Annotated in this window: 50 protein-coding genes and 1 riboswitch (2 of these 51 only partly in view); of the genes, 19 read left to right on the forward strand and 31 right to left on the reverse strand. The window is 64.4% G+C overall.

What is annotated here, in order from left to right:
• The 3 genes from hldE to EJA05_RS25655 form a co-directional block, all read right to left on the reverse strand.
• A protein-coding gene (gene hldE / locus EJA05_RS25645; RefSeq protein ID WP_110995812.1) for a bifunctional D-glycero-beta-D-manno-heptose-7-phosphate kinase/D-glycero-beta-D-manno-heptose 1-phosphate adenylyltransferase HldE crosses the window boundary here: on the reverse strand, window positions 1–457 show its 5' end (the start). It extends 965 nt beyond the left edge of the window; only the first 457 of its 1422 coding nucleotides appear in the window; it begins with the start codon at window positions 455–457; its stop codon lies off the left edge, out of view.
• Between the two features lie 129 nt (window positions 458–586).
• Complete coding sequence (gene msbA, locus EJA05_RS25650; protein ID WP_125861433.1) at window positions 587–2395, reverse strand: lipid A export permease/ATP-binding protein MsbA; 1809 nt, start codon at window positions 2393–2395, stop codon at window positions 587–589.
• A 15-nt stretch (window positions 2396–2410) separates the two neighbouring features.
• Window positions 2411–3586: an O-antigen ligase family protein gene (locus EJA05_RS25655; protein ID WP_125860696.1), complete on the reverse strand. Its 1176-nt coding sequence runs from the start codon at window positions 3584–3586 to the stop codon at window positions 2411–2413.
• A 105-nt stretch (window positions 3587–3691) separates the two neighbouring features.
• On the opposite strand from EJA05_RS25655, the gene EJA05_RS25660 reads away from it, so the two are divergent.
• A complete protein-coding gene (locus tag EJA05_RS25660) occupies window positions 3692–4297 on the forward strand; it encodes a BUD32 family EKC/KEOPS complex subunit (protein ID WP_110995810.1) in 606 nt (201 codons plus the stop codon).
• Window positions 4298–4300: 3 nt separating this feature from the next.
• On the opposite strand, the gene EJA05_RS25665 is transcribed toward EJA05_RS25660, so the two are convergent.
• From EJA05_RS25665 to putP, 8 genes are all read right to left on the reverse strand, one after another.
• Window positions 4301–5389 carry a glycosyltransferase gene (locus EJA05_RS25665; protein ID WP_125860698.1) on the reverse strand — a complete coding sequence of 363 codons (1089 nt, stop codon included), beginning with the start codon at window positions 5387–5389 and terminating at the stop codon, window positions 4301–4303.
• A 48-nt stretch (window positions 5390–5437) separates the two neighbouring features.
• On the reverse strand, window positions 5438–6391 hold the full coding sequence (locus tag EJA05_RS25670; protein ID WP_125860700.1) for a glycosyltransferase family protein: 954 nt from the start codon (window positions 6389–6391) through the stop codon (window positions 5438–5440).
• A gap of 47 nt (window positions 6392–6438) precedes the next feature.
• On the reverse strand, window positions 6439–7842 hold the full coding sequence (locus tag EJA05_RS25675) for a PIG-L deacetylase family protein (protein ID WP_125860702.1): 1404 nt from the start codon (window positions 7840–7842) through the stop codon (window positions 6439–6441).
• Window positions 7839–8735, reverse strand: a complete 897-nt coding sequence (locus EJA05_RS25680; RefSeq protein WP_125860704.1) for an antimicrobial resistance protein Mig-14 — start codon at window positions 8733–8735, stop codon at window positions 7839–7841. Before EJA05_RS25680 ends, EJA05_RS25675 begins: the two co-directional genes overlap by 4 nt.
• On the reverse strand, window positions 8735–9865 hold the full coding sequence (locus EJA05_RS25685; protein ID WP_125860706.1) for a glycosyltransferase: 1131 nt from the start codon (window positions 9863–9865) through the stop codon (window positions 8735–8737). Before EJA05_RS25685 ends, EJA05_RS25680 begins: the two co-directional genes overlap by 1 nt.
• Window positions 9849–11606 (reverse strand): carbamoyltransferase family protein, encoded by a 1758-nt coding sequence (locus tag EJA05_RS25690; RefSeq protein ID WP_110995804.1) that lies wholly within the window; start codon window positions 11604–11606, stop codon window positions 9849–9851. The genes EJA05_RS25685 and EJA05_RS25690 overlap by 17 nt, the downstream gene beginning before the upstream one ends.
• A 262-nt stretch (window positions 11607–11868) precedes the next feature.
• On the reverse strand, window positions 11869–12705 hold the full coding sequence (locus EJA05_RS25695) for a 23S rRNA (adenine(2030)-N(6))-methyltransferase RlmJ (protein ID WP_125465792.1): 837 nt from the start codon (window positions 12703–12705) through the stop codon (window positions 11869–11871).
• A gap of 144 nt (window positions 12706–12849) precedes the next feature.
• Window positions 12850–14325, reverse strand: coding sequence for a sodium/proline symporter PutP (gene putP, locus EJA05_RS25700; protein WP_125860708.1), 1476 nt, complete (start codon window positions 14323–14325; stop codon window positions 12850–12852).
• A 361-nt stretch (window positions 14326–14686) separates the two neighbouring features.
• Between putP and putA the strand changes: the two genes are divergently transcribed.
• Window positions 14687–18640 carry a trifunctional transcriptional regulator/proline dehydrogenase/L-glutamate gamma-semialdehyde dehydrogenase gene (gene putA / locus EJA05_RS25705; protein WP_125860710.1) on the forward strand — a complete coding sequence of 1318 codons (3954 nt, stop codon included), beginning with the start codon at window positions 14687–14689 and terminating at the stop codon, window positions 18638–18640.
• Window positions 18641–18732: 92 nt separating this feature from the next.
• Here putA and EJA05_RS25710 read toward each other — a convergent pair whose 3' ends face one another.
• From EJA05_RS25710 to EJA05_RS25730, 5 genes are all read right to left on the reverse strand, one after another.
• Window positions 18733–19317, reverse strand: a complete 585-nt coding sequence (locus tag EJA05_RS25710; protein WP_125860712.1) for a hypothetical protein — start codon at window positions 19315–19317, stop codon at window positions 18733–18735.
• Between the two features lie 345 nt (window positions 19318–19662).
• Window positions 19663–19932 (reverse strand): DUF3077 domain-containing protein, encoded by a 270-nt coding sequence (locus EJA05_RS25715; protein ID WP_125860713.1) that lies wholly within the window; start codon window positions 19930–19932, stop codon window positions 19663–19665.
• 142 nt (window positions 19933–20074) lie between these two features.
• Window positions 20075–20317: a hypothetical protein gene (locus EJA05_RS25720; RefSeq protein ID WP_125465796.1), complete on the reverse strand. Its 243-nt coding sequence runs from the start codon at window positions 20315–20317 to the stop codon at window positions 20075–20077.
• A 749-nt stretch (window positions 20318–21066) separates the two neighbouring features.
• Window positions 21067–21351 (reverse strand): helix-turn-helix domain-containing protein, encoded by a 285-nt coding sequence (locus EJA05_RS25725; protein ID WP_125860715.1) that lies wholly within the window; start codon window positions 21349–21351, stop codon window positions 21067–21069.
• 41 nt (window positions 21352–21392) lie between these two features.
• Window positions 21393–21725, reverse strand: a complete 333-nt coding sequence (locus EJA05_RS25730) for a type II toxin-antitoxin system RelE/ParE family toxin (RefSeq protein ID WP_125860717.1) — start codon at window positions 21723–21725, stop codon at window positions 21393–21395.
• A 273-nt stretch (window positions 21726–21998) separates the two neighbouring features.
• Between EJA05_RS25730 and EJA05_RS25735 the strand changes: the two genes are divergently transcribed.
• The 7 genes from EJA05_RS25735 to yccS all read left to right on the forward strand — a co-directional run bounded on the left by EJA05_RS25735 (window position 21999) and on the right by yccS (window position 33291).
• Complete coding sequence (locus EJA05_RS25735) at window positions 21999–23795, forward strand: acyl-CoA dehydrogenase (RefSeq protein ID WP_125860719.1); 1797 nt, start codon at window positions 21999–22001, stop codon at window positions 23793–23795.
• Window positions 23796–23825: 30 nt separating this feature from the next.
• The gene (locus tag EJA05_RS25740) at window positions 23826–25268 is read left to right on the forward strand and encodes a TldD/PmbA family protein (RefSeq protein ID WP_125860721.1); all 1443 of its coding nucleotides are present in this window, start codon (window positions 23826–23828) and stop codon (window positions 25266–25268) included.
• On the forward strand, window positions 25268–26596 hold the full coding sequence (locus tag EJA05_RS25745; protein WP_125860723.1) for a TldD/PmbA family protein: 1329 nt from the start codon (window positions 25268–25270) through the stop codon (window positions 26594–26596). Before EJA05_RS25740 ends, EJA05_RS25745 begins: the two co-directional genes overlap by 1 nt.
• Before the next feature lie 143 nt (window positions 26597–26739).
• Window positions 26740–28167 (forward strand): multidrug transporter subunit MdtD, encoded by a 1428-nt coding sequence (gene mdtD, locus EJA05_RS25750; RefSeq protein WP_125860725.1) that lies wholly within the window; start codon window positions 26740–26742, stop codon window positions 28165–28167.
• A 110-nt stretch (window positions 28168–28277) separates the two neighbouring features.
• Window positions 28278–29615, forward strand: coding sequence for an ATP-dependent RNA helicase DbpA (gene dbpA / locus EJA05_RS25755; RefSeq protein WP_267285401.1), 1338 nt, complete (start codon window positions 28278–28280; stop codon window positions 29613–29615).
• 136 nt (window positions 29616–29751) lie between these two features.
• Window positions 29752–30933: a BaiN/RdsA family NAD(P)/FAD-dependent oxidoreductase gene (locus EJA05_RS25760; RefSeq protein ID WP_125860729.1), complete on the forward strand. Its 1182-nt coding sequence runs from the start codon at window positions 29752–29754 to the stop codon at window positions 30931–30933.
• Window positions 30934–31107: 174 nt separating this feature from the next.
• Complete coding sequence (gene yccS, locus EJA05_RS25765; RefSeq protein WP_125860731.1) at window positions 31108–33291, forward strand: YccS family putative transporter; 2184 nt, start codon at window positions 31108–31110, stop codon at window positions 33289–33291.
• Window positions 33292–33412: 121 nt separating this feature from the next.
• Here yccS and EJA05_RS25770 read toward each other — a convergent pair whose 3' ends face one another.
• Window positions 33413–34150 (reverse strand): substrate-binding periplasmic protein, encoded by a 738-nt coding sequence (locus tag EJA05_RS25770; protein WP_125860733.1) that lies wholly within the window; start codon window positions 34148–34150, stop codon window positions 33413–33415.
• 224 nt (window positions 34151–34374) lie between these two features.
• Between EJA05_RS25770 and EJA05_RS25775 the strand changes: the two genes are divergently transcribed.
• Complete coding sequence (locus tag EJA05_RS25775; RefSeq protein WP_125465805.1) at window positions 34375–34827, forward strand: GNAT family N-acetyltransferase; 453 nt, start codon at window positions 34375–34377, stop codon at window positions 34825–34827.
• 236 nt (window positions 34828–35063) lie between these two features.
• Here EJA05_RS25775 and EJA05_RS25785 read toward each other — a convergent pair whose 3' ends face one another.
• The 9 genes from EJA05_RS25785 to tkt all read right to left on the reverse strand — a co-directional run bounded on the left by EJA05_RS25785 (window position 35064) and on the right by tkt (window position 44543).
• Complete coding sequence (locus EJA05_RS25785) at window positions 35064–35366, reverse strand: winged helix-turn-helix domain-containing protein (RefSeq protein WP_125465806.1); 303 nt, start codon at window positions 35364–35366, stop codon at window positions 35064–35066.
• Window positions 35367–35380: 14 nt separating this feature from the next.
• Complete coding sequence (locus tag EJA05_RS25790; protein ID WP_125465807.1) at window positions 35381–35881, reverse strand: M48 metallopeptidase family protein; 501 nt, start codon at window positions 35879–35881, stop codon at window positions 35381–35383.
• A gap of 39 nt (window positions 35882–35920) precedes the next feature.
• Window positions 35921–38038 (reverse strand): putative bifunctional diguanylate cyclase/phosphodiesterase, encoded by a 2118-nt coding sequence (locus EJA05_RS25795; protein ID WP_125860735.1) that lies wholly within the window; start codon window positions 38036–38038, stop codon window positions 35921–35923.
• A gap of 233 nt (window positions 38039–38271) precedes the next feature.
• Window positions 38272–39336 carry a class II fructose-bisphosphate aldolase gene (gene fba / locus EJA05_RS25800; RefSeq protein WP_008093958.1) on the reverse strand — a complete coding sequence of 355 codons (1065 nt, stop codon included), beginning with the start codon at window positions 39334–39336 and terminating at the stop codon, window positions 38272–38274.
• Between the two features lie 100 nt (window positions 39337–39436).
• On the reverse strand, window positions 39437–39766 hold the full coding sequence (locus tag EJA05_RS25805; protein ID WP_110994178.1) for an MliC family protein: 330 nt from the start codon (window positions 39764–39766) through the stop codon (window positions 39437–39439).
• 160 nt (window positions 39767–39926) lie between these two features.
• Complete coding sequence (locus EJA05_RS25810) at window positions 39927–40145, reverse strand: hypothetical protein (protein ID WP_110994177.1); 219 nt, start codon at window positions 40143–40145, stop codon at window positions 39927–39929.
• Between the two features lie 32 nt (window positions 40146–40177).
• Window positions 40178–41341, reverse strand: a complete 1164-nt coding sequence (locus EJA05_RS25815) for a phosphoglycerate kinase (protein ID WP_125860737.1) — start codon at window positions 41339–41341, stop codon at window positions 40178–40180.
• A 12-nt stretch (window positions 41342–41353) separates the two neighbouring features.
• Window positions 41354–42415, reverse strand: coding sequence for an erythrose-4-phosphate dehydrogenase (gene epd / locus EJA05_RS25820; RefSeq protein ID WP_110994175.1), 1062 nt, complete (start codon window positions 42413–42415; stop codon window positions 41354–41356).
• A gap of 130 nt (window positions 42416–42545) precedes the next feature.
• A complete protein-coding gene (gene tkt, locus EJA05_RS25830) occupies window positions 42546–44543 on the reverse strand; it encodes a transketolase (protein ID WP_125860741.1) in 1998 nt (665 codons plus the stop codon).
• 316 nt (window positions 44544–44859) lie between these two features.
• On the opposite strand from tkt, the gene EJA05_RS25835 reads away from it, so the two are divergent.
• From EJA05_RS25835 to EJA05_RS25850, 4 genes are all read left to right on the forward strand, one after another.
• Window positions 44860–45843 (forward strand): ArsR/SmtB family transcription factor, encoded by a 984-nt coding sequence (locus EJA05_RS25835; RefSeq protein WP_125860743.1) that lies wholly within the window; start codon window positions 44860–44862, stop codon window positions 45841–45843.
• A 12-nt stretch (window positions 45844–45855) separates the two neighbouring features.
• A complete protein-coding gene (gene metK, locus EJA05_RS25840; protein ID WP_125860745.1) occupies window positions 45856–47046 on the forward strand; it encodes a methionine adenosyltransferase in 1191 nt (396 codons plus the stop codon).
• 145 nt (window positions 47047–47191) lie between these two features.
• A complete protein-coding gene (gene ligB / locus EJA05_RS25845) occupies window positions 47192–48862 on the forward strand; it encodes an NAD-dependent DNA ligase LigB (protein ID WP_125860747.1) in 1671 nt (556 codons plus the stop codon).
• Window positions 48863–48921: 59 nt separating this feature from the next.
• Window positions 48922–49317, forward strand: coding sequence for a DUF1090 domain-containing protein (locus EJA05_RS25850; protein WP_125465816.1), 396 nt, complete (start codon window positions 48922–48924; stop codon window positions 49315–49317).
• A gap of 101 nt (window positions 49318–49418) precedes the next feature.
• Here the strand turns inward: EJA05_RS25850 and EJA05_RS25855 are convergent, their stop codons facing one another.
• Complete coding sequence (locus tag EJA05_RS25855) at window positions 49419–49865, reverse strand: c-type cytochrome (RefSeq protein ID WP_125466261.1); 447 nt, start codon at window positions 49863–49865, stop codon at window positions 49419–49421.
• A 119-nt stretch (window positions 49866–49984) separates the two neighbouring features.
• Here EJA05_RS25855 and mltA point away from each other — a divergent pair, with 119 nt between their 5' ends.
• The gene (mltA, locus tag EJA05_RS25860; RefSeq protein WP_125860748.1) at window positions 49985–51136 is read left to right on the forward strand and encodes a murein transglycosylase A; all 1152 of its coding nucleotides are present in this window, start codon (window positions 49985–49987) and stop codon (window positions 51134–51136) included.
• An 87-nt stretch (window positions 51137–51223) separates the two neighbouring features.
• Here the strand turns inward: mltA and EJA05_RS25865 are convergent, their stop codons facing one another.
• Entirely contained in the window at window positions 51224–51610 is a 387-nt protein-coding gene (locus tag EJA05_RS25865) for an MAPEG family protein (protein ID WP_125860750.1), read from the reverse strand.
• Window positions 51611–51640: 30 nt separating this feature from the next.
• Window positions 51641–52474, reverse strand: a complete 834-nt coding sequence (locus EJA05_RS25870) for a DMT family transporter (RefSeq protein ID WP_125465819.1) — start codon at window positions 52472–52474, stop codon at window positions 51641–51643.
• Window positions 52475–52714: 240 nt separating this feature from the next.
• On the opposite strand from EJA05_RS25870, the gene EJA05_RS25875 reads away from it, so the two are divergent.
• Window positions 52715–53953, forward strand: a complete 1239-nt coding sequence (locus EJA05_RS25875) for a cation:proton antiporter (RefSeq protein ID WP_125860752.1) — start codon at window positions 52715–52717, stop codon at window positions 53951–53953.
• Between the two features lie 105 nt (window positions 53954–54058).
• On the opposite strand, the gene EJA05_RS25880 is transcribed toward EJA05_RS25875, so the two are convergent.
• Window positions 54059–54460: an acyl-CoA thioesterase gene (locus EJA05_RS25880; protein WP_110994163.1), complete on the reverse strand. Its 402-nt coding sequence runs from the start codon at window positions 54458–54460 to the stop codon at window positions 54059–54061.
• 179 nt (window positions 54461–54639) lie between these two features.
• Window positions 54640–54735: riboswitch (S-adenosyl-L-homocysteine riboswitch) on the forward strand.
• 21 nt (window positions 54736–54756) lie between these two features.
• Between EJA05_RS25880 and ahcY the strand changes: the two genes are divergently transcribed.
• Window positions 54757–56166, forward strand: a complete 1410-nt coding sequence (gene ahcY / locus EJA05_RS25885; protein ID WP_125860754.1) for an adenosylhomocysteinase — start codon at window positions 54757–54759, stop codon at window positions 56164–56166.
• Window positions 56167–56234: 68 nt separating this feature from the next.
• On the opposite strand, the gene EJA05_RS25890 is transcribed toward ahcY, so the two are convergent.
• Window positions 56235–56426, reverse strand: coding sequence for a hypothetical protein (locus EJA05_RS25890; protein ID WP_125860756.1), 192 nt, complete (start codon window positions 56424–56426; stop codon window positions 56235–56237).
• Window positions 56427–56486: 60 nt separating this feature from the next.
• Here EJA05_RS25890 and metF point away from each other — a divergent pair, with 60 nt between their 5' ends.
• Together metF and EJA05_RS25900 are read left to right on the forward strand one after the other, a co-directional pair.
• Window positions 56487–57332 (forward strand): methylenetetrahydrofolate reductase [NAD(P)H], encoded by an 846-nt coding sequence (metF, locus tag EJA05_RS25895; protein WP_125465823.1) that lies wholly within the window; start codon window positions 56487–56489, stop codon window positions 57330–57332.
• Window positions 57333–57410: 78 nt separating this feature from the next.
• Window positions 57411–57671: the start of a hypothetical protein gene (locus EJA05_RS25900; RefSeq protein ID WP_125860758.1), read on the forward strand. It continues 816 nt past the right edge of the window; the window shows 261 of its 1077 coding nt (coding positions 1–261); its start codon is at window positions 57411–57413; its stop codon lies beyond the right edge, outside the window.

Raw genomic sequence — 57671 nt, forward strand, 5'->3', positions numbered from 1 at the left:
TGCCGTAGTCGGAGAGCACCAGCACCTTGATGCCTTCGAGCAGGCCGTCGACCTCGGCGCCCAGCGACAGCGCGTCGGTGGCGAAGGGTTCTTCGAAGTCGATGCGCAGCAGTTGCTGGTGACGGCTCATGACCCGCAGCTTGACGATGGTCGGCTGGTGCGCGATGCGCTGGAAGATCGAGCGCACACCGGCGGCCTGCAGGCTGTTGGCGAGGCTGTCGGCAGCCTCGTCCTGGCCGGTGACGCCGACCAGCGCGGCTGGCGCGCCCAAGGCGGCGATGTTCAACGCGACGTTGGCCGCACCGCCGGGGCGATCTTCGATCTGATCGACCTTGACCACCGGCACCGGCGCTTCAGGCGAAATACGTGAAGTACCGCCATGCCAGTAGCGGTCGAGCATGACATCGCCGACCACCAGTACCGGGGCTTGATCGAAACGCGGCATGGACAACTTCATGGGCAACCCATATGAAAAAGTGAACAGGGGCAGGATATTAGCACAGGGTCGAGGATGGCTTTACGGCCAGCTTCACTGTGGACAACTGCAGTGACAATCGGGGCCATGCAGGCCCCGATCTTTGAGGTTTCAGGTGATATCGGCGTTTTCCGGCGCATCCAGGCCCATGGCATGCAGGCGGGCATAATAGCCATTGGCCGCCAGCAGCTCGGTGTGGGTACCACGCTCCACCAGCCGCCCCTGGTCCATCACCAGGATCATGTCGGCTTTCTCGATGGTCGACAGGCGGTGGGCGATCACCAGGGTGGTACGGCCTTGCATCACATGGTCCAGGGCTGCCTGGATATGCCGCTCGGACTCGGTGTCCAGGGCCGAGGTGGCCTCGTCGAGGATCAGCAGCGGTGCGTTTTTCAGCAGCGCCCGGGCAATCGCCAGGCGCTGGCGCTGGCCGCCGGAGAGCAGTACGCCGTTCTCGCCGACTTCGGTGTCGAAGCCCTTGGGCAACTGGTCGACGAACTCCTTGGCATAGGCATCGGCAGCCGCGGCTTCGATGTCTGCGCGCGGCGCGCCGGCCAGGTCGCCGTAGGCAATGTTGTTGGCCACGGTGTCGTTGAACAGGGTGACGTGCTGGGTCACCTGCGACACGTGCCGGCGCAGGTTGCGCAAGCGGTACTCCTCGATCTCCACGCCATCGAGCAGGATCTGCCCTTCGCTGTGGTGATAGAAGCGCGGGATCAGCGCCGCCAGCGTGGACTTGCCGCTGCCGGAGCGGCCGACCAGGGCAATCATCTGCCCAGGCTCGGCGGTAAAGCTGATATCGCTGAGCACCTGGCGCTCGGTGCCGGGGTAGGTGAAGCTGAGGTTGCGCACCTCCAGGCGGCCTTCGACCCGCTCCTTCTCGACGGTGCCGGTATCGACCTCAGGTTCTTCGTCGAGCTGCTCGAAGATGCTCTCGGCACCCGCAAGGCCCTTCTGGATGGTCGAGCTGACTTCGGAAAGCTGGCGGATCGGCTTGGGCAGCAGGCCAGCAGCAGTGATGTAGGCAACCATGTCACCGGCCGACGCATCGCCACGCAGGAACAGCACCAGGAACATCAGCGCAGCCATGGCGGTGTAGATCACCAACTGCAGCATCGGCGTGTACAGCGCGCCGGTCTTGGTCATGCGCAGTTGCTTGTCGGTGTTGCTCTGGCTGGCGTTGTCGAAACGCTGCTGCTCGTAGGCCTCGCCGCCGAAACTGCGCACCACGCGGTAGCCCTGGATGGTCTCGGACGCGACGTGGGTCACGTCACCCATGGCCACCTGGATCTTCTTGCTCTGCTTGCGGAATTTCTTGCTGGCGGTACTTACCATCACCGCGATCACCGGCAGGATGGCGAGCATGACCAAGGTCAGCATCCAGTTCATCCACAACAGGTAGACGAACAGGAAGACCACGGTCAGGCCTTCGCGGATCACCACCTTGATCGCATCGGTGGCGGCACCGGTGACCATGGTCACGTTGAAGGTGATGCGCGAGATCAGGTGCCCGGAGTTGTGGTTGTCGAAATAGCGGTTGGGCAGCACCAGCAACTTGTTGAACAACTCGACCCGCAGGTCGTGCACCAGGCACAACGAAACCTTGGCCAGGAAGTAGTTGCCCAGGAACGAACCCAGGCCCTGCCAGGCCGCGATCAGGATGATCAGCAGCGGCACAGCCTGCAGCAGTTGCAGGTCGCGCAGGTAGGGCACATTGGGGAACAGCACGGCCTCTGGGTTACTCAGGCCGTCGACGAAATACTTGAGAATGCCGGCCAGCATCGGCTGGGTAGAGGCGAAGATCACGAACCCGACGATGCTCAGCAGGAAAATGCCGACGTAGGGTTTCACGTAGCCCAGCAGCCTGAAGTAGATCTTCAGGCTGGAGGAGTTCTCCGCCGGGAGCGGTGTTTCGGCCATCATCGAGCTCGCTGTTCAGGTTGAACCGGCGATTTTACCACAGGGTTGTTGCCGTTCATGTGCCCAGGGCAACAACATCACCAGCGCCACCGGCAGCCAGCTGATGAACCATTCGGCGCGCGGGGTGCCAGTCAGGCTGGCGGCGTCGAACTGCATGGCCAGGGTGGAGAACACCCAGAAGCCGAACAGGACCTTGCCGAACAGCGTGGCGCGGGCCCGCACGATCTCGCCCAGGGCGAACAGCCAGACCGCCGTCCACAACAGCATGCCGGGCAGGCCCAGCTCCACGGCGACGTGGGTGAACATGTTGTGGGTGTGGTCGAACTCAAGGCCGGCTGCATGAACGCGATAGAAGGCGCCCAGGCCGAGGCCGGTCAGCGGGTGTTCGCTGATCATCTGCATGGCCGCCTGGAAGATCTCCGGCCGATACGATGAACCCCGCTGGGTGATCAAGCTGTACATCAGGTAGAACGCAACGGCGGTCGCCAGGGCCGCCAACAGTGCGAACAGGGCGCTGCTGCGAGTGCGATGCCAGAGCGGTGCCAGGAGCACCGTCGCTACCAGCGCCAGGGCCGCACCACGGCTCTGGCTGAACACCACGAAGGCGCCCAGGCAGGCCAGCGCCAGCGCCCAAGCCAGTTGCAGGCCGCGCTGGCGCGGGTTGCTGTACAACAGCCACAGCGCCGCCGCAGCGACCACATAGCCACCTAGGATCGGGTGGGAAATCTCGCCGATACCCTCGATGCGGGTCACCAGTGGCTGGCCCTGCAGGCCGTAGAAGCGCACCACCGAAATCAGCGCCGCCAGCGCCAGCAGCCCGCCGCCCAGCATCAGCAGACGCCAGATGCGTTCGATACCCGCCTGCGCCAACAGAGGGAATGCCATCAGGAACAGCAGGATGTACACCAGCCGCTTGCCTTCGCGCGAGACATCCTCGGCGGTGGACCAGGCCAGTGTCACGGCACTCCAGGCCAACAAGCCCAGCAGCGCGAGCCACAATGCCGGCTGGCGGCGCCAAGCCTCGATGAACACCTGCCGGGCCGACCAGGCCAGGCCCAGAGTGGGCAACCACAGAAACAGGACCAGGCCCTGTTGATAAACCTTATTGCTCGGCGCCAGTGCGATCGCCGCCAGGAACCAGACAAAACCCAGCCCCAGCCAGGCCTTGGCCCAGCGCTTTTCGTACAACATCCCGTTCCCTCGTTGAAACCCTGAAACACCAGCATGGTGCTAACAGATAATTTTCGGCATTATTGCCGGTCATTTTGCCTGCCCATGAAGACAAGGCCAGAACTCATGCAATGCTCCCGGCTCTCCCAGACCGACTTCGATCGGCTGATACTCGGCGCCAAGGTGCTAGAGGCAGATAGCCATGGTGCCAAAGTCTACCTGCTTGAAGATGGAAATATCCTCAAGGTTTTTCGTCGCAAGCGTCTGATTTCATCTGCGCTGCTGCGCCCGTACTCGCAGCGCTTCATCGACAACGCCCGGCACCTGGCGCAACTGGGCTTGCCCACCCTGGAAGTGATCAGCCATTACAAGCTGCCACTGCCTGGCCGCACCGCCGTGCTGTATCGCCCACTGCCGGGCGATACCCTGCTGGGTCTCTCCCGCCAACCCGGCTTCAGCTGGGACAACCTGCTACCGCAGTTGATCGAGCTGGTCCGGCGCCTGCATCGCTCGGGTATCTACTTCCGCTCGCTGCACCTGGGCAACGTGGTGCAGACCCCCGAAGGGCTGCTGGGGCTGATCGACGTGGCCGACATGCGCTTCCTGCGCGCGCCCTTGTCATCGCGGATGGTGCGACGCAACGTGCAGCACATGGCGCGGTACATCGAGCGCGAGCAACTGGACCAGCAGTTCCCGCTCGCACAGTTCCAGGCGGCCTTGATCGGCCAGTGATGCTCAGCCCCCAAGCAGGCTTGCCGAGCCGGCCTTGAAGGCCGCCCAGCCCTGCTCGGGTGCCAGCGCCTGCCATTGCTCCCGCGCCACTGCCGCGCCATCGCGCGTGACGCAGTTGGCGATGGCCTCGGCCCAGCAGTGCTGGTCGCCGACGGGCAGATAAAAGCCCGCTTCACCCAACTGCTCACGGAACACCGGTAGGTCGCTGCAGATCACCGGTACTGCGGACAGTACCGCCTCCTGCAGCACCAGCCCCAGACCTTCCGAGCGCGAGGGCACCAGCAACCAGTCGAACGCCGGATACAGCCGCGCCAGATCGTCACGATGGCCGCAGAAACGCACGCTGTCTGCCACCCCCAGCGCCTCGGCACGAGCCTGCAAGTGCGTACGCAGCTCGCCATCCCCCAGGATTGCCAACTGCGCGCCTGGCATACGCATGCGCGCCTCGGCGAAGGCTTCTATCAGCATCGCAAAGCCTTTGCTCTCCACCAGCCGCCCCACCGCGCCCAGCACCGGCCCTCCCTCCGCCAGCCCCAGCGCCTGGCGGGCTTGCTCACGCCCCAGCAACTGCTGGCAGAAGGCGTGCGGGTCAAGGGCGATGCGCACCGTTCGCACCGGCCGCCCAAGATCCTGCTCAAGCGTGCGCGCCAGCGTGGCCGACACCGCCGCGACCTGCAGGCGCTCGGCCGGGAACTGGCGGAACAGGCGCACATCCTCGGCATTCAAGCGGGTCATACCATGGAACAGCACCGCCACCTGCACGCCGGGCAGGCGGTGCAACAGCGGCAGCAGCAGACGGGCGACGCCGACGCCATCCAGCAGCAGCACATCGGCAGCCGCCTCACGCAGCGCGCGCAGCATGCGCCAGCGCACCCAGGACAACGCCAGGCGGTGGGGCATGCGCCCCTTGAGCACCCGCGACTGCAAATGCCAGTTACGGGTTTTGCCGATTCCACCGCTCAAGCCATCGCCAAGCAACAGCCAGTTGCAGACCTGCCCCCCCACCGGGGCATGCGCCAGCAGCTGGCGGTGGACAGTGTGTACGGACATGAACGGTGAGCCACCCGACCACATCACATTGACGATATTCAACGGTATCGCGCCCCTACGGTCATACGGATGGGCCAGCCAGCTCTTCGATCAGCCGATGCGCATCAGCAATCGCTGCCAGAAGGTCAGCGGCGGATGCGGCCGCAGAGGGGGCTCCATGTGTTCGACAATACTTCGGCCAACCTGGGCAAAGCTGAAGCGCGAGGTTGCCAGCTCGCGCCCGTTGTCGGCAATACGCGCCGCCAGCGCCGGGTCGTCGCGCAGTTGCCGCAACTTGGCCTGCAGCACCGGGATGCTGTCGTACAGCACCACGCTGTGCATGTCGACCAGGCCCAGAGCACGATTCTCCTCCTCGCCCTGGTCGTATGCCAGTAGCACGCACCCGCAGGCCATAGCCTCGAAGTTCTTGATCATGTATTCGCCCATGCCGACGTCGGCACTGACGAAAAAGCGGATGCGATTGAGGGTGTTGCAGTAGTCCTCACCGGACTTGGTGCGGGTCACCACCAGGTTTTCCACCTGCCCCAGCTCGTCCAGCAGCGCCTTGCGGCCGCTGTAGGCAACGCTGTTGGTACTGCCTACGAAAGCCAGTTCGATATCGCGCTCACGCCCCTGGTCGGTCAACAGCTGCTCGTCGTAGCCCTTGGGCACGAACACGGCGTCGAAGCCCTCCTGGCGCAGGCGCTCACTGACCATGTATCCGGAGCTGATCACCCGCGCCCACGGCAGCTGCCGGTAATGCGCGCTGAACTTGCCGGTGTACTTGCAGGGGATGTAGTTCTGGTAGGCGTCGTGCTCGAGGATCACCAGGTTGGGGATGCTGCGAATGAATGCGACCTGGCGGATCTCCTGCTTGAAGCGCAGGAAGAACACGATGCGGTCATAGCGCGTGACGTCGACTTCACGCTTGAAGTAGCGGCGCAGGTTGCGCTGGTCTTCGTCGCTCACCCAACGCAGGTCGCAGTCGCAGTGGGCCGCGACGCCGTCATACAGGCGGTCGAGAATCGCCCGTTGTTCCTTCTGCACCAGAAATAGGACTTTCATTGCGTTCCTCGGGCGCTCGGCGCTATCGCGGTCATCATGGGTCAGGCTCACAGGTCGCGGCGCCAGAACAGCTCGTGCCGGCGAACGGCCTTGCGGAAAAATTCGTTCTCGCCATAGGGCGAAGGCCGGCGCCCCACCAGCCAGCGTTGCAGCAGGCGGCGCAAACGGCGTTTGAAAGCGGCCGGGGGCTGCAGGTCGTGCATCATGCCCAGGGCCATGGCTTTGTCACGCTGGGTCGCGGTGTCCAGCACCAGGCTGCAGGGCGCCCAGGCTTCACTGCTCTCCATCTGCGGCGGCAAGGCCACGCCATCACCGCTGTCGCCCATCGGCCAGCGGTCGTTGTCGTGCAGGTGGTTGGCGTAGCACAGCAAGGTTTCCGGCTGCCAGGCCAGGCCTTGCAGCGCTTCGTGCACCGCGGCCTGGGCGCAGATATGGTCGGGGTGCGGGTCGAGGGTCGGGTGCGGCATCACCAGCACTTGCGGCCTGGCCAGCTCCAGCAGTGCGCGCAGGTCGGCCAGCAGGTTGTGCCAGGTAGGCGCGCCGTCGGCATCGGCGGGCAGCGGGAACGGGTTGAAGCAGCGGAACGGGCGGGTATCGGCCATGTCCGCTTCACGCGAACCCTGTGGCTGGTCCGGCGCCGCCTGCATGGCGGGCAATTGCAGGCAGAAATAGCCCAGCTGCACGCAACGCGCTTCCGGCACACCTGCCCAACGAGGCACGGCGATACTGTCCCAGGCCCGCAGCCGGCCCTTGAGCCGCGCCGCCTCGGCCTTTTGCATACCCATCTGCTGGTAATGCTCGGCTTCGATCTCGCCAGCAGTCAGGGTAACTACCCAGGTTTCCTCGGCCTGGCTGTACAAACCATAGGCAGCCAGCTCTGCGTCGTCGGCGTGGGGCGCGATCACCATCACCCGACGCTTGCGCAACTCGATGGCCGGGGTTATCCACAGGCGCGGCGTTCCCTGCAACCGGCAATGGCGCCCGCGCAGGCGCAAGGTGCCCGCCGCCAGCGACTCGGCCAGGCCGGTCAGGTTGAGATAACGCACACCGTTGGCGCCGCGTTCGAAGGTCTGCACATCCCGCCCCGTGCCGCCCAGCAACTCGACGCGCGGATCGAGGAAGCGCCCCAGCCAGCAGCTGCTGATGCCGACCTCAAGGATCAGCGTCTCATCGCCCTGCAAGGCAGCATCGGTGCGCAGCAGATCACCTTGCAGCGTCGCGCCGGCTTCTCGGGTCTGCTCACCGAAACGGTAGGCGTAGTCTTCACCGGGGGCATAGAACAGGTGGTCGGCGAACCACGCCTCATGCGCGGCCCATAGCAGCGGCAGCAGCAACAGCGGCAGCCACCACCAACTGAACAGCCCCAGCGCGACCAGCAGCACCAGCCCGGCCAGCAGCCCTAGGCGCTTGTTGCGCCGATGGCGCTTGAGCAGTTGCTGCTTGCGGCTCACGACTGGAACACCGGCACAGGGTTGCACCAACGGTCCTTGTACTCACGGTCGGCACGGCCAAAGGAGAACCGCAGCGCTTTGCCACGGCTGTTGGCATCCTCCCAGGCGGCCTGGGTGTTGAGGAAGCTCAGCACGCTGCCGGGGCTGAACGCCTTGGTCTCAGGGTCGACGCCACCATTGACGTACTCCACGCTGATCCACTGCGGCGCCTCGACGCGGTACACCAGTTGAATGGCGATGGGGGCGTCGTTGAGGAACAGCACCGAACCGACCAGCAGCTCGCGCAGGCGCTCGACCACCTCGGCCATGTGCGCCGCACCGGTGGCCGGGAAGCCCCAGCGGCGCTGGAACAGGTCGCAGTACATGGCGGCGATCTGCGCCGAGGTGAAGTCAGCGATCGGCCGCACTTGCCCACCCGCCTCTTCCAGCAGGCGCAGCTCGCGGCGCTGGTTGTAGCGGAACTTCTTCGACAGATCCTCATGCGCGCGGGCCATGGCCAACTGCTCGGGCTGCGCCTTCAGGCCGCTGAAGCGGCCCTGGTTGAGCTCCGACAGGTAGCGCCCGGCATGGCGCAGCGGCGCGGCCGCATCGGCGGCGGCCGGCAGGATGATCTCGGCATTGCCCAGGTCGAACAGGCCCTTCTTGCCATGGCGCTTGAGCACGTCCTTGGACAGCGCCAGGTGGCGCCCCCACACCGGCAAGGCGGCCTTGATCTCACCACCCTGTGGATAACCGAGGTAACGCACCGGGATCTGCGCCAAGTCGGCCAACTGCTCGATCACCCGCGGATGGGTGGCGACACTGCCACCGAAACGCTGCCAGGCCTCGTTGTAAGCAGCCGCATCGATGACCTGCCAGCCGCGCTCGCGCCAGCCCTGGATAAAGTTGAGCATCAGGCCTCCGCAACCAGTGCACGGACTTGCGGCAGTTGCCAGAAGGTTTCGCGTACCGCCCGATCACTGAACCGCTCACCCAGGCGCTGCAGCATGTGCTGCGCACAGGCAGCCTGCTGCTGCGGGTCCAGCCCGGCCAGGTGCTTCAGGCCCTGGGCCAGCTGCGCGGTATCACCCAGCGGGAACAACACGCCAACACCTTCGACCACTTCGCGCGCACCGCCGCAGGCCGTGGCCAGCAGCGGTACGCCGGCGACCATGGCTTCGAGCAGGACCATGCCGAACGGCTCATGGTCGGAACTCAACGCAAAGACATCGAACACCTTGAAATAACGACGGGCATCCGGCACCTGGCCGAGGAAGTCGACCTGCGCGGCAATCCCCAACTCGGCGGCCAGCGCCTTGAGGTTCGACTCCAGGCGGCCCTTGCCCAGGATCGCCAGGCGCGCTCCGGCCGGCAGCCCCGGCAGTGCCTCGGCAAAGCCGCGCAGCAGGGTGGCCTGGTCCTTGTCCGGGTGCAGGCGGCCGACATTGCCGACCACCCAGGCCTGCTCGTCGAGCCCCAGGGCCCGGCGCGCCTCGGTGCGTGGCACCAGGCTGGCCTGCAGCGCCTCGACATCGATGCGGTTGTAGAGGGTCTGGATACGCTCGGCGGGCCACTGCGCCAGGCAGCGGCGCATATCGTCACGCACGGCGTCCGATACCCCGAGCAGGCTCAGTCGCTGACGGAACAGGTTGGCGAACAACCGCCGGCCCTTGCGCTGGTAGTCGCCAAAGGCATGGTGCACACCGATCACCGGCAAACCGGTGCCCAGCAACGCCACGTAGATCGGCTTGAAGCGGTGGGCGATGCAGAAACTGAAATTGCGCTGCGCGGCGATCTTGCGCAGCGCAGCGATGGCGCCCAGCTTCAGGCCGCGCACGGCCTTGGAGCTGAACTCCAGGAACAGCACCTCGTCCGAGGCGCAGCCCGCCGCTACTTTCGCGTTGGCTGCCCCGGTGAGGAACACGGTGGTGACCTTGTAGCCGCTGCCCTGGAACAGGCTGGCGTATTGACGGGCACAGTCGAGGAACGGCCCGTCATAGCCATGGCAGAACTGCAGGATCCGCGGTTCAGAGCGGCTGGTCATAAGGCGCCGCGCCGTCCTTGACCACCAGGATGTCCTCCATGATCAGGTACTGCAGGTCCGAGCCGAAGAACATGTTCAGGGCATCGGTCGGCGAGCAGATCATCGGTTCGCCACGGCGGTTGAGCGAGGTGTTCAGCGACACGCCGTTGCCGGTGAGGTTTTCCAGCGCCTTCATCATGTCGTAGTAGCGCGGGTTGTACTCGCGCTTGAGCACCTGGGCACGGGAGGTACCGTCCTCGTGGACCACTTCCGGCACGCGGGTCTTCCACTCTTCAGCCACTTCGAAGGTGAAGGTCATGAACGGCGCAGGGTGGTCGATCTTGATCATCTGCGGCGCGACGGTGTCGAGCATCGACGGGCAGAAAGGCCTCCAGCGCTCGCGGAACTTGATCTGGTGGTTGATGCGGTCGGCCACGCCCGGCACGCTCGGGCAACCGATGATCGAACGACCACCCAGGGCACGCGGGCCGAACTCCATGCGGCCCTGGAACCAGGCCACCGGGTTGCCGTCGACCATGATCTTGGCGATCTGCTCGGGCATGTTCTCGAGCTTGCGCCAGACAGGCTTGCTCGGGTGACGGGCGCAGGCGGCGATCACGTCTTCATTGGAGTACGCAGGGCCGAGGTAGACGTGTTCCATCTTCTCGACCGGCACGCCACGGGCGTGGGACACATAGGCCGCCGCACCGACCGCGGTACCGGCGTCGCCGGACGCCGGCTGCACGAACAGCTCCTTGACGTCCGGGCGGGCGATGATTTTCTGGTTCAGCTTGACGTTCAGCGCGCAGCCGCCGGCGAAGGCCAGCTTGCCGGTTTCTTTCAGCGTGTCGCCCAGGTAGTGGTCGATCATCTGCAGGGCCAGCTTCTCGAACAGCGCCTGCATGCTCGCCGCGTAGTGGATGTACGGCTCGTCGGCGATGTCGCCTTCGCGTTTCGGGCCCAGCCACTCGATCAGCTTGGGCGAGAAGTAGAAGCCCTTGCCCTTCTCTTTATAGCGGCGCAGGCCGATGACGTTGGCGTACTCGGTGTTGATCACCAGTTCGCCGTTTTCAAAGCTGGCCAGGCGCGAGAAGTCGTATTTGCTGGCGTCGCCGTACGGCGCCATGCCCATGACCTTGAACTCGCCGTCGAGCATCTCGAAACCGAGGAACTCGGTGATCGCGCCATACAGGCCACCCAGCGAATCCGGGTCGAAGAACTCCTTGATCTTGTGGATCTTGCCGTTCTCGCCATAACCGAAGAAGGTGGTGGCGTACTCGCCCTTGCCGTCGATCCCGAGGATCGCGGTCTTCTCCTTGAAGCCCGAGCAGTGGTAGGCACTGGAAGCGTGGGCCAGGTGGTGCTCGACCGGCTCGATCTTGATCTTCTTCGGGTCGAAGCCCAGTTGCTCCAGGCACCAGACGATCTTCTTGCGGTAGCGCTTGTAGCGGCGATTGCCCATCAGCAGCGCGTCGAGGGCGCGGTCCGGGGCGTACCAGTAGCGCTTGGCGTAGTGCCAGCGGGCCTTGCCGAACAGGCTGATCGGGGCGAAGGGAATGGCCACCACATCAACGTCCGACGGCTTGATGCCGGCCTGCTCCAGGCAGAACTTCGCCGACTCGTAGGGCATGCGGTTCTTCGCATGCTTGTCACGCACGAAGCGCTCTTCTTCGGCGGCGGCAATCAGCTTGCCGTCGATGTACAGGGCCGCGGAAGGGTCATGGCTAAGGGCGCCGGACAGGCCAAGAATCGTCAGTGCCAAGGGGTTAGCCTCTCAAATCGGTAGAAGTGCGCCACCGGCCACGCAGGCGGGCGACGGCTAAAGGGGCGGGATTATAACGCAAAGATCAGGGACACACCGCCCCCTTGTAGGAGCGGGTTTACCCGCGAACACCGGCGCAGCCGGTGCCATGCACCGCGTTGCCTTCTTCGCGGGTAAACCCGCTCCCACAGGGCCTGCGGCGCGCCTGCAAGACAGCGCAGCCCTGAGGGCTGGGTGATCTCCTACAGGGTTCAGCGCCAGCTTATTCGGCGATCAACCAGTCCATGCGGTAGCTGCCAGCGGTCTGCGCCAGCTCTTTGGCCAGCCACGGCAACAGCTCCTTGAGCTCGTCCTCCAGCCCCCACGGCGGGTTGGCAATGGCCAGGCCCGAGCCGTTCAGGCCCTGCGGGCTGTCCTGGTGATGTACGTACAGCTCCACCCGCAGCAGCTTGGGCGCGCCGGTGCTGGTCAGGTCCTGGTAGAAGCGGGTCAGCGAGCGCTGGTCCTTGATCGGGTACCAGATCGCCGCGACGGTCTGGCGCATGCGGCCGATCGCCTCTTTCATCGCCACGGTGCAGCGCTTGAGCTCGTCGGCCTGCTCGAATGGCGGGTCGATCAGCATGATCGCGCGTTTTTCCTGCACCGGCAGCAGGGCCCGCGGGATGTGCCAGCCTTCGCCCAGGTGCACGGTGACGCGCGGGTCCTTCTTCATGTTCTCTTTGAGCAGCACGCCGTCTTCGGGGTGCTTTTCGTTGAGCTGTGCACGATCCTGCTCGCGCATCAGGCGACGGGCCAGCTCCGGCGAGCCTGGGTAGTAGCGCAGCTCGCCGTTCTTGTTCAGGCGCTTGATGACGCCCAGGTAGTCGGCGGTGACGGCCGGCAGGTCATCGCGATTCCACAAACGGGCGACGCCTTCGAGGTATTCACCGGTACGGCTCGCCTGATCGCCCTGCAGGTCGTACAGCCCCAGGCCTGCGTGGGTGTCGATATAGGCGAACGGCTGCTCCTTGCGCGACATCAGGGCGATGAGGCGGGTGAGCACGATGTGTTTGAGGACGTCGGCGTGGTTGCCGGCGTGGAAGGCGTGACGATAGTTCATGAGGACTCCTGCGGGGACGCCAAGTTTACCTTGCCTTGACGGCCGCAAAAAGCATCGCGGGGCAAGCCCGCTCCCACGCCACTTGTAGAGGCTGCGTGGGAGCGGGCTTGCCCCGCGATAGGGACAACGCCGATTCAGCAGGTATTACTTGTCGGCGTGATACTGCGCATCAGCGGTTTCAAAGCGCGAAACCATGCTGTTCGACGGGCTGCCCAGCTTGCTCACCAGGACGATGGCGATGGTGGCGAACAGGAAGCCGGGAATGATCTCGTACAGATCGGTACCCAGCTGCTTCCACAGGATCACGGTCAGCGCACCGACCACGATGCCCGCCAGCGCACCATTGCGGGTCATGCCTTTCCACAGTACCGACAGCAGCACCACCGGACCGAAGGCGGCACCGAAGCCAGCCCAGGCGTAGGCCACCAGGCCCAGCACACGGTTCTCAGGGTTGGCAGCCATGGCGATGGCGATCAGTGCAACGGCCAGCACCATCAGGCGGCCGACCCACACCAGTTCCTGCTGCGAAGCGTTCTTGCGCAGGAAGCTCTTGTAGAAGTCTTCGGTCAGGGCGCTGGAGCACACCAGCAGCTGGCAGCTCAGGGTGCTCATCACCGCCGCCAGGATGGCCGACAGCAGCACACCGGCGATCCATGGGTTGAACAGGATCTTGGCCAGTTCGATGAACACGCGCTCACGGTTCTCGGTGACCGGGCCGGCGAGGTCCGGGTGCGCCGAGAAGTAGGCGATGCCGAAGAAGCCCACGGCACAGGTGCCGGCCAGGCACAGGATCATCCAGGCCATGGAGATGCGGCGGGCATTGGCGATCGACTTCACCGAGTCGGCGGCCATGAAGCGCGCCAGGATGTGCGGCTGGCCGAAGTAGCCCAGGCCCCAGCCCATCAGCGAGATGATGCCAATGAAGGTAGCGCCCTTGAACATGTCGAAGTGCGCCGGGTCCACCGCCTCGATGGCGAGGAAGGTGGTGTCGAAGCCACCGGTGGAGATCAGCACGATGATCGGCGTGAGGATCAGCGCGAAGATCATCAGCGAGGCCTGCACGGTGTCGGTCCAGCTCACCGCCAGGAAGCCACCGACGAAGGTGTAGGCGATGGTGGCCGCGGCACCGGCCCACAGGGCGGTTTCGTAGGACATGCCGAAGGTGCTTTCGAACAGGCGGGCGCCGGCGACGATGCCCGAGGCGCAATAGATGGTGAAGAACACCAGGATCACGATGGCGGAGATGATCCGCAGCACGCCACTCTGGTCTTCGAAGCGGCTCGAGAAGTAGTCCGGCAGGGTCAGCGCATCACCGTTGTGCTCGGTCTGCACCCGCAGACGGCCGGCAACGAACAGCCAGTTGAGGTAGGCGCCGACGGTCAGGCCGATGGCGATCCAGGCTTCGGAGAGGCCGGCGAAGTAGATGGCGCCCGGCAGGCCCATCAGCAACCAGCCGCTCATGTCGGAAGCGCCGGCGGACAGCGCGGTTACCACGCTACCAAGGCTGCGGCCACCGAGGATGTAGTCGGAAAGGTTCTTGGTGGAGCGATAGGCGGCGAAGCCGATCAGCACCATTGCCGCGATGTACACCACGAAGGTGATGGTAAGAGGATTGCCCATGAGTTGTGCCCTGGCGTTGTTTTTATCTCCAGCGACCGCCGTGCATGACGACGGTTGCACCCAGGCGGCGCATCCTATGCAACAACATGAACGAGGTGCAACCACTTTTCATTTGCAAGTTGCACCCAATCCTGCATTTTCGGACAAAACCGTGTTTTTGCTCCATTTCGGAGCAAACACAACGTTTTCCATAACAAAAAACACCGAAAAAGACCTTTTCCGCTGTACGGAAACGTCCTTCAGACGAGTTGCACCTTTGCCCCGAAAATTTCGGGTTGCACCCGGTTGCACCCGAATTGTCCTACAGGCTAATCTTGCCTCCAGCTTAGGTCACACCCGTGGCCAATAACGAGGATAAGAAATGGCGACGACCACCCTTGGGGTCAAACTTGACGACCCGACCCGTGAGCGACTCAAGGCAGCTGCGCAGTCCATCGACCGCACGCCGCACTGGTTGATCAAGCAAGCGATCTTCAACTATCTCGAGAAGCTCGAGGGTGGCGCCACCCTGAACGACCTCAACGGCCACGCCGTCAACCTTGGCGACGAGGCCGGCGAAGCGCCGACCGACCACGCCCACCAGTGCTTCCTGGAGTTCGCCGAAAGCATCCTGCCGCAATCGGTGCTGCGCTCGGCGATCACCGCCGCCTACCGCCGCCCTGAGCCGGAAGTAGTGCCGATGCTGCTGGAGCAGGCGCGCCTGCCGGCCGCCCAGGCCGAAGCCACCAACAAGCTGGCCGCCAGCCTGGCCGACAAGCTACGCAACCAGAAGAGCGCTGGCGGGCGTGCCGGCATCGTCCAGGGCCTGCTGCAGGAGTTCTCACTGTCCTCGCAGGAAGGCGTGGCACTGATGTGCCTGGCCGAAGCCCTGCTGCGCATCCCCGACAAAGGCACCCGCGACGCGCTAATCCGCGACAAGATCAGCACCGGCAACTGGCAACCGCACCTGGGCAACAGCCCGTCGCTGTTCGTCAACGCCGCCACCTGGGGCCTGCTGTTGACCGGCAAGCTGGTCAGCACCCACAACGAATCCGGCCTGACCTCCTCGCTCACCCGCATCATCGGCAAGAGCGGCGAGCCGATGATCCGCAAGGGCGTCGACATGGCCATGCGCCTGATGGGCGAGCAGTTCGTCACCGGCGAAACCATCGCCGAGGCACTGGCCAACGCCAGCAAGTTCGAAGCCAAGGGCTTCCGCTACAGCTATGACATGCTCGGCGAAGCCGCGCTGACCGAGCACGACGCACAGAAATACCTGGCCTCCTACGAGCAGGCGATCCATTCGATCGGCAAAGCGTCCCATGGCCGTGGCATCTATGAAGGCCCGGGCATCTCGATCAAGCTGTCGGCCCTGCACCCGCGCTACAGCCGCGCCCAGTACGAGCGCGTGATGAACGAGCTGTACCCGCGCCTGCTGTCGCTGACCCTGCTGGCCAAGCAGTACGACATCGGCCTGAACATCGACGCCGAAGAGGCCGACCGCCTGGAGCTGTCGCTGGACCTGCTCGAGCGCCTGTGCTTCGAGCCGTCGCTGGCCGGCTGGAACGGCATCGGCTTCGTTATCCAGGCCTACCAGAAGCGCTGCCCGTATGTGATCGACTACGTCATCGACCTGGCCAAGCGCAGCCGCCACCGCCTGATGATCCGCCTGGTAAAAGGCGCGTACTGGGACAGCGAGATCAAGCGCGCCCAGGTCGAAGGCCTGGAAGGCTACCCGGTCTACACCCGCAAGGTGTACACCGACGTTTCCTACGTCGCCTGCGCCCGCAAGCTGCTGGCCGTGCCGGAAGCCATCTACCCGCAGTTCGCCACCCACAACGCCCACACCCTGTCGGCCATCTACACCATCGCCGGGCAGAACTACTACCCGGGCCAGTACGAGTTCCAGTGCCTGCACGGCATGGGCGAGCCACTGTACGAGCAGGTTGTAGGCAAGGTCTCCGAAGGCAAGCTGAACCGTCCGTGCCGCGTGTATGCACCGGTCGGCACCCACGAAACCCTGCTGGCCTACCTGGTACGCCGCCTGCTGGAAAACGGCGCCAACACCTCGTTCGTCAACCGCATCGCCGACCACTCGATCTCGATCCAGGAACTGGTCGCCGACCCGGTCGCCAGCATCGAGCGCATGGGCACCCAGGAAGGCAGCATCGGCCTGCCGCACCCGCGCATCCCGATGCCGCGTGCGCTCTATGGCAGCGAGCGGGCCAACTCGGCCGGTATCGACATGGCCAACGAACACCGCCTGGCGTCGCTGTCCTGCGCCCTGCTGGCCACCGCCCACAACGACTGGAAAGCCGCCCCGCTGCTGGCCTGCGCCGCCAGCGAGCAAGCCGCCGTGGCGGTGCTCAACCCAGCGGATCACCGCGATGTGGTCGGCCACGTGCAGGAAGCCACCGTTGCCGACGTCGACAACGCCATCCAGTGCGCGCTGAACGCCGCACCGATCTGGCAGGCCACCCCGCCAGCCGAGCGTGCCGCGATCCTGGAACGCGCCGCCGACCTGATGGAAGCCGACATCCAGCCGCTGATGGGCCTGCTGGTGCGCGAAGCTGGCAAGACCTTCGCCAACGCCATCGCCGAAGTGCGCGAAGCCGTGGACTTCCTGCGCTACTACGCGGTGCAGGCACGCAACGACTTGCGCAACGACAACTGCCGCCCGCTGGGCCCGGTGGTGTGCATCAGCCCGTGGAACTTCCCGCTGGCGATTTTCTCCGGCCAGGTGGCCGCAGCACTGGCCGCCGGCAACCCGGTACTGGCCAAGCCCGCCGAACAGACCCCGCTGGTCGCCGCCCAGGCCGTGCGCCTGCTGCTGGAAGCCGGCATCCCCGAAGGCGTGCTGCAACTGCTGCCAGGCCAGGGCGAAACCGTCGGTGCCGGCCTGGTCGGTGACGAACGCGTCAAAGGCGTGATGTTCACCGGTTCCACCGAAGTCGCCCGCCTGCTGCAACGCAACATCGCCGGCCGCCTGGACAACCAGGGCCGCCCGATCCCACTGATCGCCGAAACCGGCGGCCAGAACGCCATGATCGTCGACTCCTCGGCCCTCACCGAGCAGGTGGTGATCGATGTGGTGTCCTCGGCCTTCGACAGCGCCGGTCAGCGTTGCTCGGCCCTGCGCGTGCTGTGCCTGCAGGAAGACTCCGCCGACCGCGTGATCGAGATGCTCAAGGGCGCCATGGCCGAAAGCCGCCTGGGCAACCCCGAGCGCCTGTCCGTGGACATCGGCCCGGTGATCGACGCCGAAGCCAAGGCCGGTATCGAGAAGCACATCCAGGGCATGCGCGACAAAGGCCGCACCGTGTACCAGGTGGCCATCGCCGAAGGTGAAGAGGTCAAGCGCGGCACCTTCGTGATGCCGACCCTGATCGAGCTGGAAAGCTTCGACGAGCTGCAGCGCGAGATCTTCGGCCCGGTGCTGCACGTGGTGCGCTACAACCGCAAGGACCTGGACCAGCTGATCGAGCAGATCAACGCCTCCGGTTACGGCCTGACTCTGGGCGTGCACACCCGCATCGACGAGACCATCGCCAAGGTGGTGGGTAACGTCAATGCCGGCAACATGTACGTCAACCGCAACATCGTCGGTGCCGTGGTCGGCGTGCAGCCATTCGGCGGTGAAGGCCTGTCCGGCACCGGCCCGAAGGCCGGCGGCCCGCTGTACCTGTACCGCCTGCTGTCGACCCGCCCGGCCGACGCCATCGCCCGCCACTTCCAGGCCGACGATGCCCGCAGCCCGGCCGACACCACCCTGCGCGACCAGCAGATCAAGCCGCTGAACACGCTCAAGAGCTGGGCGGCCGGCAGCCAGCTGAGCGACCTGGCCGCGCTGTGCGAGCAGTTCGCCGGACAGTCGCAGAGCGGCATCACCCGCGTATTGCCCGGCCCGACCGGCGAGCGCAACAGCTACAGCGTGCTGCCCCGTGAGCACGTGCTGTGCCTGGCCGACAACGAAGCCGACCTGCTGGCGCAGTTCGCGGCGGTGCTGGCGGTGGGTAGCTCGGCGGTGTTCCAGGACGGCGAGCCGGCCAAGACCGTGCGCGGCCGTCTGCCGAAGGAGCTGCAAGCGAAGATCAAGCTGGTAGCCGACTGGAACAACGACGACGTGGCATTCGACGCGGTGATCCACCACGGCCACTCGGACCAGCTGCGCGGCATCTGCGAGCAGGTGGCCAAGCGTGCTGGTGCGATCGTTGGGGTGCATGGGCTGTCGAGCGGCGATCACCAGATTGCCCTGGAGCGCCTGGTGATCGAGCGGGCGGTGAGTGTGAACACCGCTGCGGCGGGGGGTAACGCCAGCCTGATGACCATCGGTTGATGCTGATGGGGTGAATGAAAAAGGAGAGCTTCGGCTCTCCTTTTTTATGGGCGCTGGACAGGCCTCTTGGCGGGCAACGTCAGCTCTCCCGATTACTGAAACCAGCTGATGACTGCCAGCAGCAAAGTCAGCGAGAGGGACACAGTAATGGACAGGACAACAACCCCCCATAGCAACAAGCCAGGCGTCATCCAGATCCAGTTTGCCCACGACATACGGGAGTTCTGAGCGCCCTGCGGGTCCCCCGCTAGCAGATTGGCAGCCTGCTGGAGCTTGACCTCTACCCATATCAACAGTGCATACGCCCCAATGGCGAACGGTAGAAACCAGAGTGGATCAATGGCATCAACCATTAGCCCTGAGCCGATCTGACATATCATCACGGCCAGATAGAGCAGGAACAATGCAGCAGGAGACCAACGCTGCCCCAGACCAGCGCGAACCAGATCTCGATCGAGCCGCCTGATCAATGGATAGAGATAAAAAATAAGGAAGAATGCCCTGGCCAACGGCCATATTCGATCGCCTGTTGCGCAACGCTGATGGACCCAGTGTCGATGGAAACAAAACCACCAATAAAGACCCAGGCTGAAGAAGCTCATCAAGGCCAGCTTTTTGGGAGAAACCACGAAATACCCAGCCGGGCGCATGTTATGGGCGAATTTTTCATCAGGCATTTGTCTTACTCAGCAAACATTTTCCAAACGCCATTCAATACGCTTCAACTAAAAAGTGCAGCGCGCCCAAGTCTGAGTAACTTGCCAGAGCGGTATTACAGCAAAGTAATAAATACATCCGATCAGCGTAGGAAAACTTCCTTATGCTTGGCTTCCATTGCTTTACTTGGATAAAAGATAAGGAGAGCTCAGGCTCTACTTTTTATTGCAATCTTACTGGCCTCTTCGCGGGTAAATCGCAGCGGCGAACCGCCGCTCCCACAGGCGCAACGCAGACCCTGAGGCAAAAGTGAAACTGTGGGAGCGGGTTTACCCGCGAAGAGGCCAGCACCGGCAACACAAACTTCAGTGCTTCATGCCGAGCTCGGCATCATCCATCAGTGCCTTGGCCAAGGCGCTCAGGTAATAAGACGCCCAGAGCAGCTGTGGCTTCTCTTCCATGATCCCGGTGATGGTCAGGTCGCGCACACAGCCCATCAGCTCCGACGCTTGATCGCGGGCGTGCTGGCAAGGGATGCCGGGTTCGATGCAGAACAGCGGTGCGGTCATGCCCTCGCCTTGGTAGAACTTGGTCTTGCCGACGGTGGTTTTGGGTGTGGTGTCGATTGTCGTCATTGTTTGATCCCCTGAAGTTTTCCGGTGCCTGTGCGGGCCTCATCGCTGGCAAGCCAGCTCCCACAAGGTGAGGCGTGCGTCATATCTGTGGGAGCCGGCTTGCCGGCGATGAGGCCCGCCTGAACAACACAGCGCTCACGGCCTAATGCATCGCCTGCTGCTGCGCCGGCATCTGCACCTGAATCAGTGCCGATTCGAGCAACACCCGCAGCGCTTCGGTCTCGTGCATCGCCGTCATCAACAAGACCGAAACGGGCGACTTGGGCTGCAGCAGCATCGCCTGATGGACCACGGTCACTGCGCACAGGGCGTACTCGGTGGCCTGGATCAGGGTGTCTTCAAGGGAGTGATGGTTGTGGGGTGGATCGGGGACGATCTTCAGCATGATGAATCCTCAATTTGAGATGGAACCATCACCATTCGCTGTCAAACAAAGGGTGGCAGCTGTACATGGGTTGACAGACCGGTCAAATAGAGGAAACCCGGCGCACCCGAAGATGCCCCACGCACAGCCGCCATAAGGGCATAGCCATACGGTCGTATTTGAGTCGGCCTGTCAAAGCCGGTCGCTGCATTCGCAACGACCGCCCGAGACTAGTGACCAACCCACAGCACCGCAATGGCTTGAAAGGGGGCAGAAGTATGTTTGGGAAATGGACTACAGGGAATAGGGGAAGTCTCGGGATTTGCGTAGGAAACGCGGCAGAGGTAACCCTTGGTTCCAGCGCTTCCAGGTCCATAGCTACGATCGCATGAGGGCGTCCAAGCGCTGGGCGAAAGCCTTGCAGCGCCTACAAGATCGAGCGCCGCCCGCGCGGCGCTTCGCGGGTAAACCCGCTCCCACAGTTTGTTTCGGGCCAGTCTTTCCTGTGCCATCACCTGGGTCGCCTTGTTGGTACGACGCGGTTTCAGTGTGGGCGTTGCCGCCGCTCCACATGACTCAAGGCATGCACCAAGGCAGGCGCCGATACTTTCACAGGAACAATTGGCCCGAAACAGATGTAGGAGCGGCCTTGTGCCGCGATGCGCCGCGCGGGCGGCGCTCGATCTCACAGGCGCTGAAGAGCTTTCGGCGAACACCTGGCAGCCCTGACCTAATCAGAAAAAATCCGCGCAACTACAGCGAAGCAAGCATCACGCAGATTTCTTTCTCACCGTGAAGTCAACTTCCAGATCAGCATTCGCCAGAATATTCACCAAAGCATCCAACGAGAACTTATCGATCTTGCCATTGAGCAGATCACTCAAGCGAGGCTGAGTGAGGTGCAGCCGCCGTGCTGCGTCTTTCTGCGGCAGATCCCAAGACTGGACAAGCTTGGTCAGCAGTCTCATCAGTTTCGCCCGAAGCCGCAGGTTTTCGGCCTCTTCGGGTGAGTCGAACAGCGCATCCCATACCGAAGTGGAGCGTTCGTTTGTCATCGCAAATCCCTCTGTGCATCCGTACTTCAAAACAATGCGCTTCAACAGGTACCTAACAACTTGTATCTCGCTTTCGCCAGGTCGATGTCGCGCTTCTCAGTCTTCTCGGTCTTCTTGCGAAACGCATGCAGGACATAGATCGCCTCTGGCCGATTCACCACGTAAAACACGCGAAACGCACCATCCCTACACTTGATTCGGATTTCCCGCGCCCCTGCACCCACGCTGTCCATCGGCTTCCAATCGGCGGGCTCTTCACCATCCTGGATCAGCGCCAACTGATACCCCGCCCGCTGCCTTGCCACTATTGGAAAATCCCGCAGGTCCTGCTTGCTGCTACCCAACCACTCGATTGGCTTCTGCTCATTCTGCATCCTGCACGCTCCTGCCAACGCTCACACCCGGCCCGATCAGCCAAAGGTGCAAGCTCTCCATGAGCGGCAAGGTTAAATCTATATCGGTATCGATATAAGCGCAATTCCATGACAAGGCTTTGCGACGGCTGACGCCCACCTGCATACCGCCGGGCGCACGACAGCGGTCAGGGCGATGGCGGCTTCTAAACCCATATCACCCAAACCAATTAACCTGTCCCCCGCCCCACCACCCCGCCTAGACTCGCCGCACCCCGACCCAGGAATGCCGCCATGTCCGAGCAACTCCTCAGCAGCCGCAACCTCGCCTTCGAACTCTACGAAGTACTCGACGCCGAGGCCCTGACCCAACGCCCGCGCTTCGCCGAGCACAGCCGCGAAACTTTCGACGCGGCGCTGACCACCGCCCGTACCATCGCCGAGAAGTACTTCGCCCCGCACAACCGCAAGGGCGACGAAAACGAGCCCCGCTACGTGGACGGCCGCGCCGAACTGATCCCGGAAGTGAAACCAGCAGTGGACGCCTTCCTCGAAGCCGGCTTCCTCAACGCCAACCGCGATTTCGAAGTGGGCGGCATGCAGCTGCCCAGCCTGGTATCGCAAGCCTGCTTCGCCCACTTCCAGGCTGCCAACGCCGGCACCACGGCCTACCCTTTCCTGACCATGGGCGCGGCCAACCTGATCGAGAGCTTCGGCAGCGAAGAACAGCGGCGCCTGTTCCTGCAACCGATGATCGAAGGCCGCTACTTCGGCACCATGGCCCTGACCGAGCCCCACGCCGGCTCCTCGCTGGCCGATATCCGCACCCGCGCCGAGCCTGCCGGCGATGGCAGCTACCGGCTCAAGGGCAACAAGATCTTCATCTCCGGCGGCGACCACGCGCTTTCGGAGAACATCGTGCACATGGTCCTGGCCAAACTGCCGGGCGCACCGGCTGGCGTGAAAGGCATCTCGCTGTTCATCGTGCCCAAGTACCTGGTCAACCCCGACGGCAGCCTGGGCCCGCGCAACGATGTGCTGCTGGCCGGGCTGTTCCACAAGATGGGCTGGCGCGGCACCACCTCCACCGCACTGAACTTCGGCGACAACGGCCAGTGCGTGGGCTACCTGGTCGGCCAGCCGCACCAGGGCCTGGCCTGCATGTTCCAGATGATGAACGAAGCTCGTATCGGCGTCGGCATGGGCGCGGTGATGCTCGGTTACGCCGGCTACCTCTACTCACTGGAGTACGCGCGCCAGCGCCCGCAAGGCCGCCTGCCGGACAACAAGGACCCACACAGCCCGGCCGTGCCGATCATCGAGCACAGCGACGTGAAGCGCATGCTGCTGGCCCAGAAGGCTTACGTGGAAGGCGCCTTCGACCTGGGCCTGTACGCCGCGCGGTTGTTCGACGACACCCACACCGCGCCCGAAGAACACGCCCGCCAGCAAGCCCAGCAACTGCTCGACCTGCTCACCCCGATCGTCAAATCCTGGCCCTCGACCTTCTGCCTCAAGGCCAACGAGCTGGCGATCCAGATCCTCGGCGGCCATGGCTACACCCGCGAATACCCGGTCGAGCAGTACTACCGCGACAACCGCCTGAACCCGATCCACGAAGGCACCGAGGGCATCCAGTCCCTCGACCTGCTGGGCCGCAAGCTGGCGCAGAACGGCGGCGCCGGGCTCAAGCAACTGATCCGCCTGATCGCCGGCACCTGCGAGCGCGCCAGCCATCAGCCGAACCTGGATAACCTGCGCCAGCCGCTGGAGCAGTTGGTCAATCGCCTGCAAGCGGTCACCCTGGCCCTGCTCGGCGACCTGGCCCAAGGCAAGGTTGCCGGGACCCTGGCCAACTCGGCGCTGTACCTGAAGGCCTTCGGTCACTGCGTGATCGGCTGGCGCTGGCTGGAGCAGGCCATCCATGCCGAACTCGGCCTGCTCAAGGGCCGCGACCGCGACTTCTACCAGGGCAAGCTGAAGGCCGCGCGTTATTTCCTCACCTGGGAAGTACCGGGCTGCCATAATGACCTCGCATTGCTCGAGGCCCGCGACGATACGTGCCTGGGCATGCAAGAGGGGTGGTTCTAGGGGGAGCCACCGCGCCAACGGAGGTTTCCCATGTTCGATTCCAGCGCCCTGCTGCGCCAGCGCTTCGCCGCGCTGCGCAGCACGGCCGAAGTGTTCTCGCTTCGCCACGTCAAGCAATCGCACCAGTCCCTTTCAGTACGCCGCAATGTCGCCGAGCCGCCGCACTTCAGCCAGGATGAAGGCGCCATGCTCACCGTGCGGGTCAACGGCGTCGAAGCCTACGCGGCCACCGCCGACCTGTCGCAAAGCGGCCTGCAGCGTGCCCTTGAACAGGCCGAAGCACTGGCCCGGCGCATCAAGGCCTATAGCCTGCTCGACCTCAGCGGCCAAGCCGCCCCGAGCGAGCGTCACGACCACGTTTCGCCCAACTTCGAGCAGCCCCTGCCCAACCTCGCTGACTGCCTGGAGCTGCTGGCCGCAGAATCCGCCAGCGTGCCCAAGGACAGCCGCCTGGTGGACTGGCAGGCCAGCCTGGGCATCAGCCTGGTCGAGCAGACCTACCTGAACTCCGCCGGCGCCGAGTTGCGCCATGCCCAGCGCTTCGTCTACCCAGGCCTGGGCGTCACCGCCAGCGACGGCCAGGACAGCCAGAGCCGCACCCTGGGCCGCGACAACTTCGGCCAGCAAGGCAGCGTCGAGGTGATCGAGCGCTGCGGCCTGGTCGGCGCGGCCCGCCGCGTGGCCGACGAAGCCTTGCAACTGCTGCTGGCGCCCAACACGCCGAGCGGCACCCGCGACCTGCTGCTGATGCCTGACCAGATGATGCTGCAGATCCACGAGTCCATCGGCCATCCGCTGGAGATGGACCGCATCCTCGGCGACGAGCGCAACTACGCCGGCACCAGCTTCGTCAAAGCCGCCGACTTCGGCCACCTGCAATACGGCTCCACGCTGCTCAACGTGACCTTCGACCCGACCATCGGCGAAGAGCTGGCCAGTTACAGCTTCGACGACGACGGCACCCCGGCCAGCAAGCAGTTCCTGATCCGCAACGGCTTGCTGGTGCGCCCGCTGGGCGGCGCGCTATCGCAACTGCGTTCGGGCCTGGACGGCGTGGCCAACAGCCGCGCCTGTGGCTGGAACCGCGCGCCGATCGACCGCATGGCCAACCTCAATATCGAGCCAGGCGACCAGCCGCTGGAGCAACTGATCGGCGCAATCGAAAACGGCATCCTGATGCGCACCAACCGCTCGTGGTCCATCGATGACGCCCGCAACAAGTTCCAGTTCGGCTGTGAATGGGGCCAGTTGATCGAGAACGGCGAGCTCAAGGGCGTGGTGAAAAACCCGAACTACAGAGGCATCTCCGCCGATTTCTGGCGCAACCTGTCGGCGGTGGGCGATCGCAGCACCTTCCAGGTACTGGGCACGCCCAACTGCGGCAAGGGTGAACCCAACCAGGTGGTGCGGGTCGGCCACGCTTCGCCGGCCTGCGTGTTCCGCCAGATCGACGTATTCGGAGGGGACGCCTGATGAGCACCTATCAACAACGTTTCGAAGACCTGCTCGGCGCCCTGCGCGATGCGCTGCAACCCGGCGAGCAGTTCACCCTGGGCTACAGCGCCGAACACTCGCAGTTCGTGCGCTTCAACCATGCCAAAGTGCGTCAGGCCGGGCTGGTCAGCCAGGCCAGCGTGCAGCTGCGGCTTATTCGCGATGGCCGCCAGGCGGAGCAGCAGATCACCCTGGGCGATGACGCCGAGCTGGATCGCCAGCGCCTGCATGACGGCCTCGGGCAACTGCGTCAGACCCTGCCGCTGCTGCCGGTCGATCCGTACCTGAGCCTCGACGAGAGTGCCTGGCACAGCCACAGCCTGCTGGAGCAGCCACTGCCCGAGCTGAATGAAGTGCTGGCCCTGGTCGAGCACGAGGCCAACGACCTGGACCTGGTCGGCATCTACGCCGCCGGCCCCATCTGCCGCGGCTTCGCCAGCTCGTTCGGCGCCTTCGGCTGGCACCAGGCCAATAGTTTCAACTTCGACTGGAGCCTGTTCCACGCCAACGGCCAGGCGGTCAAAGCCAACTATGCAGGCCAGGCCTGGAGCGGCGAGGCCTTTGCCGCGCGCCTGCGCCTGGCCCGCGAACAGCTGCAACACCTGGGCCGCCCGGCCATTACCCTCAAGCCCGGCAGCTACCGCGCCTACCTGGCGCCAGCGGCGATGGACGAAATCGCCGGGATGCTCTGCTGGGGTGGTTTCTCCGCCCAGGCACTGGCCACGGGGAACAGCTCGCTGCAACGCCTGTACAACGGCGATGCACGACTGAGCCCGCTGGTGAGTTTCAGCGAACAGGTCAGCGGCTCGTTGAGCCCGGCGTTCTCCGACGAGGGCTCGCCGCGTCGCGACCTGCTGCTGATCGGTGAAGGCCGGGCACTGGAACGGCTGGTGAGCGCCCGCAGCGCCGCCGAGTTCACACTTCAGGCCAATGGCGCCGACAGCTACGAATCGCCATGCGCACTGAGCCTGGCGCCGGGCAACCTGCCCAGCGCGCAGATCCTCGAACGCCTGGGCACCGGGCTGTACATCAGCAACCTGTGGTACCTGAACTACTCGGACCTGCCCGCCGCGCGGATGACCGGGCTGACCCGGTTCGCGACGTTCTGGGTGGAGAACGGGCAGATCCAGGGGCCGGTGAGCACCATGCGCTTCGATGACAGCCTTTACAGCCTGCTGGGCAGCCAGCTCGAAGACCTGACCCAGGAGCGCGAGATGATCCTGTCGACCAGCACTTATGGGCAGCGCAGTACCGGGTCGAGCCATCTGCCGGGGGCGTTGGTCAAAGGGCTCACCTTGACCTTGTAAAACTACAACGTGGGAGCGGGCTTGCCCCGCGATAGGGCCAGCCAAGGCAACATCAATGGCCGATCCGACGCCATCGCGGGGCAAGCCCGCTCCCACGCCCGTTCCCCTCCCACAATGGGCTCTACACTCGCCTGAGGTTTCCCATGCCCGAACGCGCACCGCTGGACCCCGTCACCGCCCGCTGGATCCCCTGGGTGGTGGCCATCGCTTTCTTCATGCAGTCGCTGGACGGCACCATCCTCAACACCGCGCTGCCGGCCATGGCCCGCTCGCTGGCCGAGGACCCCTTGCGCATGCAGGGCGTGATCATCGCCTACATGCTCACCGTGGCGCTGCTGATCCCGGCCTCGGGCTGGATCGCCGACCGCTTCGGCACCAAGCGCATCTTCTTCAGCGCGATCCTGCTGTTCAGCTTCGGCTCGCTGCTGTGCGCCATGGCCAACAGCCTGGGTTTCCTGATCTTCGCCCGGGTGGTGCAGGGCCTGGGCGGGGCGCTGATGCTGCCGGTAGGCCGGCTGGTGGTGCTGCGCGCCTACCCGCGCAGCGAGCTGGTGCGGATCATGAGCTTCATCACCATCCCCGGCCTGCTCGGCCCGCTGCTCGGCCCGACCCTCGGCGGCTGGCTGGTGGAGATCCTGACCTGGCACTGGATCTTCCTGCTCAACCTGCCGGTGGGCGCCCTCGGTTGCTATGCGGTGTGGAAGTTCATCCCCGACCTGCGCGGCGCCGAGCGCACCCGCTTCGACGCGCCGGGCTTCGTGCTGTTCGGTGCGGCGATGGTGCTGATCACCATCGCCATGGAAGGCCTGGGCGAGCTGCACCTGCCGCACCTGCGGGTGATGCTGTTGCTGTTCGCCGGCATGGCCTGCCTGGCCGCGTACTGGCTGCGTGCCGGGCGTGACCCGGAGCCCCTGTTCTCGCCGTCGCTGTTCCGCGTGCGCACCTTCGCCATCGGCATCCTCGGCAACCTGTTCGCCCGCCTGGGCAGCGGCGCCCTGCCCTTCCTGGTGCCGTTGCTGCTGCAGGTGGCGCTGGGTTACTCGCCGGCCCAGGCGGGCATGAGCATGATCCCGCTGGCTGCAGCAGCGATGCTGGCCAAGTCGGTGGCCCGGCCGCTGATCGAACGCCTGGGCTATCGCATCGTGCTCACCGGCAATACCTTGCTGCTGGGCCTGCTGCTGGCCAGCCTGGGACTGGTCGATGAACAGACGCCCTATGCCCTGCTGCTGGTGCAACTGGCGTTGCTGGGGGCGGTGAACTCGATGCAGTTCACGGCGATGAACACCGTGACCCTGATCGACCTCGACGACGCCAGCGCCAGCAGCGGCAACAGCCTGCTGTCGGTGGTCGCGCAACTGTCGCTGAGCCTGGGCGTGGCCTGCGCCGGTGCGCTGCTCGGCGGTTTCACCGCTGCCGGCAGCGCCGAAGGCGTGCAAAGCACCCTGGGGGCGTTCCAGCTGACCTTCGTCACCATCGGCGTGATGGCCATGCTGGCGGCGGCGATCTTCCTGCAACTGGCGCCGACAGACGGAAGGCGCGCTCGTCGTCCGGAAGAGCACGTCGAGTCGTAGGGCGAATGGCCATGAGGCTGGTAGACTGTGCGACATTTTTTGCATCGCAGTAGGCCCGCCTCGTGACCGTTGAAACCACCGCCTTTGCCACCCTCCCGCTGTCCGCCGCCATGCTGGCCAACCTGGACGCCCTGGGATACGCCTCGATGACCCCGATCCAGGCCCAGAGCCTGCCGGTCATTCTCAAGGGCCAGGACCTGATCGCCCAGGCCAAGACCGGCAGCGGCAAGACCGCCGCGTTCGGCATCGGCCTGCTCAATCCGATCAACCCGCGCTACTTCGGTTGCCAGGCGCTGGTGCTGTGCCCGACCCGCGAGCTGGCCGACCAGGTGGCCAAGGAGCTGCGCCGTCTGGCCCGGGCCGAGGACAACATCAAGATCCTCACCCTGTGCGGTGGCGTTTCGCTGGGCCCGCAGATCGCCTCGCTGGAGCACGGCGCGCACATCATCGTCGGCACCCCGGGGCGCATCCAGCAGCACCTGGACAAAGGCACCCTGGTACTCGACGGCCTCAACACCCTGGTACTCGACGAAGCCGACCGCATGCTCGACATGGGCTTCTTCGACGCCATCGCCAGCATCATCGGCAAGACCCCGTCGCGCCGCCAGACCCTGCTGTTCTCGGCCACCTACCCGGCCGGCATCGAGCAATTGGCCAAGAACTTCATGCGCCAGCCGCAGCAGGTGAAGGTCGAAGCGCTGCACAGCGACAACCAGATCGAACAGCGTTTCATCGAGATCGACGCGCAGCAGCGCCTGGAAGCCGTGACCCGCGTGCTCGGCCACTACCGCCCGCAGTCCTGCGTGGCGTTCTGCTTCACCAAGCAGCAGTGCGAAGACGTCGTGGCCCACCTCACCGCCAAGGGCATCGTTGCCCAGGCGCTGCACGGCGACCTGGAGCAGCGCGACCGCGACCAGGTGCTGACCATGTTCGCCAACCGCAGCAGCTCGGTGCTGGTAGCCACCGACGTGGCCGCCCGCGGCCTGGACATCGATGGCCTGGACATGGTCATCAACGTCGAGCTGGCGCGTGACGCCGAGATCCACGTGCACCGCGTCGGCCGTACCGGCCGTGCCGGCGAGAAGGGCGTGGCGATCAGCCTGGTGGCCCCGGCCGAGGGCCACCGCGCCCAGGCCATCGAAGACCTGCAACAGCAGCCGCTGCGCTGGGAGCAGTTGGACAACCTGAAGAACAAAGGCGGCGAGCCACTGCTGCCGGCGATGACCACCCTGTGCATCGGCGCCGGGCGCAAGGACAAGCTGCGCCCGGGCGATATCCTCGGTGCGCTGACCGGCGATGCCGGCTTGCCGGGCAAGCAGGTGGGCAAGATCGCCATTTTCGACTTCGTGGCGTTCGTGGCCGTGGAGCGGGCAGTGGCCAAGCAGGCCATGCAGCGCCTGAACAGCGGCAAGATCAAGGGTCGCGCCCTGAAAGTCCGCATTATTTAAACCGATCAGCAGATCGCTCGTGGGAGCGGGCTTGCCCCGCGATGGCGTCAGCAGGGCCAACATCATTGCCTGCACCAGCGCATCGCGGGGCAAGCCCGCTCCCACGCTTCCCCCTACTTTGCCAAAGGTTCCAACCGTGCACTCCACCGACGTGATCATCCTCGGCGCCGGCGCCGCCGGCCTGATGTGCGCCCAGCTCACCGCCCGCCGTGGCCGTCGGGTGCTGCTGCTCGACCACGCCAACAAACCGGGCAAGAAGATCCTCATGTCCGGCGGCGGGCGCTGCAACTTCACCAACATGTACACCGAGCCTGCCAACTTCCTCTCGCACAACCCGCATTTCTGCAAGTCGGCGCTGGCCCGCTACACCCAGTGGGACTTCATCGAACTGGTGTGCAAGCACGGCGTGCCGTACCACGAGAAGAAGCTCGGCCAGCTGTTCTGCGACAACAAGTCCAGCGACATCCTCGACATGCTGCTGGCCGAGTGCGACGCGGCCGGCGCCGAACTGCGCATGAACACCAGCATCGAACAGATCGAGAAAACCGAAGGCGGCTACCGCCTGCAGACCAGCGCCGGCCCGTTCGCCTGCCAGTCGCTGGTGATCGCCACCGGCGGCCTGTCGATCCCGACATTGGGCGCCACCGGTTTCGGCTACCAGGTCGCGCGCCAGTTCGGCCACCAACTGCTGCCGACCCGCGCCGGCCTGGTGCCGTTCACCATCACCGAGCCCCAGCTCAAGGCACTGTGCACCGAGCTGTCCGGCACCTCGCTGGACTGCACCGCCAGTTGCAACGGCACAAGCTTCCGGGAAAACCTGCTGTTCACCCACCGCGGCCTGAGCGGCCCGGCGATCCTGCAGATTTCGTCGTTCTGGGAGGCCGGCGACACCGTCGAGATCAACCTGCTGCCCGACCGCGATGCCCTGGAGTGGCTGCAGGGCCAGCAAGTCGAGCGCCCCAACAGCGAGCTGAAGACCGTGCTGGGCGAGGTGTTCACCCGCAAGCTGGCCAACCTGCTGGCCGAGCAGTGGTTCGAATCCAAGCCGCTGAAGCAGTACACCCCGGCAGAGTTGGCGCAGATCGCCGGCAAACTGGCGGCCTGGCAGGTGGTGCCGGCGGGCACCGAGGGCTATCGCACTGCCGAGGTGACCCTGGGCGGCGTGGATACCCGCGAGGTGTCGTCCAAGACCATGGAATCGCTGAAGAGCCCCGGGCTGTACTTCATCGGCGAGGTGCTGGACGTGAGCGGGCACCTGGGTGGTTTCAACTTCCAGTGGGCCTGGGCTTCGGCCAACGCTGCGGCGCAGTTCGTGTAGAGTAGAATCCATTCAGCAGCACGGAACGCTTCTTGCTGGTCTGTGTTGTGACGGGTGCAAAACCATCGCGGGGCAAGCCCGCTCCCACAAAGGCCTCCTGTGTCTCGTGGGAGCGGGCTTGCCCCGCGATGAGGCCCCCAAGGTTCTAGTCCGCAAACTGCCCAGCAGGCCATCATGTCATCGAGCTCGTTCCGCCATTCATTGCGTCGCCTGTGGGGCCAAGACAAGTTCAGCTACGCCATTCGTGTGACCATCGCCCTCACCGGCAGCATGGCCTGGTGCTGGTACCAGAACGAGATGAGCCTGCTCATCCCGCTGTTCCTCGGCATCATCGCCAGCGCGCTGGCCGAGACCGATGACGGTTGGCAGGGCCGCCTCAGCGCCCTGCTGGTCACCCTCGGCTGTTTTGCCATCGCCGCCCTGTCGGTGGAGCTGCTGTTCCCCTACCCCTGGATCTTCGCCATCGCCCTGGCCCTGGCCGCCTTCGGCCTGACCATGCTCGGCGCACTGGGCGAGCGCTACGGGGCGATCGCTTCGGCGACCTTGATCCTGTCGGTGTACACAATGATCGGCGTGGACCAGCGCGGCGGCGAGGTCAATGACTTCTGGCACGAGCCGCTGCTGCTGGTGACCGGCGCCGCCTGGTACGGGCTGCTGTCGGTGCTGTGGCAGGCGCTGTTTTCCAACCAGCCGGTGCAACAGAGCCTGGCCAAGCTGTTCTATGAACTGGGCAGCTACCTCAAGCTCAAGGCCAGCCTGTTCGAGCCGATCCGCGGCCTAGACGTCGAGGCCACGCGCCTGGAACTGGCCAAGCAGAACGGCAAGGTGGTGGCCGCGCTCAACGCCGCCAAGGAAATCATCCTGCACCGAGTCAGCAACAGTCAGCCCAATTCCAAGGTCAGCCGCTACCTCAAGCTGTACTTCCTGGCCCAGGACCTGCACGAGCGGGTCAGCGCCTCGCACTACCCCTACAACGCCCTCAACGAGGCGTTCTTCCACAGCGACGTGATGTTCCGTTGCCAGCGCCTGCTGCGCAAACAGGGTGCCTCCTGCCAGGAGCTGGCACGCTCGATCCGCCTGCGCCAGCCGTTCGTGCTCGCCAGCGGCTACCCCGAAGCGCTGGAAGACCTGAATGCTTCGCTGGAGCACCTGCGCGAACAGAACAACCCGGCCTGGCGCGGGCTGCTGCGCTCGCTGCGGGCCCTGGCCGCCAACCTGGCCACGCTGGACCGCCTGCTGGGCGCCGCGAGCAACCCGGACAGCCTGGCAGACGCCAGCGACAGCAGCCTGCTCGACCGCTCGCCGCGCAACCTGAAGGATGTATGGCAGCGCTTGCGCACCCAGCTGACCCCCACCTCGCTGCTGTTCCGCCATGCCCTGCGCCTGTCGCTGGCACTGTCGGTGGGCTACGGCATGGTGCACCTGATCCACCCGACCCAGGGCTACTGGATCATCCTCACCACCCTGTTCGTCTGTCAGCCCAACTACGGGGCGACCCGGCGCAAGCTGGGCCAGCGGATGCTCGGCACCGCCATCGGCCTGACCGTGGGCTGGGCGCTGTTCGACCTGTTCCCCAACCCGCTGATGCAGTCGGCCTTCGCCGTGGTCGCCGGGGTGGTGTTCTTCGTCAACCGCACCACCCGCTACACCCTGGCCACGGCGGCGATCACCCTGATGGTGCTGTTCTGCTTCAACCAGACCGGCGATGGCTATGGGCTGTTCCTGCCGCGCCTGTTCGATACCCTGGTCGGCAGCCTGATCGCCATCCTCGCGGTGTTCCTGTTCCTGCCCGACTGGCAGGGCCGCCGGCTGAACAAGGTGCTGGGCAATACCCTGGCCTGCGCCAGCCAGTACCTGCGCCAGATCATGCAGCAGTATGCCCACGGCAAGCGCGACGACCTGGCCTACCGCCTGGCCCGGCGCAACGCGCACAACGCCGACGCCGCGCTGTCCACCACCCTGGCCAACATGCTCATGGAGCCCGGGCATTTCCGTAAGGAAGCGGATGTCGGCTTCCGCTTTTTGGTGCTGTCGCACACCCTGCTCAGTTATCTCTCAGGGCTTGGGGCACACCGCGACACCGCGTTGCCGGCCGAGGTCCATGAACAGCTGATCGAGGGTGCAGGCCAGACCTTGGCCGCCAGCCTCGACGAAATCGCCAACGGCCTGGCCGCGCGCCTGCCGGTGGCGATCCACAGTGACGCGGAAGAGGCCCTGGCCAATGCGCTGGAGCAGATGCCCGAGGATCTGGACGAGCACCAGCGCCTGGTGCAGACCCAACTGGCGCTGATCTGCCGTCAATTGGGGCCGCTGCGCACGTTGGCGGGGCACCTGATCAAGGAAGGTGAGCCGGGCTGATTGCGTGGTTACCTGTACTGGCCCTATCGCCGGCAAGCCGGCTCCCACATGGATCGCGCCGATTTCGCGGCAAGCATCGTACCTGTGGGAGCCGGCTTGCCGGCGATAGGGCCAACGCAGATCAGAAACCGTGCTGGCGCAACAACCGGGCGTAGCTGCCATCGGCCTTCATCGCCGCGATGGCCTTCTCGAACCGTGCCACCACCTGCCCGTGCTCCGGGTGCTTGAGGCTGACCAGGATGTGCAGGCTGTTCTCGCTCAGCGGCGGGTCGACGAAGCTCACCCCATCGCGCACCTGCTGCGGTTCGCGCTGCAGGTTGTAACGCGCCACGTACTCGTCCTCCACCGTCAGGTTGACCCGCCCGGCCGCGAGCATCCGCACCGCCGACGAGAAACTGCGCACCGGCACTTTGTTCAGACGCTCGTCGCTGTCGAAGCCCGGTGAGTAGGCATAGTCGCGCACCACGGCGATGGTGTAGGGATAGAGGTCGGCCTGACGCGTGAACACGAAGCCTTCGCCCTGGCGCTGGAGCAGGCGGATACGGTTGATGAGGTAGGGGCCGGAGAACTCGCCGATGCGCGTGCGCTCATCGTTGTACCAGGCGTTGACCAGTACGTCGTAACGCCCCTCGCCAATGCCCATGAGGGCCCTGGCCCAGGGCACTTCCTCGAACGAAGTGGCGAAACCTGCCCGGTTCAGCGCCGTGGTGACGATGCTGGTGGCCAGGCCACCGCCGGGCATGGCGGCATCGGTAAAGGGCGGCCAGCTGTCGGCCACCAATCGCAGTTTCTCCTGGGCGGCTGCCGGCATCGCGCACAACAAACCCAGTATTCCAAGAACGCAAAGCAGTGGCCGCATGCTCAAATCCTTTCGCAGTTGGGGGCCCCACGCTGAAGATGGCGATCTCTACTCACAACAGAGCCTGCAGATTACACAAGCCGCATGCCGGCGACAGCGGACAATAATGTCATTTAGCCTCTATTTTGGCCGAACGACATCTGACGTGATTTGCAGCAAAGCCAGGCTCGTGCGCAGCGGCCGGATTTGCGATGATCGAGCGCCATTACAAGGAGCTCATACCCATGTCCATCGAGTGGATTTGCAAACACCACAGCGACCTCGGCAAGGAACAGCTCTACGCCGTCCTGCAACTGCGTACGGCAGTGTTCGTGGTCGAGCAGCGCTGTGCCTACCAGGAAGTCGACGGGCAGGACCTGAGCGGCGACACCCTGCACCTGATGGGTTGGCAGGACGACAAGCTGGTGGCGTATCTGCGCCTGCTCGACCCGCAATCACAGGGTGGCGACGTGGTCATCGGGCGGGTGGTGACGGCAGCCGACGCACGGGGTGGCGGCCTGGGCCATCAGTTGCTGCTCAAGGGGCTGGAGTGTGCCGAACATTGCTGGGCGGGGACGCCGGTGTACCTGTCGGCGCAGGCGCATTTGCAGGGGTACTACGCTCGGCATGGTTTCGTGGCGGTAGGCGAGGAATATCTGGAAGACGACATTCCCCATATCGGCATGCGCAAGGGCTGAAGCCGCCGGTGGGCGCGCCAGATCTTTAAAGTGTGAGCAAGGCAGTTGCTCCCACCTGACAGCGCCGAACTCAAGACCTGCACTCTGCCTGTGGGAGCGGGTTTACCCGCGAAGATGACACCTCGGTGCCTGGCACGGGCTATGCCCGTGTTCGCGGGTGAACCCGCTCCCACAGTGATCGCGCAACGGTTTGAATAGCGAGCAAGACAATTGCTCTCACCAGGACCGCGCAGAGATCACGGATAACCCAGCACATCCCTGATCTGGCGCAGATGCTGGATGATCCACTGCTTGTCGATCGCCCCCCAGTCACGGATGCGGTAATGCCCGGCATGGTTGCGGGCGCCGCTCTGCTGCTCGAACTCACAGACGATGTCCAGGTCGGCCAGCGCAGCGATGGTGTCCTGGGCGGTGCGCCGGGGCATGCCGGTGGCCTCCATCAGCGCCGGCACACTGGTGGCGGTCTGGCTGTCGATCAGCCAGGCCACGTACAGGCGGCGGTAGAAACTGCTGCGGGTCTTGCTCACTTCCGTGCTCATCTGGTGCTTGTCCCTCAGGTGTTGCCCGGCAGCTCCCGATAGGTCAGGTAGACGCGCAGGTCGAATTCCAGTTGGTGGTAGTCCGGCTCCATGTGCTGACAGAGCTGGTAGAAGGCCTTGCTGTGGTCGCGCTCCTTCAGGTGCGCCAGTTCGTGCACCACGATCATGCGCAGAAACTGCGGCGCCGCCTCCTTGAACAGCGAGGCGATGCGGATCTCTTTCTTGGCCTTGAGCTTGCCGCCCTGTACCCGCGACACCGCGGTATTCAAGCCGAGGGCGCGATGGGTCAGGTCCAGGCGGTTGTCGAACAGCACCTTGTCCAGCGGCGGCGCGCTGCGCAGGTATTCCTGCTTGAGATCCTGGGCGTAGCCGTACAACGCCTTGTCATTCTGTACCGTATGCCGCTCGGCATAGCGTTGGTCCAGGTAGGCACCCAGGCGGCCGCTGGCGATCAGCTGACGCACCTGGTCTTGTAGATGCGGCGGGTAGGCTTGCAGGTAGCGTAAGGCGGTCATCAGGGTGCAGATCGGGGTAAGGAGCGCCGAGTTTACCAATCACTCGCCCCAAGGGAATACCGCCGGGAAGTCGCCGGCATCGGCGGCGGTCATCGGCCTTGCAACAAGGAACCCCTGCACGTAGGCACAACCCGCGCCCTTGAGCCATTGCGCCTGCGCCTGCGTTTCCACGCCTTCGGCAATCACGGTGATGCCATAGGCCGCGCACAGTTCGATGACACTGCGCACCAGTGCGATGTCGGCCGCCGAATCCGGCAGCCGCGCCACCAGGTGACGGTCGAGCTTGAGGGTATCGATGGGCAGGTCGCGCAGCATGCGCAGCGAGCAGTCACCCGCACCGAAGTCGTCCAGCGCCACGCGGATGCCCATCTCGCGCAGCCGATTCACCTGCTTCACCGCCGCGTCGATGTTGTACATCAGCGAGGTCTCGGCCACCTCGACCTCCAACTGGGCAGGCAACAGGGCATATTCGTCGATTACCCGCGCCAGTTCGTCGGCAAGGCCCGGCATGGCGAACTGGGCTCGGCTCAGGCTGATGCTCAGTACCAACCGGGCCCCGAAGCGCGCCCCCCATTCCTTGCGCTGGGCAGCGCCCTTGCGGTAAATCCAGCTGGCCAGGCGATTGATCAGTCGCGCTTCTTCCAGCAAGGGGATGAACAACCCCGGCGGCACATCGCCGACACTTGGGTGCTTCCAACGCAGCAAGGCTTCGAAGCCGCGCAAATGGCCATCGCCGAAAGCCACCTGAGGTTGATAGACCAGGTTGAAGTCGTTCTGCTCGATGGCCGCGCGCACGCTATCTTCGAGCATCAGCCGCGAGCGCGCCCGGCCATTGAGCTCCTGGTCATAGAAACGGTACTGCTGGCGCCCGGCCTGCTTGGCGGCGTACATCGCAGCATCCGCCGCGCGCAGCAAGCCCTCGACGCTGGAACCGCAATCGGGGTAGGTGGCAATGCCGATGCTCACCCCCAGGCTGACCTCCAGCCCGTCCACTTCCTGCAGGCCCGACAGGCGCTCCAGCAGTTTCTCGGCAAAGCGCCCGGCCTGCTCCGGGTACGGCAGCCCGTCGAACAGCGCGGTGAACTCATCACCGCCCATGCGCGCCAGCAGCGCTTCGTTACCCAGGCAATCCTTGAGCTGCTCGCCCACCCAGCGCAGCACCTTGTCGCCGGCCTCGTGACCAAGCAGGTCGTTGATCCGCTTGAAACCGTCCAGGTCCATGTACATCAGGGCGCGGGCCTTGTCCGAGCGTTCGTTGCGCAGCAACGCGCCTTCGGCGGCCTGGTAGAAGCCACGACGGTTGAGCAGCCCGGTCAACGGGTCAGTCACCGCTTGGTACTCCAGCTGTTGATGCAGGCTGCGCACCACCGACATGTCCAGCACCGTCACCACCATGGCCCGCTGCTCGACGGGCAACGGCGCGCAGGACAGCGCCACCGGCACAAGCTGGCCGGAGACGGTGCGCAATTGAGCGTCATGCACGCGGAAGATCTGCCTACCCAGATACGCCTGGTAGAAGTCCGACTCGCGCCACAGGCTGGCGCAAGGCAACTGGATCAAGTCCAGCACGTGGGCGCCCTGCAAGGTGTCCACTGGTGCATTGAGCAGCCGCGAGATGGCGGGGTTGGCGAAGCCGATAGTGCCCGCCTCGTCGACCACCAGGATGCCCTCGGCAGCGTTTTCCAGGATCGAGGCGTTGAAGGCCCGTGCCGACTCCAGTTCGCGGGTCAGGCGCTGCAGCATGCGGCGGTTGCGCTGCTGGTCCAGCTGGGCCTGCACCTTGGGTTTGAGGATTTGTGGGTCGAAGGGTTTGAACAGGTAGTCCACCGCGCCACTGGCATAACCCTTGAGTACAGCGGCGTCGGACTGCTCGTTGGCGGTAAGGAAAATAATCGGGGTCAGCCGCGTGCGCTGGCTGCCGCGCATCAGCCGGGCGACCTCGAAGCCGTCCATCTCGGGCATCTGCACGTCGAGCAAGACCAGGTCGACTTCGTGTTCGAGCAGCGCGCTCAGGGCTTCCATCCCCGAACTGGCGGTCAACACCTGCCAATCCTGACGGGCCAGCAACGCCCGCATGCTGATGAGATTCTCCGGATAGTCGTCTACGACCAGTAGCACCGACCGGCTGTCCGGAGGTTGTGTGTGAGCGACATCCATGCTGCTTCCCATGTTAAGACCGACCCTGGCCCGCTATTGGATCCGATCTTTACTCTAGACAGGGCGACCGAAGACGCAACGCGGGTAGATGGCTAAGCGCCATCGAATTTGATGTTAGCCGACTAACGGTATGGCTGCGGGTTATGTGGGGATAATCCTCATCTGTCGCTGGATTGTTACAGGCATAAAAAAACCCGCATCTCTGCGGGTTTCTTCAAGCAACTACCAACGGATCAGTTGACCTTGGCAGCCAGCTCGCCTTTCAGGTAACGCTGGAACATGCCTTCCAGGGAGATCGGCTTGATCTTCGAGGCATTGCCGGCGGTGCCGAAGGCTTCGTAGCGGGCGATGCACACGTCACGCATGGCCTTGACGGTTTCACCGAAGAACTTGCGTGGGTCGAACTCGCTCGGGTTCTGCGCCATCAGGCGACGCATGGCGCCGGTGGAGGCCAGGCGCAGGTCGGTGTCGATGTTGACCTTGCGCACGCCGTGCTTGATGCCTTCAACGATTTCTTCGACCGGTACGCCGTAGGTCTCTTTGATGTCGCCGCCGTACTGGTTGATGATCGCCAGCCACTCTTGCGGTACCGAAGAGGAACCGTGCATCACCAGGTGGGTGTTGGGGATGCGCTTGTGGATTTCCTTGATGCGGTCGATCGCCAGCACGTCGCCGGTAGGCGGCTTGGTGAACTTGTAGGCGCCGTGGCTGGTGCCGATGGCGATGGCCAGGGCATCGACCTGGGTCTTCTTGACGAAGTCGGCCGCTTCTTCAGGGTCGGTCAGCATCTGGCTGTGATCGAGCACGCCTTCGGCGCCGATGCCGTCTTCTTCACCGGCCATGCCGGTTTCCAGCGAACCCAGGCAGCCCAGCTCGCCTTCAACCGAAACGCCGCAGGCGTGGGCCATGGCAACGGTCTGCTGGGTAACACGGACGTTGTACTCGTAATCGGTCGGGGTCTTGCCGTCTTCACCGAGCGAGCCGTCCATCATGACCGAGCTGAAGCCCAGCTGGATGGAGCGCTGGCACACGTCAGGGCTGGTGCCGTGGTCCTGGTGCATGCACACCGGAATGTGCGGGAACTCTTCGATGGCCGCCAGGATCAGGTGGCGCAGGAAGGGAGCACCGGCGTATTTGCGGGCACCGGCGGAGGCCTGGACGATGACCGGAGAGTCGGTCTTGTCGGCGGCTTCCATGATGGCGCGCATCTGCTCGAGGTTGTTGACGTTGAAAGCTGGGACGCCGTAACCGAACTCGGCGGCGTGGTCCAGCATCTGGCGCATGCTAATGAGTGCCATGGTGTATCTCTCTCCCGACAAGCGTCGTTTGTTTCGTGCAAGCCTGCCGCAGGGGCGGTTGCTGTTCAAGTAGTGTGGGCCACCGTGGCGGCCCGGCCAGTCACGGTGCCTTGCAGCCCCGCCCAATCAGATCGTTGGTCGCCACCCAGTACACCAGGCCTTCCTGGCCCTTGGTGTGGAAGGCCAGCACGCCATCGCTGTACAGCGCGCCCGAGGCGCCCGGCTCGGACTTGAGCCGGTAGACCTGGTCGCCGCCGCCAAGGCGCACGTCGACCGCATCCTGTTTCACATCGGCGAAGCGCCACAGCACCTCGGCCTGGCTGTCGCAGACCCAACGGGTCCAGTTGTCCGCCACCGGGGCGGGTGCCGGCTGCAACAGCGAGCAGCCTGCCAGGGTCGCCAGGGCCAGTGCGGCCAGAAGCGCTTTCATCCTAAAACCTCGTCATGGGCCCGCTGCGCGGCCCTTCGCGGGTAAACCCGCTCCCACAAGGTCAGTGCATGCCCTGTGGGAGCTGGATTACCCGCGAAGGGCTGCGCAGCAGCCCCTCTTCCAAGACCACGAAAGCCAGGCTTGGTTGCCTGCCGCCCGATCAAGGGCAGCCCGGCGCCTTGCGCTGGTGCTCGTCGTCATACTTTTCCAGGCCGTCCGGGCCCAGGCGCTTGTTGATCACCGGTACCGTCTCGGCCTGCCACTGGGACTGATAGCAGCCGCCCTTGTGGCTCTGCGACGGCTCGCCGTCCGCGCCCTTGTCGCTGGCGCAGGCGCCCAGCAGCAAGGCCACGATCATCACAGGCAATTGCTTGACCATCAGGTCGCTCCCTTTGCCAGGCGCCTTCGTGCTCAGGCCTTGGCCCGCTCTTCGAGAATCGCCACAGCCGGCAGCACCTTGCCCTCGACGAATTCGAGGAACGCGCCGCCACCGGTAGAAATGTAGGAGATATCCGCGCCGACACCATATTTGTCGATGGCGGCCAGGGTGTCGCCACCACCGGCGATGGAGAACGCGGCGCTGTCGGCGATGGCCTGGGCCAGCACCTTGGTGCCGTTGCCGAACTGGTCGAACTCGAACACACCGACCGGGCCGTTCCACAGGATGGTCTGCGACGACTTCAGCAGCTCGGCGAAGTTGGCCGCGGTCTGTGGGCCGATGTCGAGGATCATGTCGTCAGCCGCCACGTCGGCAATCGCCTTGACGGTTGCTTCGGCGCTTTCGGCGAATTCCTTGGCGACCACCACGTCGACCGGCAGCGGCACATTGACCTTGGCGGCGATAGCCTTGGCGGTATCGACCAGGTCGGCTTCGTACAGCGACTTGCCCACCGGATGACCGGCAGCGGCGAGGAAGGTGTTGGCGATGCCGCCGCCGACGATCAGCAGGTCGCACACGCTGCTCAGGCTGTTCAGCACGTCCAGCTTGGTCGACACCTTGGAGCCGGCGACGATGGCGGCCATTGGCTTGGCCGGGGCCTTCAGGGCCTTGCCCAAGGCGTCCAGCTCGGCGGCCAGCAGCGGGCCGGCAGCGGCGACCTTGGCGAACTTGGCGACGCCGTGGGTGGAGCCTTCGGCGCGGTGAGCAGTGCCGAAAGCGTCCATCACGAACACATCGCACAGGGCAGCGTACTGCTGCGCCAGCTCGTCGGCGTTCTTCTTCTCGCCCTTGTTGAAGCGCACGTTTTCGAACAGCACCAGGTCACCGGCCTGCACTTCGACACCGTCGAGGTAGTCGGCAACCAGCGGTACTTCGCGGCCCAGAGCCTTGCTCAGATAGTCGGCGACCGGCTTGAGGCTGTTCTCGGCCGAGAACTCGCCTTCGGTCGGGCGGCCCAGGTGCGAGCAGACCATTACCGCCGCGCCCTTCTCCAGGGCCAGCTTGATGGTCGGCAGCGCGGCCAGGATACGCGCATCGCTGGCAACCACACCGTCCTTCACAGGCACGTTGAGGTCTTCGCGGATCAGTACGCGCTTACCTTGCAGGTCGAGGTCGGTCATCTTCAACACGGTCATGAATGCAGTCCTTCAGGGCTGTTTGCTGCGGGTGGGGTGGACGACGTGCAGATAGTGTTCGGCAACGTCGAGCATACGGTTGGCGAACCCCCATTCGTTGTCGAACCAAGCCAGCAGGTTCACCAGGCGGGGGCCGGAAACGCGGGTCTGGCTGGCATCGACGATGGCCGAATGCGGGTCATGGTTGAAATCACAGCTGGCGTGGGGCAGCTCGGTGTAGGCCAGCAAGCCTTTGAGCGGGCCATCCAGGGCGGCCTCGCGCAGCACCCGGTTGACCTCGGCCGCGCTGGTGTCGCGGGCGGTCTGCAGGGTGATGTCCAGGCACGACACGTTGACGGTCGGCACGCGTACCGCTTTGGCCTGAATTCGCCCGGCAAGTTCCGGCAGCAGGCGTTCGATGCCGCGCGCAAGCCCGGTGGACACCGGGATCACCGACTGGAACGCCGAACGGGTGCGGCGCAGGTCTTCGTGGTGATAGGCGTCGATCACCGGCTGGTCGTTCATCGCCGAGTGAATCGTGGTGATCTGCACATACTCGATGCCGAAGGCCTGGTCCAGCACCCGCAGCAGCGGCACGCCGCAGTTGGTGGTACAGGAGGCGTTCGACACCAGCAGCTCACTGCCGGTCAGGCAATCCTGATTCACCCCAAAGACCACCGTGGCATCGACGTCGGCCTCGCTGGCCATGGGCTGCGAGAACAGCACGCGCGGCGCACCGGCATCGAGGAAGCGCTGGCCGTCGGCGCGGGTGTTGTAGGCGCCGGTGCACTCGAGCACCAGGTCGATGCCCAGGGCGCCCCAGTCGATGCCTTCGGGGGTGGCACTGCGCAGCACTTTCACGCAGTCGCCATTGATATGCAGACAGTCGCCATCGACCTTCACCTCACCGGGGAAACGCCCGTGGGTGGAGTCGAAGCGAGTCAGGTATTCCAGGCTGGCCTGGTCGGCCAGGTCGTTCAGTGCAACGATCTCGAAACCGGCCTTCGCCCCACGCTCGAACAGTGCGCGCAGGACACAGCGGCCGATGCGGCCGTAACCGTTGAGTGCAACTTTGTAGGGACGCGGGTGGGGCATTCGATACTCACGTGGCAAGTGCGTTGAACGACCATCGCGGGGCAAGCCCGCTCCCACAAGGCACCGGGATGCCTTGTGGGAGCGGGCTTGCCCCGCGATCAGGTGGGAGGCACATGGCCTCCCGGATACATCAGTCTTCCAGCAGCTCTTCAGCGGTACCCAGGATGTTGTCCAGGGTGAAGCCGAATTCTTCGAACAGCGCGGCAGCCGGCGCCGACTCACCGTAGGTGGTCATGCCGATGACGCGGCCTTCGAGGCCGACGTACTTGTACCAGAAGTCCGCGTGAGCAGCTTCGATGGCGATACGCGCGCCCACTTGCAGCGGCAGTACCGACTGCTTGTAGGCAGCGTCCTGGGCGTCGAACACGCTGGTGCTCGGCATCGACACCACGCGGACCTTGCGGCCCTGCTCGCTCAGCTTGTCGAACGCCTGAACAGCCAGGCCCACTTCGGAACCGGTGGCGATCAGGATCAGCTCAGGCTCGCCGGCGCAGTCCTTGAGCACGTAACCGCCACGGGCGATGTCGGCGATCTGCTGGGCGTCGCGGTTCTGGTGCTGCAGGTTCTGGCGCGAGAAGATCAGCGCCGACGGGCCGTCCTTGCGCTCCAGGGCGCACTTCCAGGACACCGCGGATTCGACCGCGTCGGCAGGGCGCCAGGTGTCCAGGTTCGGCGTGCTGCGCAGGCTGGTCAGCTGCTCGATCGGCTGGTGAGTCGGGCCGTCTTCGCCCAGGCCGATGGAGTCGTGGGTGTAGACGTGGATCACCCGCTGCTTCATCAGTGCCGACATGCGCACGGCGTTGCGGGCGTACTCCATGAACATCAGGAAGGTGGCGCCGTAAGGGACCAGGCCGCCGTGCAGGGCAACGCCGTTCATGATCGCGGTCATGCCGAATTCGCGCACGCCGTAATACATGTAGTTGCCGCTGGCATCTTCAGCGCTGACGCCCTTGCAACCCTTCCACAGGGTCAGGTTGGAACCGGCCAGGTCAGCCGAACCACCGAGGAACTCTGGCAGCAGCGGGCCGAACGCATTGAGGGTGTTCTGGCTGGCTTTACGGCTGGCGATGGTTTCGCCCTTGGCCGCGACTTCGGCGATGTAGGCAGCCGCTTTCTCGGCGAAGTCCGCCGGCAGCTCGCCGCTCAGGCGACGCTTGAGCTCGCTGGCCAGTTCAGGGAAGGCGCCGGCGTAGGCAGCGAAGCGCTGGTCCCACTCGGCTTCGACCTTGGCGCCCTGGGCCTTGGCATCCCACTCGGCGTAGATGTCGGCGGGGATTTCGAACGGGCCGTGGTTCCAGTTCAGTTCCTTGCGGGCCAGGGCGATTTCGTCGTTGCCCAGCGGTGCGCCGTGGCAGTCTTCCTTGCCCTGCTTGTTCGGCGAGCCGAAGCCGATGATGGTCTTGCAGCAGATCAGGGTCGGACGCTCGCTCTTGCGTGCGGTGTCGATCGCGGTGCGGATCTCGTCGGCGTCATGGCCGTCGACGTTGCGGATCACCAGCCAGCCGTAGGACTCGAAGCGCTTCGGCGTGTCGTCGGTGAACCAGCCTTCCACTTCGCCGTCGATGGAGATGCCGTTGTCGTCATAGAAGGCAACCAGCTTGTTCAGGCCCAGGGTGCCGGCCAGCGAGGCGACTTCGTGGGAGATACCTTCCATCATGCAGCCGTCGCCGAGGAACACGTAGGTGTTGTGGTCGACGATGTTGTGGCCTTCACGGTTGAACTGGGCGCCCAGCACTTTTTCCGCCAGGGCGAAGCCCACGGCGTTGGCCAGGCCCTGGCCCAGCGGGCCGGTGGTGGTTTCGACGCCAGGGGTGTAACCGAACTCCGGGTGGCCCGGGGTGCGGCTGTGCAGCTGACGGAACGCCTTGAGGTCGTCGATGGTGACGTCGTAGCCGGTCAGGTGCAGCAGCGAATAGATGAGCATCGAGCCGTGGCCGTTGGACAGCACGAAGCGGTCACGGTCGGCGAAGTTCGGGTTGCTCGGGTTGTGCTTCAGGTAGTCGCGCCAAAGCACTTCGGCGATATCCGCCATGCCCATGGGGGCACCTGGGTGGCCGCTGTTGGCCTTTTGCACGGCATCCATGCTGAGGGCACGAATGGCGTTGGCACGTTCACGACGGCTGGGCATCGCTGAGTCTCCTGGGGCTTGAATAGATAGTGAAACGAAAAAAGGCGGCCATTTTCGCCCACTGGGGGTGCCGGGGGCAATGACGGATGGTCGCAGTCGGGCATTTTTCCTGTGTTTGGCTGGGTATTCAGGTGAAAACAGCGGGAACCGTGTGGACTTCTTCGCGGGTAAACCCGCTCCCACAGGTAACGCGCTGGCCTGTGGGAGCGGGTTTACCCGCGAAGAAGCCCACGCCTCTCTCCGCCCATCAGCCAATATCAAAACTTTTTGATATTGCTATTGCGACGACAGCATCGCCTGTCTAGACTCGCGCCCCATGAATCTTCATGCGCCCATTCCCGTTCAACGCAGCGACACGCTGGCCGCCTTGTGCAAGGCCAGCGGCGATCCGTTGCGCCTGAACGTGCTGCGCGCACTGGCCAACGACTCGTTCGGCGTGCTGGAACTGGCGCAGATCTTCGACATCGGCCAATCCGGCATGAGCCACCACCTCAAGGTGCTGGCCCAGGCCGAGCTGGTGGCGACCCGCCGCGAAGGCAACGCGATCTTCTACCGCCGCGCGCTGCCCGGCGGGCGCCTGCATGCCGCCCTGCTCGACGAGGTCGATGAACTGGCCCTGGCGCAGGACGTGCAGACCCGCATCGCCCAGGTCCAGCAACGCCGTGCTGCCACCAGCCAGGATTTCTTCCTGCGCGTGGAAGAGAAGTTTCGCGCCCAGCAAGACCTGATCGCCGGCCTGCCGCAGTACCGCGAAAGCCTGCTGACGCTGCTCGACAAGCTGAGCTTCGCGCCCACCGCCAGCGCGCTGGAAGTCGGCCCCGGCGATGGCGGTTTCCTGCCGGACCTGGCGCAGCGCTTCGCTCAGGTCACGGCCATGGACAACAGCCCGACCATGCTCGACCTGGCCCGTCAGGTCTGCGAGCGCGACGGGTTGAGTAACGTAAACCTGCAGTTGGCCGATGCACTGGGTGCAACGGATGTGGAAGCCGACTGCGTTGTGCTGAACATGGTCCTGCACCATTTCAGCGACCCGGCCCTGGCCCTGCGCCTGCTGGCCAAACGGGTGAAGGCGGGCGGCAGCCTGCTGGTCACCGAGCTGTGCAGCCATGACCAGGGGTGGGCGCGCGATGCCTGCGGCGATCTCTGGCTTGGTTTCGAGCAGGATGACCTGGCCCGTTGGGCCAATGCGGCGGGGCTGACCCACGGGGACAGCCTCTACGTTGGCTTGCGTAACGGTTTCCAGATCCAGGTCCGGCATTTCCAGCGGGCCGCTGGCGACACACACATCGGTACATTTTAGGAACCCCTCGAGATGAGCGAATACTCCCTTTTCACTTCCGAGTCCGTGTCCGAAGGGCATCCGGACAAGATCGCCGACCAGATCTCCGACGCAGTGCTGGATGCCATCATCACCCAGGACAAGTTCGCCCGCGTCGCGTGTGAAACCCTGGTCAAGACCGGTGTCGCCATCATCGCCGGCGAAGTCACCACTTCGGCCTGGGTCGACCTGGAAGACATCGTGCGCAAGGTCATCGTCGACATCGGCTACAACAGCTCCGACGTCGGCTTCGATGGCGCCACCTGCGCCGTGATGAACATCATCGGCAAGCAGTCGGTGGACATCGCCCAGGGCGTTGACCGCAGCAAGCCGGAAGACCAGGGTGCCGGCGACCAGGGCCTGATGTTCGGCTATGCCAGCAACGAAACCGACGTGCTGATGCCAGCACCGATCTGCTTCTCGCACCGTCTGGTCGAGCGCCAGGCCGAAGCGCGCAAGTCCGGCCTGCTGCCGTGGCTGCGCCCCGATGCCAAGTCGCAGGTCACCTGCCGCTATGAAAACGGCAAGGTCGTCGGCATCGACGCCGTGGTCCTGTCCACCCAGCACAACCCTGAAGTGTCGCAAAAAGACCTGCAGGAAGCGGTGATGGAGCTGATCGTCAAGCACACCCTGCCAGCCGAGCTGCTGCACAAGGGCACCCAGTTCCACATCAACCCGACCGGCCAGTTCATCATCGGTGGCCCGGTGGGCGACTGCGGCCTGACCGGCCGCAAGATCATCGTCGACTCCTACGGCGGCATGGCCCGCCACGGCGGTGGCGCGTTCTCCGGCAAGGACCCGTCCAAGGTCGACCGCTCGGCCGCCTACGCTGGCCGCTACGTGGCCAAGAACATCGTCGCCGCAGGCCTGGCCGAGCGTTGCGAGATCCAGGTCTCCTACGCCATCGGCGTGGCCCAGCCGACCTCGATCTCGCTGAACACCTTCGGTACCGGCAAGATCTCCGACGACAAGATCGTCCAGCTGGTGCGCGAGTGCTTCGACCTGCGCCCGTACGCCATCACCACCATGCTCGACCTGCTGCACCCGATGTACCAGGAAACCGCTGCCTACGGTCACTTCGGCCGTACCCCGCAGCAGAAGACCGTCGGCGACGACACCTTCACCACCTTCACCTGGGAGCGCACCGACCGCGCCGGCGCCCTGCGCGCCGCTGCCGGCCTGTAAACCTCCTACGGCGGTACAGGAAGGCCCCTGCCGAGTGATCGGCAGGGGCCTTTTTCATGAAATACCGCCTGACAATCCGACGCGCCGCGGCTGCCCAGCCGCGCCTAGGCTGAGCATTCCCTTTCGCCACGCAAGGATGCCGGCCATGTCGCTCAGGATGTTGTTTGTTCTGCTGTACGCCTACCTCGCCCCGGCCAATGCCGAGCCCTGCCCCGACTGGAACACAACGCGCGCCCGTACTGAAGTCGCCCACCTGCGCCAGACCTTGGCCCACTGGGACGACCACTATCACCGCCAGGGCATTGCCCTTGTGGCGGACGAGCTCTATGACCAGAGCCGCCAGCAACTACTGACCCTGCAAACCTGTTTCAACCTGCCAGGCAGTGACAACCCGCTGGCCAGCGCACGCGGTCCGATCCCCCATCCTGTGCCGCATATCGGCGTCGACAAGCTGGCCGACGAGCAGGCTGTGCACAACTGGTTATTGGGCAAGAAAGACGTATGGATACAACCCAAGATCGATGGCGTGGCCGTGTCGCTGATCTTTCGCCAGGGCCGGTTAAGCCAGCTGCTCAGCCGCGGCGATGGCACCCAGGGGCATGACTGGAGCCGGCACATCCCCCGTTTGAACGGTGTCCTGCACGAGCTGCCACAGCCGCTGGACACGGTATTCCAGGGCGAGCTGTACTGGCGCCTCGAAGGCCATGTGCAGGCCGAGGCCGGCAGCGCCAACGCGCGCGGCATCGTTGCCGGGCTGCTGGCGCGCAAACAACTGAGCGATGTGCAGGGCGCCGGTATCGGCCTGTTCGTCTGGGACTGGCCGACTGGCCCGGACACCCAGGCCGAACGCCTGGCGCAGCTCGCAACGCTGGGGTTTGCCGACAGCCTGCGCCACAGCGTGGCGATCAGCACCTTTGAGGAGGCCGCACACTGGCGCCAGCACTGGTATCGCACTGCCCTGCCCTTCGCCACCGATGGCGTGATCCTGCGCCAGGACAGCCGGCCACCGGCCGAGCGCTGGCAAGCCCGCACGCCCTACTGGATCGCCGCCTGGAAGTACCCGTTCAGGCAGGCGCTGGCACAGGTACGCGGGGTGCATTTTCGCATCGGCCGCACCGGGCGCATCACCCCGCTGCTGCAGCTCGAACCGCTGCGCCTGGATGACCGGCAAATCAGCCAGCTCAGCCTGGGCTCGCTGACGCGCTGGCAGCAACTGGACATTCGCCCGGGCGACCAAGTGGCGGTGAGCCTGGCGGGCCTGACCATTCCACGCCTGGACAGCGTGGTGCACCGCAGCCCTCAGCGAACACCGGTAATCGCGCCAGACCCGGCCGAGCACCACGCACTGAGCTGCTGGCAGGCCAGCGAGCGTTGCCAGCAACAGTTTCTTGCCCGGCTGGCCTGGCTCAGCGGCAAGCAGGGGCTGAACATGCCTGGCACGGGGCCCGGCACCTGGCAGCGGCTGATCGACAGCGGGCGACTCACGACCCTGGCCGACTGGCTGGACCTCGACCGCGACACCCTGGCGACCCTGCCCGGCATTGCCCAGGCCCGCGCCGATCACTTGCAACACGCCTTCGCCCAAGCCCGCCAGCAGCCGTTCGAACGGTGGCTACGCGCCCTCGGCGTACCCGCCCCGGCCGCCCTCAAGCTTGGGCACGACTGGTCCACCCTGGCCTCCAGAAACATTGAGCAATGGCTTGCCGAGCCAGGCATCGGCCCTGGTCGGGCCACGCAATTGCGTGGCTTTTTCAACCATGAGCAGGTACAGGCCCTGGCCCTGCAACTGCGACAACATGCAATCGAGGGTTTCTAAATTTCGCTGTTCAGGGCAGCATTCCGCTTTCTGCTGCCCTGCCCCGAATGGAGCCCTTGATGAAACTGCTTTCGTCCCTCGCCCTGACCACCCTGCTGGGTTTCGTCGCCAGCCCGCTGATGGCTGCCGAAGAGCAGCCGGCGCTGACTGGATGCGCGGCCAAGCGTCAGGCCATCAGCGAACAGATCGAACAAGCCCGCGCCCATGACAACAAAGAGCAACTGGCCGGGCTGGAAACGGCCCTGGGCGAAGTGACCGAACACTGCACCGATGCCGGCCTGCGCAAGGAGCGCGAGCAGAAGGTGCTCGACGCCCGTCACGAAGTGAACCAGCGCACTAAAGACCTGGACAAAGCCATGAAGAAAGGCGACGCGGAGAAGATCAACAAGCGCAAGGACAAGCTCGCCGAGGCGAAGAAGGAACTGCAGGAAGCGGTGGACGAGCTGGAGCGCTAGCCGACCCGTCTCATGCAGGCACGAAGCGTTGTGGGAGCGGGCTTGCCCCGCGATGAGGCCATCGCGGGGCAAGCCCGCTCCCACAATGCCCCATGCTCATCTCAATGATTACGAAACTCGGTATGACAGGCCTTGCACGCCGCCTCGACCTTGTCCATCGGCCCTTTGAGCTGCGCGGCCTCCAACGGCTGGCGGCGAGTCACGTCCACCAGCTCGCCTGTGACCCCTTCCAGCTGCCGGGCCAGGTCGTGAAAACGCGCCTGCCGCTCCCAGACATCCGCCCGAGCACTGCTTTCGCCCCCGTCGCGCACCTGTGGAAAGTGCTGCCAGGGCTGGTGGGCAAGGCCATCGAGCTTCACCGCGCCATCGGCGAACTTCGCCCCGTCGAACGGCAGCCGGCCGCGCAGCATGCCGCCCAGGTCCTCGCTGGTCTTGAGCATCGCCTTGAAGATCGCCTTGCGCTGGCCCAGTGGCGAGTTGGGATCGACCTGGTCACAGGCGGTCAGGGCCAGGGCAGCCAGCAGTACTACGGACAATCGCTTGAACATCATGGTCTCTTCGGCCGGGAACAACGGGGCGCCAGTATCGCCGCCCATCGGCCAAAGACCAATAGCCACACAGAAAACAAGGGCGAATATTCATGTTCACCCCGCACAGGACCACGCTCATGACATCTGCATTGCGCCACCTTGCCTGGGCGCTTCCGGCCCTGGCCCTGCTGGCCGGCTGCAACGGCGGCGAAAACGCCAAGCCCGAACCCCACGCCATCGCCACCTACGCCCCGGCCACCTGGAAAGACCTGCCCGCAGTCAGCGACGAAGACCTGCTGGCCGGCTTCAACGCCTGGCGCAACGGCTGCGAGAAACTCAAGCGTGACCCAGTGTGGGCCCCTACCTGTGAAGCGGCCGGCACGGCGACGGCCAGCGCCGAGCAGGTGCGCACCTTCCTCGAACAGAACCTGCAGGTGTATGGCCTGCGCTCGGCCGAAAACAACGCCAACGGCCTGATTACCGGCTACTACGAGCCGGTCTACCCGGGCAGCCTGCAACGCACCGATGCGGCCCAGGTGCCGGTGTATGGCGTGCCTGAGGACATGATCGTGGTGGACCTGGCCAGCGTGTACCCCGAGCTCAAGGGCAAGCGCCTGCGCGGGCGCCTCGAAGGCCGCGTGCTCAAGCCCTACGACACCGCCCAGGTCATCAACCGCGACGGCACCAAGGCGCCGGTACTGGCCTGGCTGACCGACCCGATGGACCTGCAGTTCCTGCAAATCCAGGGCTCCGGCCGGGTGCAGCTGGACGACGGGCGCCAGTTGCGCCTGGGCTACGCCGACCAGAACGGCCACCCGTACCGGCCGATCGGCCGCTGGCTGGTGGAGCAGGGTCAGCTGAAAAAAGATGAGGTGACCATGGGCAGCATCCACAGCTGGGCCCAGGCCAACCCGCAACGGGTACCGGAGCTGCTGGCGAGCAACCCCAGCTACGTGTTCTTCAGCACCCGCCCGGACAGCAACGAAGGCCCGCGCGGCTCGCTCAACGTACCCCTGACCGCAGGCTACAGCGTGGCCATCGACCGCAAGGTGATCCCGCTGGGCAGCCTGTTGTGGCTGTCCACCACCCGCCCTGACGGCAGCCCGGTGGTACGCCCGGTAGGCGCACAGGACACCGGCGGCGCCATCACCGGCGAAGTGCGTGCGGACCTGTTCTGGGGCACTGGGCCCGAAGCCGGCGAGCTGGCGGGCAACATGAAGCAGCAGGGGCAGATCTGGATGTTGTGGCCCAAGGGTGTAGCGCTGCCCGAGGTGCCGAAGGTGCCTTGAGGGCCACATCGCGGGTCAAGCCCGCTCCCACAGGGATTGCCGATCATTGTGGGAGCGGGCTTGACCCGCGAAGAAGGTCACTCGGTCTCAGACCGACACGACAAAAAACGCCACGATCAAGGCCAGCCCGGCGAACCACACGATCGAGCGCAGCGCCGCCCAATCGGCCAGATAGCAGATGATGTAGAGCAACCGGCTGGTGATATACATCACGCCCAGCACGTCCTGGGTCACCTGCTCGGCGTTGCCGACGATATCCGCCACCAGCACCGCCGCAGCGAACGCCGGGAATGCCTCATAGCCGTTCTGCTGAGCGGCATGGGCCCGTCGCGGCAGCCCCGACAGCGTGTCGAGGAAGGCGCGCGGATCATGGTTGTCACGCAAGCCGAAGCGCCCGCTGCTCACTTTCGCGATCAACGCGCAGAGCGGCGGCAGGACCAGGGCAATCAGGATGCACCACAGGGCTACGGTCATGGACAGGACTCCTTGTTCAAAAATGATCGGTCAGAGCTTCATCACCAGCATGCCCGCCAGCACCAGCCCGCAAGCTAGGAGTCTCGGCCCGCCAAAAGGTTCTTTGAGGTAGCGCATGCCCAGCAGCACCACAAGGATCACGCTGAGCTCGCGCAACGCCGCCGCCTCGGCCACCGACCCCAGGTGCATGGCCCACAGCACCAGGGCATAGCTCAACAGCACGCACACCCCCACCGCCAGGCCCAGGCGCCACTGGGTGCGCCAGAACAGCATGAAGGGTGCACGCCGGGCAACGCCGGCCAGTAACGGAAAAGGCCAGGCGCTGAGCAGGGTCAGCCATACCAGGTAATCCAACGGTTTGCCCCACAGGCGCACCGCCTGGCCGTCGAACCAGGTGTAGCAGCCAATGCACAGGCCGATCAGCGCCACCACCGGCAGCATCGACCAGGGCAACCGGTCGCCGCCGCCGCCCTGCCACAGCAGGCAGGCCATGCCACAGGGGATCAGCAGGATGCCGATGATCTGCTGCTGGCTGAGCGACTCACCGGCGAACGCCAGGGTCAGCCCCAGCACCACCAGCGGCGACAGCCCGCGCATCAGAGGGTAGACCAGGCCCAGGTCACCGACCCGGTAGGCCTTGATCAGCAGCACGCGATACAGCTGCTCGGCCAGCGCCGAAGCCAGCAACCAAGGCCAGATCTCGCCCGGCGGAAAGTCGACGAAGGCCACGGCCAGCAGCGCGAACACCAGTGCCACCAGGTCCATGCTGGCGATCACCAGCAGGCGCTCGCCGCTGAATTTGATGAGGGTGTTCCAGGTGGCGTGCAGCAGGGCTGCGATCAGAACGAGGGAGGTTGCCAGCACGCCTTGAGATCCTTGTCTGTTTTATCTGGCGATCACTATATAGCCTGGTAAAGCGTTTGCCTCATCGCGGGTCAAGCCCGCTCCCACGATGACTGCGTGGGAGCGGGCTTGACCCGCGATGATCGGAACCATCCCGACAATTCAGGTCATAAGGTGTGTCCCGAGCGCCGTGCCAGATCATCCAAGAACTGCCCGAGCCATTCGGGTAACGACTTGGAAGCCACTGTCACAGGATTCAGGATGCTTGAATTAGTTGCCGCGTTTATCTGCCTCACCACCCTCCTCACCTATGTGAACTACCGCTTCATCGGCCTGCCACCCGCCATCGGCGTGATGGTCACGGCGCTGCTGTTCTCCCTGATGCTCCAGGGCCTGAGCCTGATCGGCTTCCCCGGCCTTGAAGAACGCGTCGAAGGGCTGATGAACCAGATCGACTTCAACGACCTGCTGATGCACTGGATGCTGGCGTTCCTGCTGTTTGCCGGCGCCCTGCACGTCAACCTTGCCGACCTGCGCAGCTACCGCTGGCCGATCGGCCTGCTGGCCACCGTCGGCGTGCTGATCGCCACCGTGGTGATCGGCTACCTGGCGCACTGGGTGTTCGGCCTGTTCGGCTGGAACGTGCCACTGATCTACTGCCTGCTGTTCGGTGCGCTGATCTCGCCGACCGACCCGATCGCCGTACTCGGCGCATTGCGTACCGCCAACGCGTCGAAACCGCTGAAGACCACCATCGTCGGCGAATCGCTGTTCAACGACGGCACCGCGGTGGTGGTGTTCACCGTGCTGTTGGGCATCATCCAGCTGGGCGAGACGCCGAGCGTTGCCGACACGGCCCTGCTGTTCGCCCGTGAAGCAATTGGCGGCGTGGTCTTCGGTGGCCTGATCGGCTATGCCACCTACCGCATGATCAAGAGCGTCGAGCAGTACCAGGTCGAGGTCATGCTGACCCTGGCGCTGGTGATCGGCGGCTCGGCGATGTGCTACGAACTGCACGTCTCGGCGCCGATCGCCATGGTGGTGGCCGGCCTGATCATCGGCAACCTGGGGCGCAACCTGGCGATGAACGACATGACCCGCCGTTACATGGACGGATTCTGGGAATTGATCGACGACATGCTCAACGCCCTGCTGTTCGCCCTGATCGGCCTGGAGCTGTTGCTGCTGCCGTTCAACTGGCTGCACCTGGCGGCAGGTGGCGTGCTGGCCGTGGCGGTACTGGCCTCGCGCCTGCTGACCGTGGCGCCGGCGATCGTGCTGCTGCGCCGCTGGCGCACGGTGCCGCAGGGCACCATTCGAGTGCTGACCTGGGGTGGATTGCGCGGAGGCGTTTCGGTGGCGTTGGCGCTGTCGTTGCCAATGGGTGAAGAGCGCGACCTGCTGCTGTCGATCACCTACATCGTGGTGTTGTCGTCGATCCTGATTCAAGGCCTGACGGTCGGCAAGGTGGTGAGCAGGGTCAGCACACAACCCGAGTAATAGCGTGGGAGCGGGCTTGCCCCGCGATAACGTCAGCACAGGCATCGATGTTGATCCTGCCGGCGCCATCGCGGGGCAAGCCCGCTCCCACAAAGACTCCAGCGCTTATTCCACCGCGGAGTCCGGGAACTGGTCCTGGATGTACTTGATCTCGGTGCGCCCATGGGCGGCCGGCAAGCCATCTTCACCCAGGTTGACGAAGACCATCTTGTCCACGGTCAGGATCGCCTTGCGGCTGATCTTGTTGCGCACTTCGCACTTGAGGGTGATGGAGGTGCGGCCAAACTCGGTGGCGGTGATGCCCAGTTCGATGATGTCGCCCTGGCGCGAGGCGCTGACAAAGTTGATTTCGGAAATGTACTTGGTCACCACACGCTGGTTACCCAGCTGGACGATGGCGTAGATCGCCGCTTCCTCGTCGATCCAGCGCAGCAGGCTGCCGCCGAACAGCGTGCCGTTGGGATTGAGGTCTTCGGGTTTTACCCATTTGCGGGTGTGAAAGTTCATCGTGACTCCTGACCTGCCAGTTAGACGTGCGGTAATGATGGCAGACCGGCGAGTCACGCTCCATTTACCATCGACTATCGTCGCGATTAATCGACAGAAAGTCTTGGGTGTGTCACACACGCACGGCTATAATCGCTGCCGATCAAAATGGCCCCCCGCAGCGGTGGCCATCCCGCCACCCGACCGAGGGGCGCTGCAGCAGGTTCGTCCTGTCAGGCTCGGTTGGGGCGTTGTCCGCCAAGCGGACGCTCAACGCACAACGGCGCCCATTCGCACACTACGAATGGAGGCTCTTCATGAGCGCTGTAAACACGCCTGCCGGCTTTGCCGATTTCAAAGTCGCCGACATCTCCCTGGCTGCCTGGGGCCGTCGCGAAACCATCATCGCCGAGTCGGAAATGCCTGCTCTGATGGGCCTGCGTCGCAAGTACCTGGCCGAGCAACCGCTCAAGGGTGCGAAGATCCTGGGCTGCATCCACATGACCATCCAGACCGCCGTGCTGATCGAAACCCTGGTTGCCCTGGGTGCCGAAGTGCGCTGGTCGTCCTGCAACATCTTCTCGACTCAAGACCAGGCCGCCGCTTCGATCGCTGCCGCCGGTATCCCGGTATTCGCCTGGAAAGGTGAAACCGAAGAAGAGTACGAGTGGTGCCTGGAGCAGACCATCCTGAAGGATGGCCAGCCATGGGACGCCAACATGATCCTCGACGACGGCGGCGACCTGACCGAACTGCTGCACAAGAAATACCCAGCCGTTCTGGACCGCGTCCACGGCGTGACCGAAGAAACCACCACCGGCGTTCACCGCCTGCTGGACATGCTGGCCAAGGGCGAGCTGAAAGTCCCGGCGATCAACGTCAACGACTCGGTCACCAAGAGCAAGAACGACAACAAGTACGGCTGCCGTCACAGCCTGAACGACGCCATCAAGCGTGGTACCGACCACCTGCTGTCGGGCAAGCAAGCCCTGGTGATCGGCTACGGTGACGTGGGCAAGGGCTCGGCCCAGTCCCTGCGTCAGGAAGGCATGATCGTCAAGGTCACCGAAGTCGACCCGATCTGCGCCATGCAAGCCTGCATGGACGGCTTCGAGCTGGTTTCGCCGTTCATCGACGGTAACAACGACGGCACCGAAGCGAGCATCGACAAGGCCCTGCTGGGCAAGATCGACCTGATCGTCACCACCACCGGTAACGTCAACGTCTGCGATGCCAACATGCTCAAGGCCCTGAAGAAGCGCGCCGTGGTGTGCAACATCGGCCACTTCGACAACGAAATCGACACCGCCTTCATGCGCAAGAACTGGGCCTGGGAAGAGGTCAAGCCGCAGGTGCACAAGATCCACCGCACCGGCGCTGGCGACTTCGACCCGCAGAACGACGACTACCTGATCCTGCTGGCCGAAGGCCGCCTGGTGAACCTGGGTAACGCCACCGGTCACCCAAGCCGCATCATGGACGGTTCGTTCGCCAACCAGGTACTGGCCCAGATCTTCCTGTTCGAGCAGAAGTACGCTGACCTGTCGGCCGAGAAGAAAGCCGAGCGCCTGACCGTCGAAGTACTGCCGAAGAAACTCGACGAAGAAGTAGCCCTGGAAATGGTCCGCGGCTTCGGCGGCGTGGTCACTAAACTGACCAAGCAGCAAGCTGACTACATCGGTGTGACCGTCGAAGGTCCGTTCAAGCCGCACGCCTACCGCTACTAAGCGGCAAGCTTGAAGCTGCAAGCGACAAGCAAAGGCAGAGCGTGCCGTTGCCGCTTGCAGCTTTCGCATCAAAGATCTTGAACGACGCCCAAGCCAGATCGGCCATCACCGGTTTGGCTTTTACTTGCAGCTTGCCACTTGAAGCTTGCTGCAAGCGGCAAGCTTGAAGCTGCAAGCGACAAGCAAAGGCAGACCGTGCCGTTGCCGCTTGCAGCTTTCGCATCAAAGATCTTGAACGACGCCCAAGCCAGATCGGCCATCACCGGTCTGGCTTTTACTTGCAGCTTGCCGCTTGAAGCTTGCTGCTTGAGGAACGAGTGATGTCACAAGAACGCCGCTACAGTTTCGAGTTCTTCCCCACCAAGACCGATGCCGGCCACGAAAAGCTGATGGGCGTCGCCCGCCAGCTGGCCAGCTATAACCCGGACTTCTTCTCCTGCACCTACGGTGCCGGGGGCTCCACCCGCGACCGCACGCTCAACACCGTGCTGCAGCTGGAAAGCGAAGTGAAGGTGCCCGCCGCCCCGCACCTGTCGTGCGTGGGTGACAGCAAGGACGACCTGCGTTCGTTGCTGGCCGAATACCAGGCCGCAGGCATCAAGCGCATCGTTGCCCTGCGTGGCGACTTGCCTTCGGGCATGGGCATGGCCAGCGGCGAGCTGCGTTACGCCAGCGACCTGGTCGAGTTCATCCGCCAGGAAACCGGCGATCATTTCCACCTGGAAGTGGCCGCATACCCGGAGATGCACCCACAGGCGCGCAACTTCGAGAACGATTTGGCCAATTTCGTGCACAAGGTCAAGGCCGGTGCCGACAGCGCCATCACCCAGTACTTCTTCAACGCCGACAGCTACTTCTACTTTGTCGAGCGCGTACAGAAGCTGGGCGTGGACATCCCGGTGGTGCCCGGCATCATGCCGATCACCAACTACAGCAAGCTGGCGCGCTTCTCCGACGCCTGCGGCGCCGAGATCCCGCGCTGGATCCGCAAGCAGCTGGAAGCCTATGCCGACGACACCGCCAGCATCCAGGCCTTCGGTGAAGAAGTGATCACCCGCATGTGCGAACAACTGCTGCAAGGCGGCGCACCGGGCCTGCACTTCTACACCCTGAACCAGGCCGAACCGAGCCTGGCGATATGGAACAACCTGAAGCTGCCGCGCTGAAAATCGTCGCCATGAAGAAGGCTTTGGCTTAGGCTAAAGCCTTCTTCACTTTTGCCTCGCGATAGGTTAACGGCCCGTATGCAGCACCCAGTCTCCGCCAATCCTCAGCTCGTCTACCTGGCATTCGGCCCGGCCACCTATCACCAGGAAGCCTGTTTCAGCATCGTCAGCGCCCTCGCGCACCTGCGCAGCACGCCCGGCGAAGCCATCGACATCCAGGTCTACACCGACAACCTCGAACCCTATCGCCAACTGCCGGTAACCGCCCACCTGCTGGACGAAGCCACCCGCAAGGCCTGGAACCAGCCCCACGGCTATCACTTTCGCAGCAAGCACGTA

Origin of the sequence: Pseudomonas oryziphila (assembly GCF_003940825.1) — a bacterium.
In the GTDB taxonomy this organism is placed as follows: domain Bacteria; phylum Pseudomonadota; class Gammaproteobacteria; order Pseudomonadales; family Pseudomonadaceae; genus Aquipseudomonas; species Aquipseudomonas sichuanensis.

Excerpts from the sequence above, each read along its gene's own strand:
- fba (WP_008093958.1), bottom strand. The coding sequence starts at position 39,336 with ATGGCACTCATTAGCATGCGCCAGATGCTGGACCACGCCGCCGAGTTC.
- EJA05_RS25855 (WP_125466261.1), bottom strand. The coding sequence starts at position 49,865 with ATGTTCAAGCGATTGTCCGTAGTACTGCTGGCTGCCCTGGCCCTGACC.
- EJA05_RS25715 (WP_125860713.1), bottom strand. The coding sequence starts at position 19,932 with ATGACGACAATCGACACCACACCCAAAACCACCGTCGGCAAGACCAAG.
- EJA05_RS25890 (WP_125860756.1), bottom strand. The coding sequence starts at position 56,426 with ATGGCCGATCTGGCTTGGGCGTCGTTCAAGATCTTTGATGCGAAAGCT.
- EJA05_RS25710 (WP_125860712.1), bottom strand. The coding sequence starts at position 19,317 with ATGCCTGATGAAAAATTCGCCCATAACATGCGCCCGGCTGGGTATTTC.
- mdtD (WP_125860725.1), top strand. The coding sequence starts at position 26,740 with ATGCCCGAACGCGCACCGCTGGACCCCGTCACCGCCCGCTGGATCCCC.
- EJA05_RS25790 (WP_125465807.1), bottom strand. The coding sequence starts at position 35,881 with ATGACCGCCTTACGCTACCTGCAAGCCTACCCGCCGCATCTACAAGAC.
- EJA05_RS25850 (WP_125465816.1), top strand. The coding sequence starts at position 48,922 with ATGAAACTGCTTTCGTCCCTCGCCCTGACCACCCTGCTGGGTTTCGTC.
- EJA05_RS25835 (WP_125860743.1), top strand. The coding sequence starts at position 44,860 with ATGAATCTTCATGCGCCCATTCCCGTTCAACGCAGCGACACGCTGGCC.
- EJA05_RS25770 (WP_125860733.1), bottom strand. The coding sequence starts at position 34,150 with ATGCGGCCACTGCTTTGCGTTCTTGGAATACTGGGTTTGTTGTGCGCG.
- EJA05_RS25720 (WP_125465796.1), bottom strand. The coding sequence starts at position 20,317 with ATGCTGAAGATCGTCCCCGATCCACCCCACAACCATCACTCCCTTGAA.
- EJA05_RS25740 (WP_125860721.1), top strand. The coding sequence starts at position 23,826 with ATGTTCGATTCCAGCGCCCTGCTGCGCCAGCGCTTCGCCGCGCTGCGC.
- EJA05_RS25660 (WP_110995810.1), top strand. The coding sequence starts at position 3,692 with ATGCAATGCTCCCGGCTCTCCCAGACCGACTTCGATCGGCTGATACTC.
- EJA05_RS25655 (WP_125860696.1), bottom strand. The coding sequence starts at position 3,586 with ATGTTGTACGAAAAGCGCTGGGCCAAGGCCTGGCTGGGGCTGGGTTTT.
- EJA05_RS25805 (WP_110994178.1), bottom strand. The coding sequence starts at position 39,766 with ATGAAAGCGCTTCTGGCCGCACTGGCCCTGGCGACCCTGGCAGGCTGC.
- metF (WP_125465823.1), top strand. The coding sequence starts at position 56,487 with ATGTCACAAGAACGCCGCTACAGTTTCGAGTTCTTCCCCACCAAGACC.
- EJA05_RS25730 (WP_125860717.1), bottom strand. The coding sequence starts at position 21,725 with ATGCAGAATGAGCAGAAGCCAATCGAGTGGTTGGGTAGCAGCAAGCAG.
- EJA05_RS25875 (WP_125860752.1), top strand. The coding sequence starts at position 52,715 with ATGCTTGAATTAGTTGCCGCGTTTATCTGCCTCACCACCCTCCTCACC.
- putA (WP_125860710.1), top strand. The coding sequence starts at position 14,687 with ATGGCGACGACCACCCTTGGGGTCAAACTTGACGACCCGACCCGTGAG.
- EJA05_RS25695 (WP_125465792.1), bottom strand. The coding sequence starts at position 12,705 with ATGAACTATCGTCACGCCTTCCACGCCGGCAACCACGCCGACGTCCTC.
- EJA05_RS25795 (WP_125860735.1), bottom strand. The coding sequence starts at position 38,038 with ATGGATGTCGCTCACACACAACCTCCGGACAGCCGGTCGGTGCTACTG.
- EJA05_RS25865 (WP_125860750.1), bottom strand. The coding sequence starts at position 51,610 with ATGACCGTAGCCCTGTGGTGCATCCTGATTGCCCTGGTCCTGCCGCCG.
- dbpA (WP_267285401.1), top strand. The coding sequence starts at position 28,278 with ATGCTGGCCAACCTGGACGCCCTGGGATACGCCTCGATGACCCCGATC.
- mltA (WP_125860748.1), top strand. The coding sequence starts at position 49,985 with ATGACATCTGCATTGCGCCACCTTGCCTGGGCGCTTCCGGCCCTGGCC.
- ahcY (WP_125860754.1), top strand. The coding sequence starts at position 54,757 with ATGAGCGCTGTAAACACGCCTGCCGGCTTTGCCGATTTCAAAGTCGCC.
- EJA05_RS25725 (WP_125860715.1), bottom strand. The coding sequence starts at position 21,351 with ATGACAAACGAACGCTCCACTTCGGTATGGGATGCGCTGTTCGACTCA.
- EJA05_RS25775 (WP_125465805.1), top strand. The coding sequence starts at position 34,375 with ATGTCCATCGAGTGGATTTGCAAACACCACAGCGACCTCGGCAAGGAA.
- EJA05_RS25735 (WP_125860719.1), top strand. The coding sequence starts at position 21,999 with ATGTCCGAGCAACTCCTCAGCAGCCGCAACCTCGCCTTCGAACTCTAC.
- putP (WP_125860708.1), bottom strand. The coding sequence starts at position 14,325 with ATGGGCAATCCTCTTACCATCACCTTCGTGGTGTACATCGCGGCAATG.
- tkt (WP_125860741.1), bottom strand. The coding sequence starts at position 44,543 with ATGCCCAGCCGTCGTGAACGTGCCAACGCCATTCGTGCCCTCAGCATG.
- EJA05_RS25785 (WP_125465806.1), bottom strand. The coding sequence starts at position 35,366 with ATGAGCACGGAAGTGAGCAAGACCCGCAGCAGTTTCTACCGCCGCCTG.
- EJA05_RS25670 (WP_125860700.1), bottom strand. The coding sequence starts at position 6,391 with ATGAAAGTCCTATTTCTGGTGCAGAAGGAACAACGGGCGATTCTCGAC.
- EJA05_RS25745 (WP_125860723.1), top strand. The coding sequence starts at position 25,268 with ATGAGCACCTATCAACAACGTTTCGAAGACCTGCTCGGCGCCCTGCGC.
- metK (WP_125860745.1), top strand. The coding sequence starts at position 45,856 with ATGAGCGAATACTCCCTTTTCACTTCCGAGTCCGTGTCCGAAGGGCAT.
- EJA05_RS25680 (WP_125860704.1), bottom strand. The coding sequence starts at position 8,735 with ATGCTCAACTTTATCCAGGGCTGGCGCGAGCGCGGCTGGCAGGTCATC.
- EJA05_RS25810 (WP_110994177.1), bottom strand. The coding sequence starts at position 40,145 with ATGGTCAAGCAATTGCCTGTGATGATCGTGGCCTTGCTGCTGGGCGCC.
- EJA05_RS25685 (WP_125860706.1), bottom strand. The coding sequence starts at position 9,865 with ATGACCAGCCGCTCTGAACCGCGGATCCTGCAGTTCTGCCATGGCTAT.
- msbA (WP_125861433.1), bottom strand. The coding sequence starts at position 2,395 with ATGGCCGAAACACCGCTCCCGGCGGAGAACTCCTCCAGCCTGAAGATC.
- EJA05_RS25880 (WP_110994163.1), bottom strand. The coding sequence starts at position 54,460 with ATGAACTTTCACACCCGCAAATGGGTAAAACCCGAAGACCTCAATCCC.
- EJA05_RS25815 (WP_125860737.1), bottom strand. The coding sequence starts at position 41,341 with ATGACCGTGTTGAAGATGACCGACCTCGACCTGCAAGGTAAGCGCGTA.
- ligB (WP_125860747.1), top strand. The coding sequence starts at position 47,192 with ATGTCGCTCAGGATGTTGTTTGTTCTGCTGTACGCCTACCTCGCCCCG.
- epd (WP_110994175.1), bottom strand. The coding sequence starts at position 42,415 with ATGCCCCACCCGCGTCCCTACAAAGTTGCACTCAACGGTTACGGCCGC.
- yccS (WP_125860731.1), top strand. The coding sequence starts at position 31,108 with ATGTCATCGAGCTCGTTCCGCCATTCATTGCGTCGCCTGTGGGGCCAA.